Annotated in this window: 50 protein-coding genes (2 of these 50 running past the window's edge); 19 read left to right on the top strand and 31 right to left on the bottom strand. The window is 71.6% G+C overall.

From position 1 onward, the window contains the following. The 5 genes in view from MUY14_RS01770 to MUY14_RS01790 are tightly spaced (at most 4 nt apart) and all read left to right on the top strand, a layout consistent with a single transcriptional unit that may run on beyond the window. Nucleotides 1-1072 carry the 3' portion of a carotenoid oxygenase family protein gene (locus MUY14_RS01770; protein WP_247020117.1) on the top strand. It extends 404 nt beyond the left edge of the window, so 1072 of the gene's 1476 nt are visible here — the last part of the coding sequence; its start codon lies beyond the left edge, outside the window; the stop codon is at nt 1070-1072. Next, nucleotides 1069-2766, top strand: a complete 1698-nt coding sequence (locus MUY14_RS01775) for a class I adenylate-forming enzyme family protein (RefSeq protein ID WP_315863254.1) — start codon at nt 1069-1071, stop codon at nt 2764-2766. The genes MUY14_RS01770 and MUY14_RS01775 overlap by 4 nt, the downstream gene beginning before the upstream one ends. 4 nt (nt 2767-2770) lie before the next feature. Next, the gene (locus MUY14_RS01780) at nt 2771-3964 is read left to right on the top strand and encodes an acetyl-CoA acetyltransferase (protein WP_247020119.1); all 1194 of its coding nucleotides are present in this window, start codon (nt 2771-2773) and stop codon (nt 3962-3964) included. Beyond that, nucleotides 3961-4944, top strand: coding sequence for an LLM class F420-dependent oxidoreductase (locus MUY14_RS01785; protein WP_247020120.1), 984 nt, complete (start codon nt 3961-3963; stop codon nt 4942-4944). Before MUY14_RS01780 ends, MUY14_RS01785 begins: the two co-directional genes overlap by 4 nt. Before the next feature lie 2 nt (nt 4945-4946). Then, the gene (locus MUY14_RS01790; protein WP_247020121.1) at nt 4947-5465 is read left to right on the top strand and encodes a pyridoxamine 5'-phosphate oxidase family protein; all 519 of its coding nucleotides are present in this window, start codon (nt 4947-4949) and stop codon (nt 5463-5465) included. Nucleotides 5466-5550: 85 nt separating this feature from the next. Here MUY14_RS01790 and MUY14_RS01795 read toward each other — a convergent pair whose 3' ends face one another. Beyond that, nucleotides 5551-6390 carry an SGNH/GDSL hydrolase family protein gene (locus MUY14_RS01795; RefSeq protein ID WP_247025029.1) on the bottom strand — a complete coding sequence of 280 codons (840 nt, stop codon included), beginning with the start codon at nt 6388-6390 and terminating at the stop codon, nt 5551-5553. A 111-nt stretch (nt 6391-6501) separates the two neighbouring features. Here MUY14_RS01795 and MUY14_RS01800 point away from each other — a divergent pair, with 111 nt between their 5' ends. Further along, nucleotides 6502-7743 (top strand): CdaR family transcriptional regulator, encoded by a 1242-nt coding sequence (locus MUY14_RS01800; RefSeq protein WP_247020122.1) that lies wholly within the window; start codon nt 6502-6504, stop codon nt 7741-7743. A 476-nt stretch (nt 7744-8219) separates the two neighbouring features. On the opposite strand, the gene MUY14_RS01805 is transcribed toward MUY14_RS01800, so the two are convergent. Next, on the bottom strand, nt 8220-8609 hold the full coding sequence (locus MUY14_RS01805; protein ID WP_247020123.1) for a hypothetical protein: 390 nt from the start codon (nt 8607-8609) through the stop codon (nt 8220-8222). An 80-nt stretch (nt 8610-8689) separates the two neighbouring features. Beyond that, the gene (locus MUY14_RS01810) at nt 8690-9556 is read right to left on the bottom strand and encodes an alpha/beta fold hydrolase (RefSeq protein ID WP_247020124.1); all 867 of its coding nucleotides are present in this window, start codon (nt 9554-9556) and stop codon (nt 8690-8692) included. A gap of 67 nt (nt 9557-9623) precedes the next feature. On the opposite strand from MUY14_RS01810, the gene MUY14_RS01815 reads away from it, so the two are divergent. Continuing rightward, nucleotides 9624-10349: a TetR/AcrR family transcriptional regulator gene (locus MUY14_RS01815; RefSeq protein ID WP_247020125.1), complete on the top strand. Its 726-nt coding sequence runs from the start codon at nt 9624-9626 to the stop codon at nt 10347-10349. A 115-nt stretch (nt 10350-10464) separates the two neighbouring features. On the opposite strand, the gene MUY14_RS01820 is transcribed toward MUY14_RS01815, so the two are convergent. From MUY14_RS01820 to MUY14_RS01865, 10 genes are all read right to left on the bottom strand, one after another. Further along, nucleotides 10465-11112, bottom strand: a complete 648-nt coding sequence (locus tag MUY14_RS01820; protein ID WP_247020126.1) for a TetR/AcrR family transcriptional regulator — start codon at nt 11110-11112, stop codon at nt 10465-10467. A 390-nt stretch (nt 11113-11502) separates the two neighbouring features. Further along, complete coding sequence (locus tag MUY14_RS01825) at nt 11503-13194, bottom strand: NAD(P)/FAD-dependent oxidoreductase (RefSeq protein ID WP_247020127.1); 1692 nt, start codon at nt 13192-13194, stop codon at nt 11503-11505. After that, nucleotides 13191-13931 carry a carbon-nitrogen hydrolase family protein gene (locus MUY14_RS01830; protein WP_247020128.1) on the bottom strand — a complete coding sequence of 247 codons (741 nt, stop codon included), beginning with the start codon at nt 13929-13931 and terminating at the stop codon, nt 13191-13193. Before MUY14_RS01830 ends, MUY14_RS01825 begins: the two co-directional genes overlap by 4 nt. Continuing rightward, nucleotides 13928-15319: an amino acid permease gene (locus tag MUY14_RS01835; protein WP_247020129.1), complete on the bottom strand. Its 1392-nt coding sequence runs from the start codon at nt 15317-15319 to the stop codon at nt 13928-13930. Before MUY14_RS01835 ends, MUY14_RS01830 begins: the two co-directional genes overlap by 4 nt. 74 nt (nt 15320-15393) lie before the next feature. Further along, nucleotides 15394-16713: a HAMP domain-containing sensor histidine kinase gene (locus tag MUY14_RS01840; protein ID WP_247020130.1), complete on the bottom strand. Its 1320-nt coding sequence runs from the start codon at nt 16711-16713 to the stop codon at nt 15394-15396. A 2-nt stretch (nt 16714-16715) separates the two neighbouring features. Next, the gene (locus tag MUY14_RS01845; RefSeq protein WP_247020131.1) at nt 16716-17426 is read right to left on the bottom strand and encodes a response regulator transcription factor; all 711 of its coding nucleotides are present in this window, start codon (nt 17424-17426) and stop codon (nt 16716-16718) included. A gap of 47 nt (nt 17427-17473) precedes the next feature. Beyond that, complete coding sequence (locus tag MUY14_RS01850; RefSeq protein ID WP_247020133.1) at nt 17474-18148, bottom strand: IclR family transcriptional regulator; 675 nt, start codon at nt 18146-18148, stop codon at nt 17474-17476. Nucleotides 18149-18330: 182 nt separating this feature from the next. After that, entirely contained in the window at nt 18331-19143 is an 813-nt protein-coding gene (locus tag MUY14_RS01855) for a sugar phosphate isomerase/epimerase (protein WP_247020135.1), read from the bottom strand. Beyond that, nucleotides 19143-20276, bottom strand: coding sequence for a dihydrodipicolinate synthase family protein (locus tag MUY14_RS01860; protein WP_247020137.1), 1134 nt, complete (start codon nt 20274-20276; stop codon nt 19143-19145). Before MUY14_RS01860 ends, MUY14_RS01855 begins: the two co-directional genes overlap by 1 nt. An 83-nt stretch (nt 20277-20359) precedes the next feature. Continuing rightward, a complete protein-coding gene (locus MUY14_RS01865) occupies nt 20360-21400 on the bottom strand; it encodes a LacI family DNA-binding transcriptional regulator (RefSeq protein ID WP_247020140.1) in 1041 nt (346 codons plus the stop codon). 216 nt (nt 21401-21616) lie between these two features. Here MUY14_RS01865 and MUY14_RS01870 point away from each other — a divergent pair, with 216 nt between their 5' ends. The 5 genes from MUY14_RS01870 to MUY14_RS01890 all read left to right on the top strand — a co-directional run bounded on the left by MUY14_RS01870 (nt 21617) and on the right by MUY14_RS01890 (nt 26693). Continuing rightward, nucleotides 21617-22021 carry a nitroreductase family deazaflavin-dependent oxidoreductase gene (locus MUY14_RS01870; RefSeq protein WP_247020142.1) on the top strand — a complete coding sequence of 135 codons (405 nt, stop codon included), beginning with the start codon at nt 21617-21619 and terminating at the stop codon, nt 22019-22021. Between the two features lie 77 nt (nt 22022-22098). Continuing rightward, nucleotides 22099-22863 carry a 1-acyl-sn-glycerol-3-phosphate acyltransferase gene (locus MUY14_RS01875; RefSeq protein ID WP_247020144.1) on the top strand — a complete coding sequence of 255 codons (765 nt, stop codon included), beginning with the start codon at nt 22099-22101 and terminating at the stop codon, nt 22861-22863. Nucleotides 22864-22912: 49 nt separating this feature from the next. Then, the gene (lpdA, locus tag MUY14_RS01880; RefSeq protein ID WP_247020146.1) at nt 22913-24304 is read left to right on the top strand and encodes a dihydrolipoyl dehydrogenase; all 1392 of its coding nucleotides are present in this window, start codon (nt 22913-22915) and stop codon (nt 24302-24304) included. Nucleotides 24305-24377: 73 nt separating this feature from the next. Next, on the top strand, nt 24378-24737 hold the full coding sequence (locus MUY14_RS01885) for a nucleotidyltransferase family protein (protein ID WP_247020148.1): 360 nt from the start codon (nt 24378-24380) through the stop codon (nt 24735-24737). 51 nt (nt 24738-24788) lie between these two features. After that, nucleotides 24789-26693 carry a S8 family serine peptidase gene (locus tag MUY14_RS01890; RefSeq protein ID WP_247020150.1) on the top strand — a complete coding sequence of 635 codons (1905 nt, stop codon included), beginning with the start codon at nt 24789-24791 and terminating at the stop codon, nt 26691-26693. Nucleotides 26694-26737: 44 nt separating this feature from the next. Here MUY14_RS01890 and MUY14_RS01895 read toward each other — a convergent pair whose 3' ends face one another. After that, nucleotides 26738-27367 (bottom strand): class I SAM-dependent methyltransferase, encoded by a 630-nt coding sequence (locus MUY14_RS01895; protein WP_247020152.1) that lies wholly within the window; start codon nt 27365-27367, stop codon nt 26738-26740. A gap of 21 nt (nt 27368-27388) precedes the next feature. On the opposite strand from MUY14_RS01895, the gene MUY14_RS01900 reads away from it, so the two are divergent. Together MUY14_RS01900 and MUY14_RS01905 are read left to right on the top strand one after the other, a co-directional pair. Next, on the top strand, nt 27389-28123 hold the full coding sequence (locus MUY14_RS01900) for an SDR family oxidoreductase (protein WP_247020154.1): 735 nt from the start codon (nt 27389-27391) through the stop codon (nt 28121-28123). A gap of 125 nt (nt 28124-28248) precedes the next feature. Beyond that, the gene (locus MUY14_RS01905) at nt 28249-28542 is read left to right on the top strand and encodes a hypothetical protein (RefSeq protein WP_247020155.1); all 294 of its coding nucleotides are present in this window, start codon (nt 28249-28251) and stop codon (nt 28540-28542) included. Here the strand turns inward: MUY14_RS01905 and MUY14_RS01910 are convergent. Next, entirely contained in the window at nt 28497-29516 is a 1020-nt protein-coding gene (locus tag MUY14_RS01910; protein ID WP_247020157.1) for an SDR family oxidoreductase, read from the bottom strand. The genes MUY14_RS01905 and MUY14_RS01910 overlap by 46 nt on opposite strands. A 70-nt stretch (nt 29517-29586) precedes the next feature. Between MUY14_RS01910 and MUY14_RS01915 the strand changes: the two genes are divergently transcribed. Continuing rightward, complete coding sequence (locus tag MUY14_RS01915; RefSeq protein WP_247020159.1) at nt 29587-30465, top strand: LysR family transcriptional regulator; 879 nt, start codon at nt 29587-29589, stop codon at nt 30463-30465. Here MUY14_RS01915 and MUY14_RS01920 read toward each other — a convergent pair. Together MUY14_RS01920 and MUY14_RS01925 are read right to left on the bottom strand one after the other, a co-directional pair. Beyond that, entirely contained in the window at nt 30462-31034 is a 573-nt protein-coding gene (locus MUY14_RS01920) for a nucleotidyltransferase domain-containing protein (RefSeq protein WP_247020161.1), read from the bottom strand. The two genes, MUY14_RS01915 and MUY14_RS01920, sit on opposite strands and share 4 nt — an antisense overlap. Further along, nucleotides 31031-32479: an ABC transporter substrate-binding protein gene (locus tag MUY14_RS01925; RefSeq protein ID WP_247020163.1), complete on the bottom strand. Its 1449-nt coding sequence runs from the start codon at nt 32477-32479 to the stop codon at nt 31031-31033. The genes MUY14_RS01920 and MUY14_RS01925 overlap by 4 nt, the downstream gene beginning before the upstream one ends. 104 nt (nt 32480-32583) lie before the next feature. On the opposite strand from MUY14_RS01925, the gene MUY14_RS01930 reads away from it, so the two are divergent. Next, on the top strand, nt 32584-33918 hold the full coding sequence (locus MUY14_RS01930) for an LVIVD repeat-containing protein (RefSeq protein WP_247020165.1): 1335 nt from the start codon (nt 32584-32586) through the stop codon (nt 33916-33918). On the opposite strand, the gene MUY14_RS01935 is transcribed toward MUY14_RS01930, so the two are convergent. From MUY14_RS01935 to MUY14_RS01975, 9 genes are all read right to left on the bottom strand, one after another. Then, nucleotides 33915-35492, bottom strand: a complete 1578-nt coding sequence (locus MUY14_RS01935; protein ID WP_247020167.1) for a glycoside hydrolase family 13 protein — start codon at nt 35490-35492, stop codon at nt 33915-33917. The genes MUY14_RS01930 and MUY14_RS01935 overlap by 4 nt on opposite strands. A gap of 31 nt (nt 35493-35523) precedes the next feature. Next, entirely contained in the window at nt 35524-36393 is an 870-nt protein-coding gene (locus MUY14_RS01940; protein ID WP_247020169.1) for a carbohydrate ABC transporter permease, read from the bottom strand. Continuing rightward, on the bottom strand, nt 36390-37364 hold the full coding sequence (locus MUY14_RS01945; RefSeq protein ID WP_247020171.1) for a carbohydrate ABC transporter permease: 975 nt from the start codon (nt 37362-37364) through the stop codon (nt 36390-36392). The genes MUY14_RS01940 and MUY14_RS01945 overlap by 4 nt, the downstream gene beginning before the upstream one ends. Then, nucleotides 37342-38718: an ABC transporter substrate-binding protein gene (locus tag MUY14_RS01950; protein ID WP_247020173.1), complete on the bottom strand. Its 1377-nt coding sequence runs from the start codon at nt 38716-38718 to the stop codon at nt 37342-37344. Before MUY14_RS01950 ends, MUY14_RS01945 begins: the two co-directional genes overlap by 23 nt. Nucleotides 38719-38935: 217 nt before the next feature. Next, nucleotides 38936-39943 (bottom strand): LacI family DNA-binding transcriptional regulator, encoded by a 1008-nt coding sequence (locus MUY14_RS01955; RefSeq protein WP_247020175.1) that lies wholly within the window; start codon nt 39941-39943, stop codon nt 38936-38938. Nucleotides 39944-41058: 1115 nt separating this feature from the next. Further along, the gene (locus tag MUY14_RS01960) at nt 41059-42453 is read right to left on the bottom strand and encodes a cell wall metabolism sensor histidine kinase WalK (protein WP_247020177.1); all 1395 of its coding nucleotides are present in this window, start codon (nt 42451-42453) and stop codon (nt 41059-41061) included. After that, complete coding sequence (locus tag MUY14_RS01965; protein ID WP_247020179.1) at nt 42450-43124, bottom strand: response regulator transcription factor; 675 nt, start codon at nt 43122-43124, stop codon at nt 42450-42452. The genes MUY14_RS01960 and MUY14_RS01965 overlap by 4 nt, the downstream gene beginning before the upstream one ends. Nucleotides 43125-43226: 102 nt before the next feature. After that, nucleotides 43227-45401, bottom strand: coding sequence for a discoidin domain-containing protein (locus MUY14_RS01970; protein ID WP_247020181.1), 2175 nt, complete (start codon nt 45399-45401; stop codon nt 43227-43229). A gap of 12 nt (nt 45402-45413) precedes the next feature. Further along, nucleotides 45414-47696, bottom strand: a complete 2283-nt coding sequence (locus tag MUY14_RS01975) for a discoidin domain-containing protein (protein ID WP_247020183.1) — start codon at nt 47694-47696, stop codon at nt 45414-45416. Between the two features lie 198 nt (nt 47697-47894). Here MUY14_RS01975 and MUY14_RS01980 point away from each other — a divergent pair, with 198 nt between their 5' ends. Next, nucleotides 47895-48677 carry a class I SAM-dependent methyltransferase gene (locus MUY14_RS01980; RefSeq protein WP_247020185.1) on the top strand — a complete coding sequence of 261 codons (783 nt, stop codon included), beginning with the start codon at nt 47895-47897 and terminating at the stop codon, nt 48675-48677. Further along, nucleotides 48674-49597 carry an alpha/beta hydrolase gene (locus MUY14_RS01985; protein ID WP_247020187.1) on the top strand — a complete coding sequence of 308 codons (924 nt, stop codon included), beginning with the start codon at nt 48674-48676 and terminating at the stop codon, nt 49595-49597. Before MUY14_RS01980 ends, MUY14_RS01985 begins: the two co-directional genes overlap by 4 nt. Here the strand turns inward: MUY14_RS01985 and MUY14_RS01990 are convergent. The 5 genes from MUY14_RS01990 to MUY14_RS02010 form a co-directional block, all read right to left on the bottom strand. After that, entirely contained in the window at nt 49583-51346 is a 1764-nt protein-coding gene (locus tag MUY14_RS01990) for a choline/carnitine O-acyltransferase (protein ID WP_247020189.1), read from the bottom strand. The two genes, MUY14_RS01985 and MUY14_RS01990, sit on opposite strands and share 15 nt — an antisense overlap. Continuing rightward, on the bottom strand, nt 51343-52164 hold the full coding sequence (locus tag MUY14_RS01995) for a class I SAM-dependent methyltransferase (RefSeq protein WP_247020191.1): 822 nt from the start codon (nt 52162-52164) through the stop codon (nt 51343-51345). The genes MUY14_RS01990 and MUY14_RS01995 overlap by 4 nt, the downstream gene beginning before the upstream one ends. 16 nt (nt 52165-52180) lie before the next feature. Next, nucleotides 52181-53035, bottom strand: a complete 855-nt coding sequence (locus MUY14_RS02000; RefSeq protein WP_247020193.1) for an arpA protein — start codon at nt 53033-53035, stop codon at nt 52181-52183. A gap of 111 nt (nt 53036-53146) precedes the next feature. Next, nucleotides 53147-53680: a DUF4232 domain-containing protein gene (locus MUY14_RS02005; protein WP_247020195.1), complete on the bottom strand. Its 534-nt coding sequence runs from the start codon at nt 53678-53680 to the stop codon at nt 53147-53149. A gap of 97 nt (nt 53681-53777) precedes the next feature. Next, complete coding sequence (locus MUY14_RS02010; RefSeq protein WP_281506241.1) at nt 53778-56375, bottom strand: bifunctional FO biosynthesis protein CofGH; 2598 nt, start codon at nt 56373-56375, stop codon at nt 53778-53780. A gap of 153 nt (nt 56376-56528) precedes the next feature. On the opposite strand from MUY14_RS02010, the gene MUY14_RS02015 reads away from it, so the two are divergent. After that, nucleotides 56529-56817: the beginning of a transposase gene (locus MUY14_RS02015; RefSeq protein WP_247025031.1), read on the top strand. The gene runs 1247 nt beyond the window's last position; the window shows 289 of its 1536 coding nt (coding positions 1-289); the start codon lies at nt 56529-56531; its stop codon lies beyond the right edge, outside the window.

A 56817-nucleotide genomic window follows, 5' to 3' on the forward strand; every position in this document is an offset into this window, starting at 1 on the left:
CGCCAACACCGACGTCGTCTTCCACCGCGGCCGCATCCTGGCCACCTGGTACCTGTGCGGCTCGCCGTACGGCATCGACCCGCTCTCGCTGGAGACGCTGGGGGCCGAGGACTTCCTCGGCACGCTGGTCGGCGACATGATGGCCCACCCCAAGGTGGACGAGGCCACCGGCGAGCTGTTCTGGTTCGACTACGGCCCGCGCCCGCCGTACCTGCGCTACGGCGTGATCAGCGCGGACGGCAAGGTCGTGAACACCACCGAGATCGAGCTGCCCGGCCCGCGCCTGCCGCACGACATGGCCATCACCGAGCGCTACGCGGTGCTGATGGACCTGCCGCTGGTCCAGGACCAGCACGCGGCGAAGCTGGGCCGCCACAAGCTGCACTTCGACCGCTCGATGCCGAGCCGCTTCGGCGTGCTGCCACGCTACGGGAACGGTAGCCAGATCCGCTGGTTCGAAGCGAGCCCGTGCTACATCTACCACGTCGTCAACGCCTGGGAGCAGGGCGACGAGGTCATCCTCGACGTCTGCCGCGTGCGGAAGCCGGCTCCCCGGCCCGACGCGCACACGCCGCTCGCGAAGATGCTCTCCTACCTGCGGCTCGACGCCCAGCTGCACCGCTACCGCTTCGACCTGCGGACCGGCGCGTGCCGCGAAGAGGCGCTCGACGACGCCAACACCGAGTTCCCGACCGTCGACTCCCGCGGGGTCGGCAAGCGGAACCGGTACTCCTACGCGGTGCACATCTCGCCCGAGTCGACGCTGAAGTTCGACGGGCTCGTGCGCTACGACAATCTTGCCGGCGCCAAGACCGAATACCGGTTCGGTCCCGGCCGGTGGGGCAGTGAGGCTCCGTTCGCACCCCGCGAAGGAGCGGCCGCCGATTCGGCGGACGGTCATCTGGTGACGTTCGTGCAGGACGAGCGTGAGGGACGCTCCGAACTGGACATCTTCGACGCCGCCGATCTCGCTGCCGGACCCGTGGCCAGGGTCCTGTTGCCCCAGCGGGTTCCGCTCGGTTTTCACGCGACCTGGGTCCGGGCGGACCAGCTGGAAAACCTCCGTTCATGAGATGCCATCGAGAGGGTCGCGCCCGGGACTTCCGGACGCGGGGATGGTGGAGTGCGGAGACGATCGACCAGCTCGTGAAGGAGCGGGTCAGTGCCGACCCGGAGGGTCTCGCGCTGGTCGATCCACCGAACACCACCGCACTGGTCGGACGCGACCCGGTGCGGTGGACCTGGAACCGGCTCGACGAACGCGTCGACGTCCTGGCCGCGTTCCTGCTCGCCAGAGGGGTGCGAGCAGGTGACGTAGTGGCCGTGCAGCTGCCGAACTGCTCGGCCCTGGTGCAGGCGTTCCTCGCGATCGTCCGGATCGGTGCGGTGGTCACCCCGTTCCCGGTGTCCTACCGGGAGCACGAGATGGGTCCGATGTGCCGGCGCACCGGAGCTGTCGCCGTGGTGACCGCATCCAGATACGGCGAGCACGAGCTCGCCGGGGCGGCCCTTGGGCTAAAAGGCGCTTCGGCGCCGTCGGTCCGGTTCGTCGTCGCCCGGGGGGACGACGAACCGGCCGGCGCCCTGGCCTGGCCCGAAGAACCGCTGTCCGCAGTGGAGCGATCCACTTTGGACTATTATTTGTCCACACTCGACACCGAGGTCAACGAATGCGTCACGATCTGCTGGACGTCCGGCACCGAAGCCGAACCGAAAGCGGTCCCGCGCTGCCACGGCGACTGGCTCGCGACGGCGGGCGGCTGCGTCCAGGCCGCGGGGATGACCCGCGACGACGTCCTGCTCTCGCCGTTCCCCATGACGAACATGGCCGGCATCGGCGGCATGTTCCTGCCCTGGCTGCTGACCGGCGCCGTGTTCGTCCCGCACCACCCGTTCGACCTGCCGGTGTTCCTGGGGCAGCTCGCCGCCGAACGCGTGACGTACACGCTCGCGCCACCGGCGTTGCTGACCATGTTGCTGCACAACGAGAAGATCCTGTCCGGAGTGGACCTCTCGGCGCTGCGCAAGATCGGTTCGGGCTCGGCGCCGCTTTCGCCGTGGCTCGTGCGCACCTGGGCCGAGCGCTACGGCATCGACATCATCAACTTCTTCGGCTCCAACGAAGGCACCGCGCTGTTGTCCGGCCCGGTCGACATCCCCGACCCGGACCAGCGCGCGAGCTACTTCCCGAACTACGCCTCGGCCGTCACGTGGTCGACGCCCGTCGCCGGCTGGACGTCGGTGCGGCTGCACGACCCGGTCACCGGCGAGCGGGTGACCGAACCCGGGCGCCCCGGTGAACTGCACATCGCCGGGCCGACGGTGTTCGCCGGGTATCTCACGGCGGTGGGGGAGCCGCTCGACACGTCGTCCTTCGACGAGGACGGGCACTTCCGCACCGGCGACGTCTTCGAGATCGCCGGCGAGCGCGGCGAGTTCCTGCGGTACGTCGACCGGACGAAGGACCTGGTCATCCGCGGCGGCGTCAACATCTCGCCGGCCGAGGTCGAGGGCCTGCTGGCCGGGCACCCGGACGTCGCCGACGTCGGCGTGATCGGCGTGCCGGACGACGTCATGGGGGAGCGGGTGTGCGCGGTCGTCGTCCCCGGCGCGCGCAAGCCGTCGCTCGACGACCTGGTCGCGTACCTGCGCGAGCGGAAGGTGGCCGCGTTCAAGCTGCCCGAACGGCTCGAGTACGCCGATGCCTTGCCCCGCAACCCGGTGGGGAAGATCCTGAAGCGGAAGCTGCGGGAAAGTCTGGAGTGAGGCCATGACGGTGTTCGTGCTGGGCGGGGCGCAGACCGATTTCGCGCGCAACTACGCGAAGGAGGGCCGCGGGATCCTCGAGCTGTTCGCCGAGGTCGTGCCGGCCGCGCTCGCGGACGCCGGGGTTTCGGCCGGGGACGTCGGGGTCGCGCACGTCGGGAACCTCGCGGCCGAGCTGTTCACCGGCCAGGCCCAGCTCGGCGGGCTGCTGGTGGCCGCGGTGCCGGAACTGGACGGCGTGCCCTCGACGCGGCACGAAGCCGCGTGCGCGTCCGGCAGCACCGCCGTGCTCGCCGCGTGCGCGGACATCGAGGCGGGCCGCTACGACGTCGCGCTGGTCGTCGGGGTCGAGCTGATGCGCAACGTCGACGGGCAGCGCGCGGCCGAGCACCTCGGGTCCGCGGCGTGGGCCGGGCACGAGGCCGTCGGCGCGAAGTTCCCGTGGCCGGCGCTCTTCGCCGACGTCGCCTCCGCGTACGACGAGCGGTACGGGCTCGATCCCGGACACCTCGGGCAGTTCGCGTCGCACGCATTCGACCGCGCGGCGCGGAATCCGCTGGCCCAGGCGCGGGACTGGCGCTTCCCGGCCGGCGCGTTCGAGCCCGACGACGAGCTGAACCCGGTCATCGAAGGCCGGCTGCGCAAGCAGGACTGCGGCCGGATCACCGACGGCGCCGCGGCGGTCGTGCTGGCCTCGCCCGCGTTCGCCGAACGCCTGGGTGGCGGGTTCCCGCGCATCGCGGGCTTCGGGCACCGCACCTCGCACATCGGTCTCGCGGAGAAGCTTTCCGCCGACGGCGAATACCTGTTCCCGCACCTGCGCGGCGCGGTCGTCGACGCCTACGAGCGCGCGGGCGTGGCCGGGCCGGACGCGCTCGACGTCGTCGAGCTGCACGACTGCTTCACCATCACCGGCCTGGTCGCGCTGGAGCACCTGGGCGCGGCCCCACCGGGCGACGGTGGCCGGTTCATCGCCGAGGGCGGCCTCGACGCGGCCGGGATCAACCCGGGCGGCGGCCTGATCGGCCTCGGTCACCCGGTCGGCGCGACCGGGGTCCGGATGCTGCACGACGTGTCCCGGCAGGTGACCGGGAAAGCGGGCGAGACGCAGGTCGAGGGCGCGCGGACGGCGTTGACGCTCAACGTCGGCGGCTCGTTCACCACGGTCGTCACCATGATCGTGCGGGCGCCCGCATGAGGCTTTCGGTTTCGCTGGGGTTGTGGCAGGACCGCCCGCCGGAGGAGGCGCTGGAAACCGCGCGCGCCGCGGAGGCCGCCGGGTACCCGGAGCTGTGGATCGGCGAGATGGCGACGTGGGACGCCTTCGCGCTGGGGACCGCGATCGGCGCGGCGACGTCGTCGATCTCGCTGACTTTCGGGCCGCTCGCGGTGACCGTGCGGGACCCGGCGATGATCGCCATGGGCGTCGCGTCGGTGGCGGCGCTGACCGGCCGGACGACGGGGGTCGCGCTGGGCACGTCGAGCGACGTCGTGGTGCGGGGCTGGCACGGCCGGTCGCGGTCCCGGGCGGCCACCGCACTGGAGGAGTCGGCGATCGCCCTCCGGCAGCTGGTTTCCGGCGAGAAGTCCACTGTGGATGGCTCGGTGGTGGGCTCGCAGGGCTACCGGTTGCGGTTGCCCGCCCCGAAATCGCCGCTGACGATCGCGGCGTTCGGGCCGCGTGCGCTCGACGTCGCCGCGCGGCACGCGGACCGGATGGTGGTCAACCTGGTCAGCCCGGCCACGGCCGGCGCGTTGGTGAGCGGTCTCCGGGAAGCGGCTTCGCGGGCGGGTGTGACGCCGCCGCCGGTGGCCGCGTGGGTGGTCGGCGCGGTGGACCCCGGGCCGGCGCAGCTCGAGCAGCTGCGTCGGGGCGTGGTCGGCTACCTGGCCGCACCCGGCTACGGCGAGATGTTCCGCGCGGCGGGGTTCGGCGAGCTCGTCGACTTCGCGCGCACCCGGCCGCACCCGCGTGAGCTGCTGGCGGCGGTGCCCGTCGAGGCGATCGCCGTGGTCGGGTTGCTGGGGTCGCGCGCGGAGGTCGCCGCGAAGGCCGCCGAGTACGCGGCGGCGGGGATCGACGAGCTGGCGATCGTGCCCGCCACCGGCGACGACGACCCGGGCGGCGCGAAAACCCTCGCCGCGTGTCGATCCGCGGTCGGCCCGTTCGACGCGTAGGCATGAGCGAACCGACGAAGACCAAGAACCTCGACCAGAACGGCTCCCCGGAGCTGCCGTGGAGCCGGGCGCGCGACCTGCTCGCGACCCAGACCCCGAAGGAGGACCTGACGTTCTTCGTCGGGACCGTCCGCCCCGACGGCCGGCCGCATTCCGCCGGCGTGGGCGCGATCTGGGTCGACGAGACGCTGTACTTCGTGAGCGGGCCCGGTACCGTCCGCGCCCGCAACCTGGCGGCGAACCCGGCGTGCAGCGTTTCGGTGCGCCTGAAGGGCCTCGACCTGACGGTGGAGGGCGAGGCCGAGCCGGTCGCCGACCCGGCGACGCTCGAGCGGGTGGCGGCCGCCTATCGCGAGGGCGGCTGGCCGGCGCAGGTGACCGAAGGGGGGTTCGACGCACCGTTCATGGCCCCGAGCGCCGGCCCGGCCCCGTGGTTCCTGTACCGGCTGGTGCCGACCCGGGCGATCGGCGTCGCGTGCGCCGAGCCGTACGGCGCGAGCCGCTGGGATTTCACCCGCTGATCGCCGCGGCGGGTCGTGAGTGTTCAGGAGGGTCAGAACCCTCCTGAACACTCACGACCCACCCGGCCGGGCGCGGAGCAGGGCCTCAGCCGATCGCCGCGGCCACCGTCGCGCCGATGTGGCGCATGCCGGTCGCGTTCGGGTGCAGCGGAGCCGCCACCGAGGTCGGGATCACGCTCTCGAACCACTTCACGCCCGGCAGCTTGCAGACGTCGTGGCCGATCGAGGGCGTCCGGATGTCGACGTACCGCGCGTTGTGCGCCGCGGCCTGCCGGGCCAGCGCCGCGTTCGTCTTGTCGATGCTGCCCTGGATGTAGTTCGCGTCGCGCGGGGTCAGTGGCGCGATCGGCCAGCACCCGTTGTGCGGCAGGTACGTGCCGTAGCCCGCGACGAAGACGGCCGCGTCCGGGGCCTTCGCGTGGATCGCGTCCAGCAGCGCGCCCCACGTCGGCTCGAACGCCGCGATCTTCTCGGCCAGCTGGTCGTGCCCGCCCGCCGTGTACCTGTCGACGCAGTCCGGGGTGATGCCGGGCAGCAGGTTGATGCAGCTCGTCGCCGCGCCGACCAGGCCGACGTCGTTGCCGCCGATGGTCACCGTGACCGTCTTCGTGGCCGCGTTCAGCGCGTCGAGCTGCGGCGGGACCGCGCCGGTCTCCGTCGGCTGCGGGGCGTACATGTCCGCGGTCGTCGCCCCGGAGCACGTGACGTCCTTCAACGGGACGCCGAGCTGCTTCGCGGCGACGTGCGGGTAGTTCGCGAGCGACCGGAGGCAGCCCGGGGACGACAGATCCGGGGGCAGGATCAGCGGTCCGGCCGCGGCCGAGTCCCCGAGCGCCACGTACTCGCCGCCGGCGGCGGCCGCGGTGCCCGCTGTCGTGATCGCCAGCGCGGTGACCATGATCGTGATGAACGCCGTTGTCCTCACTCGCACGCCGTCCTCCTTGACGTTGTGCCGATGGCTGGTCTCCGTGACACCATCGGCACCGCGGGTGGCCGGATTGACTGGGAAGCCGGGCAGAGAACGAGGGGATCGGTTGTGACGGAGCACAAAACCGGCGCGGACCTGGCCCTCGGCGGACAGCGGGTGCACGAGCGGCTCACCCGGGACGAGCCCGAGCTGATCGCGCGGGTGCTGACGCGCATCCAGGCCGAGGTCGCGGACTACCGCCGGCTGCCGGTCGAGGAGCTGGCCGGCGACATCGCGGGCATCACCCGGCAGGCCGTGCGGGCGTTCGCGCGGAGCCTGCGCGAGGACCGCGAGCTCAACGACGCCGAGCTGCGGCAGATCGGCGCGTCCGCGGTGCGCCGCGCCGAGGAGGGCTTCCCGCTCGAAGCCGTGCTCAACGCCTACCACGTCGGCGCGCGGGAGATCTTCGCCGTCGGCTCGGCCGAAGCGGACGGCGCAGACGTCGCCGACCTGCTCGAAGTGGCCGACCGGGTGCTGGCGTGGGTCGGCGCGGTCACCGCCGCGGTCACCCGCGGCTACCTGGAGGAGCTGCGCACGAAGGTCGGGCAGGAGCACACGGCGCGGCGCACGCTGCTGTCGGTGCTGGCCGACGGCGGCCCGGTCGACGTCGTCGCCCGCAGCGCCGGGATCACGCTGCCGGCGCGGTACCTGGTGCTGAGCGTCGAGCTGGGGCCGCACGCCGACGAGGGGTCGCCGGGCGTGGACGCGGAAATCGCCGTCCGCCGCAAGCTGCGCCGGTTCCTCGCCGCGTTCGAACACGCCTGCGGCGACGGCGTGCTGGCGTCCCTGGACGGCCCGGGCGGGCTGGTCCTGCTGCCATTGGCCGGCCGGCTGACGGAGCTCGCGGGCCGGCACGCGGTCCTCGACGCGGCCGGCCGCGCGGCGGGCGTCGACGTGCTGGCGGCGGCCGAAACGGCGGCGCCGGCGGAGGTCCGGGTGGTGGCCGCGCGGACGGCGGAGGTGCTGGACGTGCTGCGCTGGTTCGGCCGCGAGCCGGGCCTGTACCGCCTCGACGACGTCCTGGTGGAGTACCAGCTGACCCGCCCGGGCGCGGCGCGCGACCGCCTGGCCGCGGTGCTCGCCCCGCTGGAGCCGCACCCGGAGCTGCTGGAGACGCTGCAGGCGTACCTCGAGCTGGACACGAACCGCCGCCGCACGGCAACCCGCCTGCACGTCCACCCCAACACGGTCGACTACCGCCTGCGGAAGGTCCGCGACCTGACGGGCATCGACCCCCTCCACCCGGCGGGCCTGCCGCGCATCATCGCGGCCCTCGCGGCTCGGCGGGCGTCGTTGCCGCGTGGGGAGTGAGCGGGTTCGGCTCGTCGGCGGTCGGGTGCGTGGCTCTCGCCGGGCACTGTTCCGGGGCATTCGGCGGGCTTGCCGCGGACCATCGCGGCTTTCGCGGTTCGGTGAGCGTCGCTGGCGCGTGCGGACTCGGGCCGCCGCCGGCGGATGGGTCCGTGGCTTCTCGGCGGGCACCGCTCCGGGTCACCTGGCGGGCTTGCCCCGGATCATCGCTGTTCGGCGAGCGTCGTTGCCGGGTGGGGACTGAGCGGGCTCGGCCCACTGCCAGGGGAAGGGTCCGCGAACTGACGGGCATCGACCCCCTCCGCCCGGCGGGCCTGCCGCGCATCATCGCGGCTCTCGCGGCTCGGCGAGCGTCGTGTCGCGCGGGTACTGAGTGGGTTCGGCCCGCTGGCAGTCGGGTGCGTGGCTCCCGGCGGGCTTGCCCCGGATCCTCGCGGCTCGGCGAGCGTCGCCACCGCGTGAGAACGGACGGGCACTCACCCCACGCCGGTCAAGTGCGGCCGATGCGCGGGGACCTCCACTGACCGACGCGGCGACGGCACCCGCACCGCCACCGGCCGCAGCCCGGCGCGGGCCAGGACGCCCGCCGCCACCGCCGCACCCAGCACCCCCGCCGCCAGCGCCGAAGCCGCGTCGAAGCGCAGCTCGCCGGTGCGGCCGAGTACGAACCCCGAGTCCAGCGCCCACGCCACCGCCGCGACCCCGATCGCGGCGGCGGCCGTGCTCCACACCGCCGTCGAGAGCACCACCGCACCCAGCGTCACCAGTGCGTACCACGGGAACCGGGTCGCGCCGGCCACGTCCGCCAGCACCACCGCGACGACCGCGGCCGCGCATCCGAACGGGAACCCGAAGCCACCTGTCATGACTCCAGTAAGACCGCCGGAACACACGACACCATGAGCCAGGACACGTTCCCTACAGCCCGGCCCCGGATCTTGACGCGCTATTGACCCGTCACGCGCCCGATCGCCCCGGCGATCTCCGGCCACACCGCGCGCGGCAGGTTGTGGCCCATGCCCGGGATGACGAGCAGCTCCGCGCCCGGGATCGCCGCCGCCGTCGCCTTGCCGCCGCTGACGTTGATCAGCGGGTCGGCGTCGCCGTGGATGACCAGTGCCGGCAGCCGGACCTCGCGCAGGCCCGCCGTGCGGTTGCCGGAGGCCACCACCGCGGCCGCGTGGCGGAGCGTGCCCACCGGGTGGCGGGCGCGGTCGTAGTGCAGCGTGGCCTTGGCCAGCAGGAACGCCTCGTCGTCCGGGTAGCCGGGGGAGCCGAGCCGCCGGTAGCCCTCGACGCTGTCGGCCAGCGCCTGCTCGCGGGTCGAAGCCGGCGGCCGCGCCAGCAGCCCGAGTGCCCACGGCTCGGCCTGGCCGACGGCGGGGTCGCCGGTGGTCGACATGATGGACGTGACGGACAGCAGCCGGTCCGGGTGGTCGATGGCCAGCTGCTGCACGACCATCCCGCCCATCGACGCGCCGACGACGTGCGCGCGCCCGATGCCGAGCGCGTCGAAGAGCCCGACGGCGTCGTCGGCCAAGTCGGACAGCAGGTACGGCGCGGTCGCCAGATCGCCGGCCGCGAGCGCGGCCAGGTCCGGCGCGGGCAGGTGGTCGAGCCAGGTGGAGAGCCCGACGTCGCGGTTGTCGTAGCGCACGACGAAGAACCCGCGACCGGCCAGCAGCTCGCAGAAGCCGTCCTCCCAGGTGATCATCTGGGCGCCGAGGCCCATCACCAGGACCAGCGGCGGGGCCGCCGGGTCGCCGAAGGTGTCGTACTCGAGCTCGAGCCCGTTGGCCTGTGCGCGTGGCATGCCCCGATCCTGCCGTACCCGTTCGAACCTGGCACCGGCACGGGCGGTGCGGTTACCGTTACGCCCCATGCCTCCCTCATCCTCGGGCACCGGCCAGCGCCCCCGGTCGCGGGCCGCGGCGGGTCTGCCCGCGCTCACCGCCGAGCGCATCATCTCCGCGGCCACGGCCCTGACCGCCGAGCGCGGCCTCGACAACTGGACGCTGCGGGAGCTCGCCCGCGCGGTCGAGGCCTACCCGGCGGTCATCTACCACCACGTCGGCGACCGCGACGCCGTGGTGAACGCCGTAGTCGACCGGGTCGTCGGCCTGCTGGAGCTGCCCGAAGAGCGGCTCCCGTGGGCGGAGTGGTTCACCGAGCTGCTGGGCAGCCTGCGCGCGCTGCTGCGGACCTACCCGGGCTGCGCGCGGCGGCTCGCCCTCTTCGGCCCGTCGGTCAAGGCGGCCACGCGCAGCATCGACGCCGGCATCGGCGTGCTGCTGCAGGCGGGGTTCGGCCGCGAGAGCGTGCTGGCCTACAACCTGCTGCTGATGACCGCGTGCCAGTTCGTCGCGATGGAGGACGACCGCGACGGCGCGCTCGCCCTGCGGATCGACAACACCGAGGCGTACGCGGCCTACCGCGAGCGGGCCGACCTGCCGGGGATGGCCGAGCTGGGGTCCGCGATGCACGACCTCATGGGCGACCCCGACCTCGCCGCGGGCTACTACGCCCAGCTGTACGACTACGCGGTCGGCCGGTGCCTCGACGGGCTCGCCCACCGCCTGGACGAACTGCGCGAAGCGGACAACTGAGGGTTGACAGCGACTTGACAGTGCCCCGGCGTACCGTGGACGTGCGTCGGTGGTTCGCCCATCGACCCGAAGCCCCTGGCGCCCTCCTCCCCCTCGTGGCGTCGGGGGCTTCGGTCTATTCGCGACCGTGGCGCGGCGACGGTGGCACGGCCCGGATCGCCGGGAAGACTTCGCCGACGAGCGTGACGAGCGACTTCGACAGCAGCAGGTGCACCTGGTCCCGGGTGAGTGATCCGCGCACGAGCCATTCCCGCCCGGCCGCCTTCACCATCCCGCCGAACGCGCGCACGAGCGCGTTCAGCTCCGGCCCGTGGTCGCTCTCGCTGGACAGCCCGACGGCTTCGAGCACGCGGTCGGCGGATTCGCGGTCGGCCTCCTCGAGGATCCGTTCCACTTCGAGGTCACGCCCGATGCCCTCGGGCGCGATCGCGGCCAGCCACATCCGCTCCTGGCTGGTGACCATGTCGAGGAACCACTCGATGGCGACGTCGGCCCGCAGTTCGAGCGGCCCGTCCGGCAGGATCTCGACGGCCAGCCGCGGCACGGTCAGCGCGCGCCGGATGATTTCCAGGTACAGCTCGCGTTTCGTGCCGAAGTAGTGGTTGATCAGCCCGCGCGCGACCCCCGCCGCCGCGGCGATGTCCGAAGTGGACACTTCGGAATACGGGCGTTCCCCGAACAGCCGCGCGGCGCAGGCGTAGATCTGTTCCTTCCGTTCGTCCGGTTCCAGTCTTCGCCATCTCGGCGCCGGCTCGGTGTTCATGGCCCCATCGTCGCACGCCCGGTTGCGCCGGGCAGCCCAGTCCGCACGTTCCCGGACACGGTGCCACGATCGGGGCACGGCCGGTTCGGCAGCGTGATCGGGAGGGGGTCGTTCGGCTCGCGGCACCACTCGGAACCGGAGCCGGAAGCCGGGGCGTGCTCACCGGCCCCTGGCTTCGCCGAGATCCGGCGGGAGGGAACGACTCGTTCCTGTCTGCCCCATCGGGGCACGGCCGGTTCGGCAGCGTGATCGGGAGGGCGCTGTTCGCCCGCGGGGGTGCCGCGAATGGCTCATTGGGGCGGTGGAGGTCGCGAATGAGTCATTCGCGACCTCCGCCCGGCCCCGGAGCCGGCGACGGCAGCCGGGACCAGTGCCGGAAAAGGGGCACGCTCAGTCCGGCAGCGTGATCGGCGCGAGGTCCTCGAAGAGGTCCCCCGGCCCCGGGTTCGCCGGATCGGTCGCCCCGCCGAAGTGGTGCAGGACGCCCCACACCGCGTTCAGCGCCGTCTGCACCGCGCCCTCCGCCCAGCCCGCCGTCCACGAGACGTCGTCGCCCGCCAGGAACAGGCCGCGGTGGCGGGGCGCCAGCGGCTCCTGCACGAAGTGCGTGAACAGCCGGTGCTGGTAGCGGTAGTGGCCGGGCAGGTTGGCCTTGAACGCGCCCATGAAGTGCGGTTCCGCCTCCCACGACACGGTCACCGGGTCGCCGATGATGTGGCGGCGGACGTCGACGCCCGGGTAGATCTCGCGCAGGGACTGCAGCATCACCTCGACGCGCTCGGACACCGAAAGCGGCAGCCACTTCAGCGAGTCGTCGGCCCACGTGTACGACAGGCAGATGACCGCCGGCGAGTCCGGGTCGTCGCCGAGCAGGTACGTACCGCGGGGCATCCGGTCGGTGAGCGTCATGCTCATCGCGTCGCGGCCGGTCGCCGGGTCGGTGTCGAGCCAGAACGGGCGGTCGACCGGGACGAACACCTTCGACGACGCCATGTAGTGCGTGCGCTCGATCGCCGTCCAGTGGTCGATCGGGAACAGCTCCGCGTCGCATTCGATCTTGGACAGCAGCATCCAGCTCTGCGCGGTGAACACCGCCGCGGGGAACGTCCGGATGTGGCCTTCGGTGTCGGTCACCGTGATGTTGTCCGGCGCGGTGCGGTGCAGCCGCGCGACGCCGGGCTGCGGGCGTCCGCCGTGGAGGGAGCCGAGGCTCGTGCCCGCCGGCCAGAAAGCGATCTTCTCGGGCGCGTGTTCCCACAGCCGCAAGGGGAGCTGCCTGCTGCCGCCGACGATGCTGCGGTGCTCGTCGTCGGCTCCCGTGTAGACGACGCGCAGGATTTCCAGGATGGAGTTGGGGAAGTCGGTGTCCCAGCCGCCGGTGCCGAAGCCGACCTGGCCGAAGATCTCGCGGTGGCGGAAGGAAGCGAACGCGGGCGAGTCGCACAGGAAGCCGTAGAACGTCTGGTTGTCCAGCCGCGGCACGAGTTCGTTCCACAGCCGCTTGATCGTCTTCGCGTCCCGGTCGCGGATCGCCGTCTGCATCTCGGCGAACGACGCGTGGTCGGCGAGCGTGCGGTCCCAGGCCGCGGCGACTTCGCCGTACACGGCGGGCAGGTCCGCGGGCGTCCGCGCGTAGTGGCTCTGTCCTTTCAGGTCCACGACCGTGCTCGGCGTCCCGGGCGCCAGCGGGTTCGGGAACGGGACCGTTTCGAGCCCGGCCTTGTCGATGTAGTGGTACAGCGCGGTCGACGCCGGCGGGAAGCGCATCGCGCCCATCTCCGCGACGACGTCGTCCGGGCAGCCGGGGAACCGGACCGTGCGCAGCCGCCCGCCGAGCTCGTCGATTTCGTAGACCACCGGCCGCAGGCCCAGCTTCATCAGCTCGTACGCGGTGACGATGCCGGACAGGCCGCCGCCGATCACCGCGACCTCGGTGCCGTGCCGCTCCGCGGGCACCGAGCCCAGCCCGGCCGGGTGGGCGAGGTAGTCGTCGTAGGCGAACGGGAAGTCGGGGCCGAACATCGTGATCGGGCGGCCCGGCGGTTCTTCGTGGTGGATCGCGGTCGGGACGGCGGAGGTCATGCGGTGGTTCCCCGGTACAGTTCGGGCCGTCGGTCGGCCAGGTGGGTGTTCTCCAGGCGGGACGCGGCGAGCGCCTCCCGCGTGACGTCGGCGTGGACCAGCTCCGGTCCGGACCCGGCGCGCGCCAGGACTTCCCCGGTCGGGGCGGCCACGCAGGAGCGGCCGCAGTAGGTCAGCTCCCGCTCGGTGTCGCAGCGGTTCGCGTAGGCGACGAACAGCTGGCTTTCGTAGGCCCGCGCGGGTACGAGCGTGTCGGCGACCAGCTCGTAAGGGCTCATCAAAGCCGTGGGGACGATCAGCAGTTCGGTGCCCGCCAGCGCGTGCGCGCGCACCAGCTCGGGGAACTCGACGTCGTAACAGATCAGCAGTCCGATCCGGACGCCCGCGACGTCGGCCTGCACGACCGGCTCGTCGCCCGGGGTGAACCACGCCTTGTCGAGGTCGCCGAACAGGTGCGTCTTGCGGTAGTTGGTCCGTCGCCCGGCCGGATCGATGAGCTGGACGCTGTTGTAGACGTGCTTGCCGTCGGTTTCCGGGTAGCCGTACGCGAGCGCGGTCCCGGTTTCCGCGGCCAGCGCGGCCATCCGGGCCGCGGTGGGTCCGTCGGCGGGTTCGGCGAGTTCGTGCGTGCGCGCGCCGATGTGGTAGCCCGTCGTGCTCATCTCCGCGGTGACGAGGAGGTCGGCGTCGACGCGGGGCAGGGCGTCGAACGGGCCCTGGTGGATCGCGACCCTCATGCCAGCCTCGACTTCCGGATGCCGTAACCGAAGTAGAGGACCAGGCCGAGCGCCATCCAGCCGCCGAAGACCACCCAGGTGGCGCCGTCGAGGCTGAGCATCATGTACGCGCAGCACAGCACGCCGAGGATCGGTGTCACCGGCGAGAACGGCACGCGGAACGAGCGCGGCCGGTCCGGCTGGCGGCGGCGCAGCAGCAGGACCGCGACGTTCACCAGTCCGAACGCGAACAGCGTGCCGATGCTGGTCGCGTCGGCCAGCTTGCCCAGTGGGATGAACGCGGCCAGCACGGCGACGAAACCCGAAACCACCAGGGTGTTGACCCGCGGCGAGCCGCTCTTGGCGTCTACTTTGGACAATACGCCCGGCACCAGGCCGTCGCGGGACATCGCGAACAGGATGCGCGTCTGTCCGTAGAGGACGGTCAGCACGACGCTGGAGATGGCCACGATCGCGCCGACGGCGAGCAGCGCGGCCCAGAGCGGGTTGTCCGACACGACGCCGAGGACGTGCGAGAGCGCGGCTTCCTGGCCGTCGAACTCCTGCCACGGCAGTGCGCCGACCGCGGCCACGGCGACCAGGCAGTACAGCACGGTGACGATGCCGAGCGAGAGCAGGATCGCCCGCGGCAGGTCGCGCTGCGGGTTCTTCGCCTCCTCGCCGGCGGTCGAGGCGGCGTCGAACCCGATGTAGGAGAAGAAGAGCTTGGCCCCGCCGGCGCTCATGCCGGCCAGCCCGAGCGGCAGGAACGGCGTGAAGTTCTTCGCCCGCACCGCGGTGAACGCGATCGCGCAGAACAGCACCAGCGTGCCGATCTTGACCACGACCATGATCGTGTTGGCCCGCGCGCTTTCCTTCGCGCCCGACAGCAGCAGGACCATCGCGAGGAGCACGACGACGATGGCGGGCACGTTGACGATCCCGCCCGAACCCGGCGGCTGGCTCAGCGCGTCCGGGATGGTGAAGCCGAACGCCAGCCGCAGCAGCTCGTTGACGTACTGACCCCAGCCGACGGCCACCGACGCCACCGAGACGCCGTACTCGAGGATCAGGCACCAGCCGCAGACCCACGCGACGAGCTCGCCGAGGGTGGCATAGGCGTAGGAGTACGACGAACCCGACAGCGGGATCATGCCGGCGAGCTCCGCGTAGGAGAGCGCCGAGAACAGCGCGGTGATCCCCGCGAGCACGAACGACAGCACCACGGCCGGCCCGGCCACCGGGACCGCTTCGCCGAGCACGACGAAGATCCCGCTGCCCAGCGTCGCCCCGATGCTGAGCGTGGTGAGCTGCCCGAGGCCGAGCGACCGCTTCAACGTGCCATGATCACCTTCGGCGACGAGGTCGGCGACCGGTTTCCGCCGCACCGTCGCGGCTCGCAGAGTCATGCCGACGACCGTATCTGCCGTTTCCGGCGGGCAAAACAGGACAACATTGCGCGTACAGATGAATCACAGGTGATTCATTGCACAGGATGCGCGGATCGTGGCGATTCGTTCTGCTCGGCGGCGGGCAGGAGCAGGGTGAACGTGGGCGGGGCGGGACGGCTCAGCCGGAGCCGGCCGCCTTCGGCCTCGGCGAGGCTGCGGGCCAGCCGCAGGCCGATGCCGTGGTAGCTCGGCGCGGTCGCGAACGGGTCGGTTTCGCCCAGGTCAGGGCCTTCGTCGGCGACGTCGATGGCCAGCGCGTCACCGGCGTCGCGGGCCACGACGGAGACCGTGCCGCGCCCGTGCGTCGCCGCGTTGTCGAGCAGGACGCCGAGCACCTGGCGGACCGCCGCGGCCGCCACCCGGGCCGGCGGCGGGTCCTGGCGGGTGATCCGCAGCGTGCGTCCGTGCGGCGCGAGCAGGGCCTCGCCGGCCTCGCGGACTTCGGCGAGGAGCGCGTCGAGGTCGAGCTCCGCGCGCGGGGCCCGGCGTTCGCGGCCCAGCGCCAGGAGGTCCTCGATGGTGCGTTCCAGCCGGTCGGTCGACGCGATTCCGGCGCGGATCGCCGCGTACGGGTCCGCCGAGGGGGTCTCCAGCGCCGCTTCGAGCTGCAGGCGCAGGCCGGTCAGGGGGTTGCGCAGCTGGTGCGACGCCTCCGCGGAGAACGCGCGCTCGCGCTCCAGCGTCTCGCCGATGCGCGACGCCGTGGCGTCGAGTGCCTCGCCGACCTGGTCGATCTCGGCGATGCCCGCACGGGGGGAGCGGGCGGTGAAGTCGCCGTCGCCGAGCCGCCCGGCGGCCGCGGCCAGCTCCTCGAGGGGTCGCACCAGCCGGGTCGTCGCCCGCCGGGCCAGCAGCCAGCTCACGCCGACCGCCGCGATCGCGAGCACGGCCATGCCGAGCCAGGTCAGCACCACCCGCAGCCGCAGCTCCGACATCGGCAGCGCGGCGCGGACCACCCCGGTCACCCGGGCGCCGCTGAGGACCGGGATCGCCAGCGCCACTTCGTCGCCTTCGCGGTCGATCACGACGTCGACGGTGGCACTCGCCGCGTGCCGCTCGACCGGGCCGCCGACCGCGGGGCCGTGCCCGGCGAGCAGCCGCCCGTCCGGGCTGTAGACCCCGACGGCGCCGCCGACCTCGTCGTCGTCTTCGACGAGGGGCGGGATGACCGGCGTCCGGCCGGCGCTCAGGTCCACGGAGACGGCGAGCGCGGCGGCGTCCGCGGCCCTCTCCAGGTCGGCCTTGGTGTCGTCGCGGTAGTACTGCATCACCGCGATGCCGAGCGGCAGGGCGAACAGCACGGTCGCGACCAGCGCGGCGAGCACGGTCAGCGAGATGATCCGGCGGCGCACGGCTAGCCTTCGGCCGCGGACCGGGCCGGGTCCTCCAGGCGGTAGCCGTGGCCGCGGAGGGTGGCGATCCGCGGCACCTCGGCGTCGGGCCCGGCGACCGAGGCGAGCTTGCGGCGCACCGCCGCGATGTGCACGTCGAGGGTCTTCGTCGAGCCGTACCAGTGCGCGTCCCAGACCTCGGCCATCAGCGTCTCGCGGCTGACCGCGACGCCAGGCTGCTCGGCCAGCCGCGCCAGCAGGTCGAACTCCTTCGTGCGCAGCACGACCTCGCGGCCGTGCAGGGTGGCGTGGCGGCCGGCGATGTCGACGGTCAGCCCGCCGATGGTCACCGGCGGCCGGGCGCCGGCGGGCGCGCCGCGGCGCAGGTGCGCGCGCACCCTGGCCAGCAGCTCGCCCAGCCGGATCGGCTTGGTGAGGTAGTCGTCGGCACCGGCGTCGAGGCCGACGACGACGTCCATTTCCTCCTGCCGGGCGGTGAGGATGACCAGCACGGCGGCGGGCAGTGCGCTCCGCAGCCGGCGGCAGACCTCGACGCCGTCCAGGTCGGGCAGGCCGAGGTCGAGCAGCACGAGGTCGAACTCGCCGGCGTCGGCGGCCTGCAGCGCGGTCCGCCCGTCACGGCGCCAGCACACCTGGTAACCGTGCAGCCGAAGGGTCGATTCGAGCACGCTGCCGATCGCCGCGTCGTCTTCCACCACCAGCAGGTTCGGCATGTCGGGCAGCGTAACCAACGGCCCGCCGGAATCCGGACGACTGTGGCCTATTCCGTCCGTGTCCCGAGGCCGATCTGCGATATCCGCAGCGAAGCCCCCGCGACGGCTTCGGTAAACGCAGCGACTTCGGCCGCGTCGAACCTGCTGGTGGGGCCGGTCACCGCGAGCGCCGCGAGCACCCGCCCGTCCCCGTCGCGCACCGGCGCGGCGACGCTGGACGCACCCGTCTCGGGTTCCCCGTGGCTGACGGCGGCCCCCTCGGCCCCGTCGAGCACCCGCCCGGCGGCCCCGGACCCGAGCGGCAGCTCGTCCCCGACCCGCCCGACGTGCCGGATGGCCAGCGGCCCCTCCTGCTGGGCCACGCAGACCAGCACCGACGTGCTGCGGACGTAGAGGTTGACGGTTTCGCGGCACTCCAGCGCGAGGTCGCGCAGCACCTGGCGGACCGGTTCGGGCAGCTGCCACGCGGTGTTCGCCAGCTGCGCCCACCGCAGCATCCCGGGCCCGACGGTGACCCGTCCGTCGGGCCGTGTCCAGAGCAGGCCGCGCTGTTCACAGGTGGCGACGAGCCGCAGCACGGTCGTCTTCGCCAGGCCGCTGGCCGCGGTGAGATCCTTGACCGCCCACGTCCGGCGGCGTTCGGTGAAGAGAGCGAGCAGATCGAAGGCGCGCAGCACGCTCCGGACGGCGCCCTCGTCGCCGGTCTGGTGTTCCGTCGTCATCGCGCGACCTCCCCAGCCCGCTGGACGGACCAAGCGTACCGCGCCGTGGACACCTCAGGCCACGTGTCGCTCGAAGGCCGCGGTGCTCGAGCCGGTCCGGGATGTGATGAAAGGGTCGTTCATGTCGCTGCATGCCGTGAAAGGGTCGTTCATGATGTTCGGAGTGTCGCCGGCTGCCGGGATCAGGCCACGTGTCGCTCGAAGGCCGCGATCGTCTCGGCCAGTACCTCCGCCCCCGGGCGGGCCCACAGCCGCGCGTTGAACACTTCGACCTCGATCGGCCCCTCGTACCCCGCCGCCTCGACGCAGGTGCGCAGGTGGCGGTGGTCGATCGGGCCGTTCCCCGGCAGCGCTCGGCCCAGCAGCGGGTCGGGGAGCGGCACCAGGACGTCACACACGTGGAATCCGGCGATCCGGCCCGCCGCCGCGGCGATCGACTCCTCGATGCGCGGGTCCCACCAGACATGGAACTCGTCCACGATCACGCCCACCTGCTCGGCCGGGTGCTCGGCCGCGATCGCCAGTGCCTGGTCCACAGTGGACAGCACCGACCGGTCCGCGCACTGCATCGGGTGCAGCGGCTCCAAGCCGAGCCGCACGCCGCGCTCGCCCGCGTACGGGGCGAGCTCGCCCACGGCGTCCGCGACGCGCCGGCGGGACGCGGCCAGGTCGTTGCCCGCGATGCCGCCGACCACCAGCACGAGCACGCCGGCGCCGAGCGCCGCGGCTTCGTCGATCGCCTCGCGGGTCTGGGCCACACCGTCCACAGGGGACCCTTCCGGGGTCACGCCGGTGAAGAACCCGCCGCGGCACAGCGAAGAAACCCGGACGCCGTACTCCTTGAGCAGCCGCGCGGTTTCGTCGACGCCGGTTTCCGCGACCTTGTCCCGCCACAGCCCGATCCAGCCGACGCCCGCCGCCGCGCAGCCCGCCACCGCTTCGGGCAGCGTCCAGGACTTGGTGGTGATCTGGTTGAGGCTGAGCCGCTCGTCCATCACGCCACCCCGGCGGCCAGCAGCAGCGGCCGCATCCGGGCGACGGCCAGGTCGGGGTCGGCCAGCGCGCCCGCCTCGTCGGCCAGGCGCAGCAACGTCGCCAGGTGCGTGATCGTGCGCGCGGATTCCTGGCCGGCGATCATCCGGAAGTGCTCTTGGTGCCCGTTCAGGTACGCCAGGAAGACGACGCCGGTCTTGTAGTGCCGGGTCGGCGCGCGGAAGATTTCGCGCGACAGCGGCACGGTCGGGTCGAGCGCGGCGCGGAAGCCGGCCGGGTCGCCGTCGTCCAGCCGGCGCAGCCCCGCCGCGGCCACCGGGGCGATCGCGTCGAAGATGCCGAGCAGGGCTTCGCTGTGGCCGGCCTCGTCGCCCGCGATGAGTTCGGGGTAGTTGAAGTCGTCGCCGGTGTAGCAGGCGACGCCCGCGGGCAGGGCACGTCGGAATTCGGTCTCCACCTCGGCGTCCAGCACCGAGACCTTGACCCCGGCGATCGTGCCGGCGTGCTCGGTGCACAGCGCCGCCAGCTCGCGGGCGGCCGCGCGGACGTCGTCGTGGCCCCAGTAGCCGGCCAGCGCCGGGTCGAACTGCTCGCCCAGCCAGTGCAGCAGCACCGGGCCGCCCGCCTCGGACAGCAGTTTCCCGTACGCGGCGTGGTAGTCGTCCGGCCCGGTGGCCGCGGCGGCGAGCGCCCGGCTGGCCATCACGACCGGGAGCGCGCCCGCGCCGCCGACCAGGTCCAGCTGCTCGCGCCAGGCGTCCACAATGGACGCGACGGTCGCCGGCCCCGGTGGCAGCTGGTCGGTGCCGACGCCGGCGCACCACCGCCGTCCGGCCGCGGCCGCGCCGGTGCGCGTCACGAGCTCTCGGGTGGCCGGCCAATCCAGGCCCATCCCGCGCTGCGCGGTGTCCATCGCCTCCGCGACGCCGAGGCCGCACGACCAGAGGTGCTCGCGGAAGGCGAGTGTCGTGTCCCAGTCGACGGTGTCCGGCTCGGCGGCGAGCGCGTCCGCCACGACGTGCGCGGCGGCGTAGGCGATCCTCGACGACAGCGGCGTTCCCGCCGGCCCGGGACACGGCGGCCCGGACGGCGTCCAGTCCAGCAGCCCGCCGCCGGGCACCGGGAGCACGAGCATCGGGGGACCTCCCAGTGACTCAGAAAGCGCTTTCCCGAATCCACGGTAGGGCCTGCGCCGGAGCACGACAAGGCCCGACCGGGTCAGCGCTTGGGGCGTCCGGTGCTTTCGCGCAGGACGACTTCGCCGGAGAGCCGGACCGTCCGCGGCCGGGTGCCGGCGGAGCCCTTGATCGCCAGGTCCATCGCCCGCTCGCCGAGCTCTTCCAGCGGCAGCCGCACGGTGGTCAGCGCCGGGGCGAGGTCGCGGACGACCGGGATGTCGTCGAAGCCGGCCACCGAGATGTCGCCCGGCACGGAGAGGCCCTCCTCGCGCAACGCCGTCAGCGCGCCGATCGCCATCACGTCGGTGACGGCGAAGACGCAGGTCGGCAGCTTGCGCTTGCGGCCGGCGAGCAGCTTCTTGGTCGCCTCGTAGCCGCCGTCGCGGGTGAAGGCGGCCTCGACGACGTCGTCCTCGCGCAACGTGATGCCGTGCGCGGCGAGCCCGTCGCTGAACCCGGCCAGCCGGTCGATGACCGTGCTCAGCTGCCGCGGACCCGCGAGCACCGCGAACCGCTTGTGGCCGAGGCCGACGAGCGCGTCGGCCAGCGCCGCCGCGCCGCCCTTGTTGTCCGGCTGCACGGTGTCGATCTTGAGCCCGCGGTGGCGGCTGACCGCCGCGACCTGCCCGCCGCCGCGGCGGTAGGGCTCGAGCTCGGCGGCCATCGCGCGTTCCCACGTCCGGTCCTCGAACGCCGAGCCGATCAGCAGGATCGCCGCGGCCCGCTGCGCGCGCAGCGTCGAGACGTAGGCGACCTCGCGATCGGGGTCGCGGAACGTGCCGGCCAGCATCACGAGCAGCCCGTTGTCGGTCGCCACCCGCATCACGCCGCCGGCGATCGCGGCGAAGTAGGGGTCGCTGACGTCGTGGCAGATCACGCCGACCGTGCGGTGCGTGCCGCCGGCGAGGGCCTGCGCGTGCGCGTTCGGGGCGTAGGCCAGCTCGGCCGCGGCGGCGGACACCCGCTCCCGCAGGTCGGCGCGGACGGACGCGGTGCCGTTGAGCACCCGCGACGCCGTCGCGAGCGAGACGTTCGCGCTGCGTGCCACGTCTTCCAGTGTCACGTGCGGCCGGGCCTTCATGGCTGGCTCCTCCAAGATCGGTTTCGGGTGTCTCCGCGTGCTCGGTCGGTGCAATCTACTGGGAGGAGGGTGTCTCCGGAGAAGCCGCTGCTCGGGGGACCTGACCCATTCGAGTGAAACCGGCGGGGAAGATCCGCCGCGTCACGTGTGTTGCAAACAAGGAGAACCTTCAAGTGGTGAGCCCGCCACTGCCGATGATCGCGAAAGGAACCACGCATGCTGTTCGGTGACGAGCACGTCCGCCGCTACGAGGAGACCGACGGGGAGGTCGGGCACGAGTGGAAGGAAGGCGTCCCGACGCTCGTGCTGACCACGAAGGGCCGCAAGACCGGCCAGGAGCGCAAGTTCGCCCTGATCTACCAGGAAGTCGACGGAAACCCGGTGATCGTGGCCTCCAAGGGCGGCGCGCCGAACCACCCCGGCTGGTACTTCAACCTCGTCGAGACCCCCGAGGTCGGCGTCCAGGTCAAGGCGGACAAGTTCACCGCGACCGCCCGCACGGCCGAGGGCGAGGAGCGCGCGAAGCTGTGGGAGAAGCTGGCCGCCGTCTGGCCGGACTACAACGAGTACGCGAAGAAGACCGACCGTGAGATCCCGGTGGTCGTGCTCGAACGCCGGTGAAATCGTTGCTGTGATCTGCGCCGCGTTCGGCGCGCGCCGGGGCCGAACCGGGCGGTCGTGGGCTACGAATGACACTCATGAACGACCGCTGGACCGCCCTGGACCTCGAGGGTGAGCTGCTCACCCGACGCCAGATGATCGCCTACGGCCGGCGCTTCGCCCGCGCCGGCCGTGGCGCCTGGTACAGCTTCGCGATCGAGGTGGTCTGGCAGTTCCTCGCCCAGACCACCCGCTTCCGCGTGCGAGGCTCCCGCCACATCCCGAAGACCGGCGGCGTGCTGGTGGCGTCGAACCACCTGTCCTTCGCCGACCCGACGACGCTCACCGCGTTCTGCCTCGCCGCCGGCCGCGTGCCGCGCTACCTGGCGAAGGCGTCGCTGTGGAACCTGCCGGTGGTCGGCCGCGTGATGCGCTCGGGCCGCCACATCCCGGTCTACCGCGGCGCGGCGACGGCCGCGGAGGCCTACCGCGACCTGGTGGCGTCCGTGCGGGCGGGCGAGTGCGTGGCGGTCTTTCCGGAGGGCACGTTCTCGAAGGACCCGGACGGCTGGCCGATGCGCGGCAAGACCGGCCTAGTCCGGGCCGCGCTGGAGACCGGCGCGCCGGTGATCCCGGTGGCCAACTGGGGCACCCACCACCTGCTGCCGTCGACCGCGTGGTTCCCCCGCGGGCTGCCGCGCAAGACCGTCGAGCTGGTCGCCGGGCCGCCGGTCGACCTGTCCGACCTGCGCGACCGGCCGCTCACCCGCGAGGTGCTGGAGGAGGCGACGGCTCGCATCATGGGCGAGGTGACGACCCTGCTGGAGTCCATCCGCGGTGAGCGGCGGCCGCTCGCGGCCTGAGGTCCGCGTCACCCCGCCCGGTCCTGCCCGTAGGGGTAGTTTCTGGTGTATGAGTGCACAACACTTTGATGTCGTCGTGCTGGGGGCCGGGGTCGGCGGTTACGTCGCGGGGATCCGCGCGACGCAGCTGGGGCTCAGCGTCGCGGTGGTCGAGGAGAAGTACTGGGGCGGGGTCTGCCTGAACGTCGGGTGCATCCCGTCGAAGGCTCTCCTGCGCAACGCCGAACTGGCGCACGTGGTGACGCAGGAGGCCGCGGCGTTCGGGATTTCGTCCGACAGCCCGATCCGGGTCGACTACACGGCTGCTTACGAGCGGAGCCGGAAGGTCGCCGACGGGCGCGTCAAGGGCGTGCACTTCTTGATGAAGAAGAACAAGATTACCGAGTTCGACGGGCACGGGACGTTCCTCGACGATCACACGCTCGAGGTGAACGGCTCGCAGATCACCTTCGAGCACTGCATCATCGCCACTGGGGCGACCACCCGATTGCTGCCGGGGACTTCGCGTAGCTCGCGGGTCGTGACGTACGAAGAGCAGATCCTGTCCAGTGAGCTGCCTTCGAGCATCATCATCGCCGGGGCTGGCGCGATCGGCGTCGAGTTCGCCTACGTGCTGCACAACTACGGCGTCGACGTCACGATCGTCGAGTTCCTCGATCGGATGGTGCCGTTGGAGGACGCCGACGTGTCGGCTGAGCTCCTCCGGCGGTATCGCAAGCTCGGGATCAAGGTGCTGACGTCGACCCGGGTGGAGTCGATCGACGATTCGGGTTCTTCGGTCGAGGTGACTGTTTCGTCCGAGAAGGACGGGCGGCGGGTCCTCACCGCGGACAAGGTGCTGCAGGCGATCGGGTTCCAGCCCCGGGTCGAGGGGTACGGGCTGGACAAGACGGGTGTCGCGCTGACCGAGCGCGGGGCCATCGCCATCGATGGGCGTGGGCGGACGAACGTGCCGCACATCTTCGCCATCGGTGATGTGACGGCGAAGTTGATGCTGGCGCACGCGTCGGAGTCGATGGGGGTGGTGGCCGCGGAGACCATCGCCGGTGCGGAGACGATGGAGCTCGACTTCCCGATGATCCCGCGGGCGACCTACTGCCAGCCGCAGATCGCCAGTTTCGGGTGGACCGAGGCGCAGGCCCGGGAGAAAGGGTTTGACGTCCGGGTGGCCAAGTTCCCCTTCACGGCCAACGGGAAGGCTCAGGGGCTGGGCGATGCCGGTGGGTTCGTGAAGCTGATCAGTGATGGTGAGCACGGGGAGCTGATCGGCGGGCATCTCATCGGGCCGGATGTCACCGAGTTGCTGCCGGAGCTCACTTTGGCTCAGCAGTGGGATTTGACTGTTCATGAGGTGGCTCGGAATGTGCACGCGCACCCGACGCTGGGGGAAGCGGTGAAGGAAGCTGTTCATGGGCTTGCTGGGCACATGATCAATATGTGATTTCTTTCGCCCCGGTTTTTCATTGTCACTACGGCCGGCGGCTTCGGATCGGGGCCGCGGGGTCCGGGCGGGGGTGTGGTGGCGTCGGAGCGGCTGCGGGAGTTCCTGGGGCGGAACGAAATCCTCGTCGAGGTGCTGGGGCTCCGATCTGAGCTGGGAGGGTGAGGACCGGGTCATCCGGGCCGCCGCCGAGGTCCGGCTCGAACCCGACGGCAGCTGGCACTTCTACGCTCCCCACGGGCTCGATGACCTCTTCGCGATGGTCGTGCGGCCGAATCCCGTGCTTGCCCCCTGCGAGGCTTTCGAACGGAAGGCTGCTCGGTGGCGGAGCCGGTGGCCCGAAATCGTTCTCATGTTTTCTGGTCGTTCCAGGATGTGGACGTCCTTGCGATCCAGACTTTGGTCGGTGGTTCCTCGCTCGGTCACTCCTTAGATTCTCCCCATTACACCCGGTCGAGTGACCGAGGATCACAGGGAGACATCGATGGTGAGATTCAGCCGGGTTGCCGCGCACGCGGCTCCGCTGACGGTCGGCGCGTTGCTGCTGACGACGGGCGTCTCGGCAGCGCAGCCGTCCACGGTGGACGCGGCTGCCGCGCGCACCGAGGCCGGGATCAGTGCCCTGCAGAGCATCAAGAAGAGCCTGAGCCCCGCGGAGCGCAAGCAATCGAGCCAGCTGGTCGTCGAGAAGCGGTTGCGGGCTGACCGATCGCTCGCCGCGAAGCTGCCCGACTACCGCTCCGGCGTCGGGGTCAGTGGGGCCGGCACCGTCGCGATCGACATCGCTGCCCACGGCAACGGCGTCGCCGACGCCGTGCGGGCGGCCGGTGGCACCGTGCGTTACACCGCACCGGACGGGGCGGTCCGGGCCGATTTGCCGCTGTCCGCTGTGGACACCATCGCCGGGCGTGGCGACGTCGCCGAGGTGAAGCCCGCCGCGCAGGCCACCACCTGGAGCGAGCCCGGCAACCGCGATCTGCGGCAGGCTGTCGCCGCGCAGGCTGCCGCCGCGACCCAGGTGTCCGAAGGGGACAAAGCGCACGGTGCCGACGCCGCCCGTACGACCTACGGGGTGAGCGGGTCCGGCACCAAGGTGTGCGTGCTCTCCGACGGCGTCGACTCGCTCGCGAAGTCGCAGAGCGCCGGTGAACTGCCCGCCGTGGACGTGCTGTCCGGGCAGAAGGGCAGCGGCGACGAGGGCACCGCGATGCTCGAGATCATCCACGACCTCGCGCCGAACGCGACCCTCGGCTTCGCCACCGCGTTCACCAGCGAAGCCAGCTTCGCCGCGAACATCCGCGCGCTGCGCACCACCGGCAAGTGCCAGATCATCGTCGACGACGTCTCTTACTTCGACGAGTCGCCGTTCCAGGACACGCAGGTCGCGCAGGCGGTCAACGACGTGACCGCGGCCGGCGTCCTGTACTTCTCCTCGGCCGGCAACTCCGGCAACGCGACCGACGGCACCAGCGGGTACTACGAAGGCGACTTCCGCGCGTCCCCGACGAAGATCAGCGGCGTCACCGGGACCCCGCACGACTTCGACCCGAGCAGCACCACGCAGAACTTCGACGCGCTTTCGGCCGGCTCGCTCGGCAAGCCGGTGACGCTGTTCTGGTCCGACCCGTGGGGCAAGTCCGCCAACGACTACGACCTGTTCATCCTGAACTCGGCGGGCAGCGTCGTGGCCTCCAGCGAGAACGGCCAGTCCGGCTCGCAGAACCCGTACGAGATCGCGAACGTGCCGGCCACCGGCTCGGGCTACAAGGTCGCGGTCGTCAAGTACAGCGGCGCCGACCGGTTCATCGCGCTGAACGTCATCCGCGGCCGCTTCGTGGCCTCGGGCTCGCTGAAAGCGTTCAGCACCAACGGTGTCACGAATGGCCACTCGGCGGCGGCGAACGCCTTCAGCGTCGCGGCGGCCCCGGCCGGACCGGCGTTCGGCCGTCCGCTGGAGACCGGTGACCCGGCCAACCCGGCCGGCCCGTACCCGGGCCTGTTCAGCGCGTCGAGCAAGTGGGAGCGCTTCTCCTCCGACGGCAAGCGCAAGCTCTTCTACAACGCCGACGGCACGGCGATCACCCCGGGCAACGTCTCCTCGACCGGCGGCACGACCCGGAACAAGCCGGACATCACGGCGGCGGACGGCGTGGCGACCTCGGTGACCGGCTTCCAGCCGTTCTTCGGGACGTCGGCGGCGGCCCCGCACGCGGCGGCGATCGCGGCCCTGCTGCTCTCGGGCAAGCCGACGGCGACCCCGGCGCAGATCCGCTCGGCGCTGGTGTCCTCGGCGATCGACCTGGGCGCGCCCGGCTTCGACACGGTGACCGGCACCGGCGTGATCATGGCCGGCCCGGCCCTGGCCGCGCTGGGTGTCCAGCCCAAGTAAGCACCGAACTCAGCGGGGCCCGGCGCGCGCCGGGCCCCGCTGAGTCATTTTCCGGTGACCAGCAGGTGGAAGCGGAACGGGCCGCGCTCGATCCGTTCGTGCCGGAGCAGGCCCAGTCCCGCCGCGGCCAACGCCGCTTCGAGTTCGGCCACCGGGCGGAGCCGGAAGCCGTTGTCCGTCAGCATCCGGGCCCGCCCCATCAGATCCGGGTCGCCGACGCCCAGCACGAACCGGCCACCGGGCGCGAGGACGCGCGCGACTTCCGCGAAGGCCCGCTCGAGGTCGTCCACGAAGTAGACCGTGTTGGTCGTGACGATCGCGTCGACCGTGCCGTCCGCCAGGGGCAGGGCGGTCATCGGACCCTCGGACAGCACCAGCCGCCCCGCCGCGATCTCCCGCCGGAAGGTCGTGCCCGCCCGGGCGAGCATGGTCTTCGAAATCTCGACGCCCTGCACCGTGGCGGTTTTCCGCAGCAGCAGGCCGAGGCCCAGCCCGCCGCCGAACCCGATGTCGAGCGCGGATTCGTCGCCGGACAGCTCCAGCGCGTCGACCGCCTTCACCACCGCCTCGCGGTTCCGGCGGTTCAGCATCGCGCCGACGACCCGGCCCCGCAGGCCGCTAGGGTGGCCGAGTTGCCGGGCCAGCCCGGCTTGGAAACCCTCGCGAAGTCCCATGCGCGCAGTCTAGGAGCAGTGATGGCGAAGACGGCAGTGGTCACCGGCGCCGGATCGGGGATCGGCCGGGCGGTGGCGCGGGCGCTGCTCGAAGACGGTTACCGGGTCGCGCTGGCCGGACGCCGGTCCGCCGCGCTCGAGGAGACCGCCGCGGGTTTCGAAGGTGCCCTCGTCGTGCCCACCGACGTCGCCGACGAGGCTTCCGCCGCCGCGCTCTTCGACGCCGTCCGCGACGAGTGGGGGCGGCTCGACCTGCTCGTCAACAACGCCGGCATCGGCGCGGCCGGGACGATCGCCGACCTGTCCGTCGAGGACTGGAAGCGGACCGTCGACGTCAACCTGACCGGGATGTTCCTGTGCGCCCGGCAGGCGGTGCGCCTCATGCGCGACCAGGACCCGCGCGGCGGCCGGATCGTCAACAACGGCTCCATCTCCGCGCACGTGCCGCGCCCGGCGAGCGTCGCCTACACCGCGACCAAGCACGCCGTCACCGGCCTGACCCGGTCGATCTCGCTGGACGGCCGCGCCTGGAACGTCGCCTGCGGACAGATCGACATCGGCAACGCGGCCACCGAGATGACCGAACGCATGGCGGCGGGCATTCCCCAGGCCGACGGCCGGGTCGTCGCGGAGCCGACGTTCGACGTCCGGCACGTGGCCGACGCGGTGCGGTACATGGCGGGCCTGCCGCTGGACGCGAACGTCCAGTTCCTCACCGTCACGGCGACGACGATGCCGTTCATCGGCCGCGGGTGATGCCGACATTCAGGTGAAGCGGCGGCCCCGCGGGTCGACGGCGGCGAAGCCCGGTTGGTAAACCGGAGGGCCGATACCGATCACGAGGGGCCGAAGTGCCTGCTCAGCTGACTTACGCCGTAGTCATGGCGCTCGTTTTCGCCTTCGCCGGTTTTCTGGCGAAGCAATTCGTCGGTGAAGGGGTCAAACACCTCGGGCAGCGTTTCTGGCCCGCCGTGTTCCGCAGCCGGCGCCGGACGCTGACCAGGCGCGAACTGCGGCGGTACGCCAGTGGCGTCAAAGCGACGTTCGACAGCCACGCGCTCGGTTTCCTGGCCACCACCAAGGTGACGGTCAGCGAGGTCTACGTCCCGCTCCAGAGCGAGGAAGCGGGTCAGGGGATCACGCGCGCCTTCCGGAACTCGTCGAACAGCCGGTAGAACATCTGCTCCGTCTCGACGTACTCTCCGAAGCCCGCCCGCCGGGACTTGGACGTGTCCGCGAACACGTCGTAGTCCCAGCCGAACACGAAGTCGGCGAACGCCCAGGACGAGGAAACGTCGGCGTAGGACGACGAAAGGCCGTGGCGAGTGGCCATGGACGTCCACAGTGGAGCTTTGTCGGCCATGACGTCCACCAGGGCCATCCGCAGCGGCGGGGCGACCTCCAGACCGAAGTACGCCGCCAGTTTCGGCCACAGTTCGCGCCAGCGGAACAGGTCGCCGTTCGCGATGTTGAAGGCGCCCTGGTGGTTCGTCGCCCAGGTCGTCGCCGAGGCCAGGAGGCCCGCGTCCGTCATCTCCAGGAGGCTGTCGTACGCGCCCGGCTTGCCCGGGAACCGCAGCGGCACGCCCAGTTCCTTCGAAATCGACGCGTACACCGCGATCACCAGCGCCAGGTTCATCGGGTTGCCCAGCGCCGTGCCGCCGACCACCGAGGGGCGGATCGCCGACCACGTCCACGAGCCCGCGCGGCGTTCGAGGAACTGCTGCTGGTCGACGTTGAACTCCGGGGGCAGGTGGCCCGCGTCGGTCTCGCGCGCCGGGGTCTTGAACGGGCCGAGGTGCGCGCCGTAGACCTTGTAGCCCTGCATCAGGCTGACGTGCTCGAGGCCGGGCGCCGCCGCTTCCGCCGCGTCGACGAGGTTGGTCAGCATCGCCAGGTTCGGCGGGACCAGCTCGGCCCAGGTCGGTTTGTCCTGGTAGGCGGCGTAGAAGAGGTGGGTCGTGGCGTCGAGCCCGCTGAGTTTCGCCCGGGTCTCGGCCGCGTCCAGCAGGTCGACGGCGATCGTGCCCGGCCCGCCGCGGCGGGCGAGGCCGGTGACGTCCCAGCCGCCGTCCGCCCGCAGGTGCTCGACGAGGGTGCGGCCGATGATCCCGTTGGCCCCGGCGACCAGGGCTGTCTTGCGCTTCATGATTCCAGGCTGTCCTCGCGCCGGAGATAAGTCCAAGGCATCCTTGTCACCATGTCGATAAGCTGAGTTCATGACAAGCCTGCGGCAGCTGGAGTACCTGGTCACGGTGGTCGACACCGGCTCGTTCACCCGCGCCGCCGAGCAGCTGCACGTGACGCAGCCGGCGTTGTCGCACCAGATGCGGGCGCTCGAACGCGGTCTCGGCGGGCCGTTGCTCGAACGGCTGCCGCGCGCGGTGCGGCTCACGCCGATGGGGCGGGCGATGCTCCCGCACGCGCGGGCGGCGCTGGCCGACGCCGAACGCGCGCGCTGCGCCGCCCGCCTCGCCTCCGGGACGACGGCGGGCGAACTGCAGGTCGCGACGGTGTACTCGGTCAGCCTCGGCGTGCTGCCGCCCGCGTTGCGCGTGTGGCGGCGCGACCGGCCCGAGGTCGACGTGCGGCTGATCGAGTTCCGGCACGCCGACGAGCTGCGCGAAGCGATGGCCGCGGGCGAGGCCGACATCGCGCTCGGCCCGCGGCCGGCCGGCTGGACCGGGCCGGTGCGGGAGCTGGGCGTGGAGGAGTTCGTCGTCGTGCTGCCCGCGGACGGCGCTTCGGAGGACGACGAGACCGGTGTGGTCGACCTGGCGACGCTCGCGGACTGCGCGTGGGTGCACTACGCCCCGGGCAACGGCCTCGCGGAACTGGTGGACGCGACCTGCGCGGCGGCGGGCTTCCGCCCCCGCGCGGCGGTCCGCACCGAGCAGACGGCAGCGGCCCCGATCCTGGCGGCGGCGGGCTTGGGTCCGGCGCTGGTCCCGGCGAACGTGCTGCCGCCGCGCTTCGACGGCCGGGTGCTGCGGCCGAGCGTGCCGGTGCGGAGGACGCTGGTGGCGTACACGCGTGGGGTGCCGGACCCGCTGACCAGCGCGTTCATCGAGACCCTCGCCGAGCACGCGACGGTCTAGAGGCGGTCCTGCCAGGGGTGGTCCGGCGCCAGGGCGGCCGCGAGCCAGCGCCGTTGAGCCGTGTCGAGCACCGGCAGGGCCGCCGTGAAGTCCTGCTCGTCCTTGGGCCGGGTGCCGCGTGCCTTGGCGAACAACTGCACTTCCGGGGCCAGGTAGGGAATTCCGCCCGCCGAGACCGCGCCCAGCCCGGACACCGGCCGCCGCACGGCCGGGTTCCGGCGGGAGACCCACTCGTCGCCCTCGGTCTCGTCGAGCATGATCTGGATCCGCCACGGTGCCGACGGTCCCGGGCGGCACCAGACGTCGTCGACGCCCGGCGGCAGGACTTCGCCGGGCAGCCACGGCCGGAGCGTGCCCGGCGGGTCGGCCGCCCAGCACTCCCACGACGGCAGCGCCGCCTGCACCGCCGCCTGGTCGCGGCGGAGGAACAGGACGTCGACGTCGGCGTGCTCGCGGAACGCGTGTCCCACCGCCAGCTCGATCGCTTGTCCGCCGGCGATCCACCACGGGACGCCGGCGGAGGCGAACAGCACCGCCACCTCGGCCGGGGTGGCCGGGTCCCAGGTCATGAGACCGCGATCCCCGTCAGCACCGGATCGGTGAACGGCGTCGTCGTCACGTCGTGGACGCGCGAGGACCAGACCGCGTGGCCGTGGCCCGACCACAGCGGGGCCACCGGCAGGTCGCGCAGCAGCTGGTTCTCCGCCAGCCGGTACAGCTCGCCCGCCTCCCCCGGGGTCGCCGCGGCGTCGGCCAGTGCCAGGTTCTGCGTGAAGACCTCGTCGGTGTACCCCGATTCCGAAGCCAGCCGGGACAGCAGCTCGTACGGGCTCGGCGTCGCCAGCTTGACGTCCACAGTGGACGGACCGTCGAGCGGTCCGGTGTTCGGGGCCGCCTGTGCTGTCACGGAAACGTCCAGCGCTTTGTGGAGTCCGACGACCAGGGTCCGGGTCCACGCCTCCGCGCCCGGTCCGAAGTAGACGGTCGCGCCGCCCGGGAAGGCCGCCTGCTTCAACAGGGCCTTGCCGGCCGCCGCGTCATAGCTGCAGGGGCGGCAGGTGCCCGACCGGTCGCCCGGGGCGTCCGCCGGGGGCAGCAGGGCCTTCGCCGGGTCGACCTGGTGCGCCAGTGGGCCCGCCTCCAGCGCCGCGCGGTCCACGCCCAAAGCGAAGCCGTGGCGGACCGTCGCGTCGGAAAACCGCGGGTTCGCCACCGGGAACGCCAGGTAGCCCGCCTGCGGGAGGGCCCAGGTCGCGTGGTGGTCGTCGCCGAAGTCGGTGTGCATGGCTTCGTGCTTCTCGCCGGGGACCTCGGTCGCGAGGTCGAGCGTGCCCGCCTTGACCGCGTCGTACTGGGCGCCCGGTTCGCCGACCCGCAGCTCGATCTCCTCGGCCTTCCCGGGCCCGACGCGCTTGAGCGTGCCGCCCGAACCCGGGTGCCAGCCGCCGTCCAGGCGGTACGGGCCGTTGCCGACCGGGGCCTTGGCGAAGCCGTTCCAGTCGCGGGAAGCGAGGACCGACGCCGGCAGCGGCACCAGGCCCGGCGCCGAAAGCAGGGCCGGGACCTGGCCGGACGGGCGGTCGAGCGTCAGCGTGATCGTGTCCGGCGCGGGCGCGGTGATTTCGCGGGCGCGCAACAGCTTCGTGAACACCGGCGTGGACACCCAGTGCGCCGCGGCGACCGTCCGCCAGGTGTCCACATAGGACTGCGCGGTCACCGGCGTGCCGTCGTGGAAGGTCGCGGGCCGCAGCTTGACCGTCCAGTGCACGCGGTCGGTGCTCTCGATCGACTCGGCCGCGCGCGGGGTGAGCTTGCCCGACGCCGCGTCGTAGTCGGCCAGCGGGGTCCACAGCGCCCCGGTCACCAGCCGGCCCGCCTGGTCGGCGAGGTCCGCGGGCAGCAGCGTCGCCGGCTCCCGGATGCCGACGGACAGCACGCCGGGGCGCGCGGGGTCGGTGCCGGAGCAGCCCGTGACGGCGAGGGCGAGGACGGCGAACAGGACGAGCAAGCGCATGCGCCAGTCCTACCAGTCAAGAGCCAACAAAAGACGGTTGTGTCCGGTTGATCTCCGTCGTACCGTTCCCGTGGTCACGCTCCGAGCGTTCTGGGAGGTTTCGCGTGCGCACCTGGTTGCGGTCGTGCTTCGCCGCCGTCACCGTCAGCGCCACGCTGGTCGCGACCGGGCTCCCGGCCGCCGCCTGCGGCGAGGACGACAAACCGGCCACCCCCGCGGCCCGCACGCTGGGCGATCCCGGGGCGATCAAGAACGTCAAGTCCGTCGGCAACGTCCCCGACGCCGCCGGCGCCATCTCGATCAACTTCCTCGACTACGGCCGCCGCGACGTCATGGTCGTGTCCGGCGAGTTCGGGCTGAAGGTCTACGACCTGACGAAGAACCCGGCCGCGCCGAAGCTGGTCGGCCAGGTCAGCCTGCCGGGGCTGTGGGAGACCGAGGACACCGAGGTCGACCAGAACCGCAAGCTGGTCTTCCTCTCCCGCGACCCGCGCGCGTACGGCGGCACCACGCACACCGGCGAGTCCGGCATCTACGTCGTCGACGTCTCGAAGCCCGAGGCCCCGGCGATCCTCAGCTACGTCAAGGTGCCCGCCGGTCACACCACCAGCTGCGTCGACGGCTGCCGCTACCTCTGGACCGGCGGCCCGGCGAAGGCCGACGACCAGCCCGCGGACTGGGGCGGCCGCCCGATCTGGGTCACCGACATCCGCGACCCGCGGCACCCGAAGGTGAACCCGCAGCCCATCGAGCTGGCCCGCAACGACGGCAAGACCGACTACGTGCACGACGTCCAGGTGGACGACAACGGCGTGGCCTGGGTGTCCGGCCGCGGCGGCGTGCGCGGGTACTGGACCGACGGCGTGCACCGCGACCCGCTGACGAACAAGGTCCACCGCGCGACCGCGCACGAGCCGATCCCGTACGCCGGCGGCGGCATCGCCGAGACGGCGGCGCCGTCCCGGTTCATGCACAACAGCTTCCACCCGGCCGGCCACCGCGTCGGTGACGGCGCCTGGCGCGGCCAGGACCTGATCTACGCGACGGAGGAGAACTTCGTCGACGGCTGCGCGGGCGACGGCGTCCTGACGATCTCGTCGCTGAAGGGCTCCTACCACGGCGAAGGCTGGCGCTCGACGCCGGAGAAGCCGTTCCGCCTGGAGAGCGTCGGCACCTGGGGCGTCAACGGCCAGGAGGGCAGCGACCCGGCGTCCGACGACTGTTCCGCGCACTACTTCGACGTCCGCGGCAAGATCCTGGTGCAGTCGTTCTACGCGCAGGGCACCCGGTTCCTCGATGTCAGCGACCCGACGAACCCGCGGCAGATCGCGTACTACCGGCCGGGCGACGCGAGCGCGTGGGCCCCGTACTGGCACGGCAAGTACGTCTACGTCGCGGACAACGCCCGCGGCGTAGACGTCCTGCAGCTCACCCGTTAGGACTTCAGCCAGACAGCGGTGTCGGTCGGCAGTTCGCCGCCGGCCGGCCCGCTGGCCAGCAGGATCTCCCCGGCGGGGAGCGGGATCGGCGTGTCCGAGAAGTTCAGCGCGAACGTGAACCCTGTCCCGAGCCGGAACGCCAGCACCCCTTCGCCGAGGTCGAGCCACTCCGGCGAGCCGGTGGGGAGATCCCGCCGGAGCCGCAGCCCGTCGCGGTACAGCGCCAGCATCGACGCCGGGTCCGCCGCCTCCGCTTCCGCCGTGTAGTCCCGCCACTCGGCGGGCTGGGGGAGCCACGCGCCCCCGGCGCCGAAGCCGAACGGCGCTTCGGAGCCCGACCACGGGATCGGGACGCGGCAGCCGTCGCGACCGGGGTCGGTGCCGTTCGTGCGGGCCCACACCGGGTCCTGGCGCAGCTCGTCGGGGATGTCCAGGACCTCCCAGAGCCCCAGCTCCTCGCCCTGGTAGACGTACAGCCCGCCGGGCAGGGCCAGTGTCAGCAGCGCCGCCGCCCGGGCCCGCCGGGTGCCCAGCTCGCGGTCCACCGGCAGCTCGTGCAGGCGGTTCGCGAAGCTGAACCCGGTGTCGCCTTCCCGGCCGTAGCGCGTGACGTGCCGCGTGACGTCGTGGTTCGACAGCACCCACGCGGCCGGCGCGCCGACCTCCTCGTGCGCCTTCAGCGTCCGGTCGATGACGTCGCGGAAGCGCTTGCTGTCCCACGGGCAGACCAGGAAGTCGAAGTTGAACGCCGAGTGCAGCTCGTCGCGGCGCAGGTAGCGCGCCGCTCGGGACATGTCCTCCAGCCACATCTCGCCGACCAGCACCCGCTCGCCCGGGTAGCTGTCGACGATCTTGCGCCACGAGCGGTAGATCTCGTGCAGGCCCTCCTGGTCGGAGAACGGCGTCTCGTCGCCTTCCTCCACGTCGGGCAGGTGCGGGTCCTTGACCAGCCCGTCGGCGACGTCGATGCGGAAGCCGTCGACCCCGCGGTCGAACCAGAACCGCAGCACGTCCTCGAACTCCGTACGGATTTCCGGGTTGTCCCAGTTGAAGTCGGGCTGGCGCGAGCTGTAGAGGTGCAGGTACCACTCGCCGTCCGGCACGCGCGTCCACGCGGAGCCGCCGAAGCGCGACTTCCAGTTGTTCGGCGGCTCGCTGCCGTCCGGGCCGCGGCCCGGACGGAACCAGAACCGTTGCCGCTCTGGCGATCCCGGGCCCGCGGCCAGCGCGGCCTGGAACCAGCGGTGCTCGTCGGAGCAGTGGTTGGGCACGATGTCGATGATCACCCGGATGTCCCGCGCGTGCGCTTCGGCGATGAGCTCCTCGGCCTCGGCGAGCGTGCCGAAGAGCGGCTCGATGTCGCGGAAGTCGGCGACGTCGTAGCCGCCGTCGTCCATCGGGGACGGGTACCACGGGGTGAACCAGATCGCGTCGATCCCCAGGTCGGCCAGGTGGTCCAGCCGGGCGCGGACACCGGCGAGGTCGCCGACGCCGTCGCCGTTGCCGTCCGCGAAGCTGCGGATGTACACCTGGTAGATGGCCGCGCTCCGCCACCAGCCGGTCTTGTCGGTCACGTAAGTGCCCCTCCTTGTTGTTGGGAAGGCCTCAGCCCTTGATGCTGCCGGCGGTCAGCCCGGCGAGGATCTGCCGCTGGAACGCCAGGAACAGCGCCACCATCGGCAGACTGGCCAGCACCATCCCGGCGACGAGCACGTTGAGCGGCATGTCGATCGCCACCCGTTGCAGCATCACCGAGAGCGTCTGCTTTTCGGTGTCCGGGAACACCAGCAGCGGCCAGATGAAGTCCTTCCACGCGGTGACGACCGCGAGGATCGAAACCACGGCCAGGATCGGCCGCGAGATCGGCAGGATGATCCGCCAGAGCGTGCGCACCGGCCCGGCGCCGTCGATGCGCGCCGCTTCGATGAGCTCGTCGGGGATCTGGTCGAAGAACCGCTTCAGCAGGTAGATGTTGAACGCGTTCGCCGCCGCGGGCAGCCAGACCGCGGTCGGCGAGTTGATCAGGTTGAGGTGCAGCAGCGGCAGGTCCGTCACCGTCACGTACGTCGGGACGAGCAGCGCCGTCGCGGGGAGCATCAGCGTGGCCAGCATCAGCCCGAGCACGACGTTGCCGAACTTGGGCCGCAGCTTCGACAGCGCGAACGCGGCCGGGACGTCGATGGCCAGCTGCGCCAGCCACGCGCCGCCGGCGACGACGAGCGTGTTGAGGAAGTACTTGCCCAGGCTCAGCTGGCTCCACGCGTCGGCGAAGGTTTCCGGGTGCCACTCGTGCGGGACGAGCGTCGCCGGCGTCGCGGCCAGTTCCTGCGGTGACTTCAGCGCGCCCGTGATCGCCCAGTAGAGCGGGAACATGAAGGCCAGGATGAAGATCGCGAGCGTGCAAGCGAAAACGACGCCGTAGACGACCTTGCCGCGCGGGCTGCGCAGCGCGGACGGGGAGACGAGGGTCCTCATGACTGGTCCGCCTTCCGCGTCAGCCGGACGTACCACGCCGAGAACACGCCCAGCGCCACGAACAGCAGCAGGCTCATCGCGCTCGCCGCGCCGAAGTCGTTGTAGACGAAGGCGTAGCGGTAGAGCAGCAGGAGCACGGTGACCGTCGAGTCGTCCGGCCCGCCGCCGGTCATCACGTACGGCTCGGTGAACACCTGCATGGTCGCGACGATCTGCAGCAGCAGGAGCACCAGCAGGACGAACCGCGTCTGCGGGAAAGTCACGTGCCGCAGGCGTTTCCACAGCCCGGCGCCGTCCAGTTCGGCGGCTTCGTAGAGCTCGCCGGGGATCGTGCCGAGCGCGGCGAGGTAGATCAGCGTGGTGCTGCCCATGTTGGCCCACGTCGAGACGAAGACCAGGGACAGCATCGCCGTGCCGGACGAGTCGAGCCACTGGCCGCCGGGCAGGCCGACCGCGCCGAGTGCGGAGTTGAACAGGCCGGGACCCGGGTCGTAGAACCACTTCCACATCAGCGCCGTGACGACCGGCGGCAGCATCACCGGGAGGTAGACGGCGAGCCGGAAGAACGCCTTCGCGTGCCGGATTTCGTTGAGCAGCACGGCCGTGAGGAACGGGACGGCGAACCCGAAGACCAGCGCGAGCCCGGTGAACAGCAGCGTGTTGCGCCAGGCGACGCCGAACAGCGGGTCTTCGAACAGCTTCGCGAAGTTGTCGAACCCGACCCACGTCGGCGCGTTGACGAAGTCGACCTGCTGGAAGCTCAGCAGCACGCCGCGCACGATGGGGTACCAGGAGAACAGCGCGAACACCACGAGCGCGGCGCACAGCAGGCCGTACGCGGTGAGGTTTTCCTTGATCTTGCGCTTGAGCCTGGTGCGGCGGCGGTCTTCCTGCGAGACGGCCGGGCGCCCGGCCCGCGACGAGGACGTCGCGGGCCAGGCGAGGAGGCTACTTGACCTGGGCGAGGACACTGTTGACCTTCGACGCGGCGGACGAGAGCTGCTGGTCGATGTTGGCGTTCTGGTCGGTCAGCACCGCCTGCATCACGCTGTCGAGGGCGGCGTAGATCTGCTGCGCGTTCGGCGGCTCGATGCTGCCCTTGATCTTGCTCGTGGTGTCCACGTAGGACTGGAAGTTCTGCGCGGGAACGTTGGCGTACTTGGCTTTCAGCGCCAGCTGCTGCTCGCGGACCGCGCCGGTCCAGACGTCGGGGGTCGGCTCGGCGGGCAGGCCGACCGGCTGCTTGCCGTCGACGTACTGCTGGATGTGCTTCTCGAAGCGGTCCGGGTTGAGGTACTTCCACTGGATCCACTCGAGGCCGGCCTTGATCTTCTCCGGCGAGGCCTTCGGGTTGACCATGTAGCCCTCGCCGCCGAGGAGGGTGCCCTCGCCGCCGGGCATGCCCGCGATGCCGTAGTCCTCGTACTTGCCGTTGAACTGCTTGACCAGCACCGGCACGTTGTCCGGGGCGGCCATGTACATGCCGAGCTGGCCGGAGCCCATCATCCGCTGCACGTCGGTGGCTTCGAGGAGCTGCTTGGCGCCCATGGAGTTGTCGGTCCAGCGCATGTCGTGCAGGTACTGGAGGGCCTTCTTGCCCTTGTCGTTGTCGAAGTCGGCGACCCACTTGTCGCCGTCCTTGCGGGCGATGTCGCCGCCCATCGAGTACAGCCAGCCGGTCAGGTGCCAGCCGCCCTGGTTGTTCTTGCTGTAGTCGGCGTACCCGACGACCCCGTTGCCCAGCGCGGAGATCTTCTTCGCGGCGTCACGGACCTCGTCCCAGGTCTGCGGCGGCTTGTTCGGGTCGAGCCCGGCCTTCTGGAACAGCGGCTTGCTGTAGAGCAGGCCCATCGTGTAGTTCATCGTCGGCAGGCCGTAGAGCTTGCCGCTCGCGTCCCGGAAGTTGTCGAGCAGTTCCGGCTTGATGTCGTTGATGTGCGGGACGCTCTTCGCGGCTTCGGTGATGTCGGCTGCTTGGTGGCGCGCGATGATCTGCGCGGGGTCGGTGAAGTAGACGTAGTAGACGTCTTCCAGCTGGCCGCCGGCGAGCTTCGCCGAGAAGGTCTTCGGGTCCATGAAGCCTTCGTGCGGATCGATGTCGATGTTCGGGTGGGAAGCCTCGAACTCCTTGACGTCCGCGTCGAAGACGCCGCGCTCGAACGGCTGGCTGGTCGGCGGCTGCCCGGTGACCGTGATCTTCACCTTGCCGCCGGTCTGCGCGGCGTTGTCGCCGTCACCGCAGGCGGCCAGGGTCAGCGCCAGGCCGCCCGCGGTGAGCAGGCACAACATCCGGCGGGAGACGGTTCGGGACCAGGGACTGCTCATCTCAAGCCTCTTCTCGGGGTCGCGACGGCTGTCACGTGATTGCGGTCACCATAAAGGGATGGACCAGATCGACGCAATAAGACGACGAGAAGTTGCAAGTTACGAACAGGCTGCGGATGGCTGGTGCCCGACAGGGCGCCGGGCCGTGCCGCGGGCACGAAAAAGTGAGCGACGGGTGCGAAACCCGCCGCTCGGCCGAGTGAGGCTTCGGGTGGGGTCAGGTGGTGCGGCGGGCTGTCGACCCGCGGACCACCAGTTCCGGCGCGAACAGCAGTTCCTCCGCCGCCACCTCGCCGCCGTTGATGCGCTTGACCAGCAGCTCCACCACCGCGCGGCCCATCGCCTCGATCGGCTGGCGGGTGGTCGTCAGTGGCGGGTCGGTGCAGTTCATCAACGCCGAGTCGTCGTAGCCCACCACCGAAATGTCGTCCGGCACCGACAGTCCCTGCCGTCGGGCCGCGCGGACCGCGCCCAGTGCGAGCAGGTCGCTCGCGCACAGCACCGCCGTGGCGCCGCGCGGGTACAGGCGGGCCGCCGCCGCGTGTCCGCCCTCGATGGAAAACATCCCGTGCTCGACCAGCTCGTCCAGCACCGGCAAGCCCAGCTTCGCCGCGTACGACTGGAACGCCGCGAGCTTGCGCTGCGACGGCACGTGGTCCGACGGGCCCAAGACCAGGCCGATCTTCTCGTGTCCCAGCGAACTCAGGTGCCCGACGACCTGCTCCACGGCCACGGCGTCGTCGCACGAAACCTGCGGCAGGCCGAGGTGCTCGACCGCCGCGTTGATCAGGACCGTCGGGAGGCGGCGCTCGACCAGGTGGTGGTAGTGCGAGTGGACCGCGTCCGCCTGCGCGTACAGGCCGCCGGCGAACACCACGCCCGACACCTGCTGCTGCAGGAGCAGCTCGACGTACTCCGCCTCGGACACCCCGCCGGCGGTGCGCGTGCAGAGGACCGGCGTGAAGCCCTGCTGGGCGAGGGCGTTGCCCATGATCTCGGCCAGCGCCGGGAAGATCGGGTTCTGCAGCTCCGGCAACACCAGCCCGACCAGCCGGGCGCGCTCGCCGCGCAGCTGGGTGGGCCGTTCGTACCCCATCACGTCCAGCGCGGTGAGCACGGCGGCGCGGGTGCTGGCGGACACCCCGGAGCGGCCGTTGAGCACCCGGCTGACCGTGGCTTCGCTGACCCCGACCTGGCGGGCGACTTCGGCAAGACGACGCGTCATGGGTGAAACTTTACAGCAACCGAGTGCAAAAGTACGACGTGCGGAACCGTGCCGAGCCGGTGATCGACAGTGGCGAAGCGCGCACATCCCGTTCCTAGCTTGGCGATCGTGACCAGCACCCTCGACCGCGGCACCACGACAAGCGGGCTCACCGCCCTCTTCGCGCTCGCCCTGGCCCTGGCGGCTTACCGCGGCTTCCGGCTGCCGGGCGACTGGGCCGTGACGCTCGAAGCCGTCTCCCTGACCGACGGCTTCCACCGCCGGTTCCTCGTCGGCACCCTGCTCCACCCGCTCGCCCTCGCGACCGGGTATGCGTACTGGGTCTTCGCGGCCGCGGCGTTCGCCGTTCTCGCCGCGGTGCTCGGAGTCCTCACCGTCGCGTTCGCCCGCGCCCGGCAGCCCGGCCACCGGCTCCTCGTGATCGGCTGGCTGCTCCTGCCGTCCGGCGGCTTCCTCTTCCACGAGGCCGGCTACTTCGACCAGGCCCTCTACCTGCTGCTCTTCGCCGCGCTGGGGCAGCTGCCGCGCCGGCCCGCGGTGGCGTCCGGGCTGCTCACGGCCGCGGTGTTCACCCACGAGATCGCGGCGCTCACCGTGCTCCCCGTGTTCGCGCTCGTCCTGCTGCGGCAGTCCTCGGTGCGGATCACGGCGAAGCTGCTCGCGACGCCGGTGGCGGCCGAACTCGCCGTGCTCCTGCTCCCCGCGTCGAGCCCCGGCGCCGTCGGCCGGCTCGAAACGGCGCTCGCCGCCGCGGACTTCACCCCGAGAGCCGACGCGCTCGCCCTGTTCGAACGCACCCAGAGCCAGAGCTGGCAGCTGTATTCGGTCACCGAGGTCCTGCTGCACCTGGCCCCGATCCTCGCCGTCGTCGTGGCCGGCGCCCTGCTGCAACGCCTCGACGCGCTCGCCGTCGCGGCCGTGGCGGCACCGGCGTTGCTGGCCTTCGCCGGCTGGGACTGGGCGCGCTGGGGGTTCCTGCTGGTCACCAACCTCGCCGTGGTGCTGTGGCTGAGCCCGGCCCTCCGCCCGCTGCCGTTGCTCGTGACCGCGGTGCTGCTCGCACACCTGCCGCTGCCGTACTTCGACGCCCGGCACCCGCGCGAGCTGACCGTGAGTCAGCTGCCCCTGGGCAGCCGCACGGTGAACACGGCGCCGCCGTCGTTGTGCGCCGTGAGCGAGCCGCCGTGCGCCAGCACGTTCTCCCGCGCGATCGCCAGCCCGAGCCCACTGCCGTCGCTCGCCTGACGCGCGTGGTCGCCGCGGGTGAACCGGTCGAACAACACCGGCAGCAGGTCCGCCGGCACCCCCGGGCCGGCGTCGGCGACGCGCACGCCGACGTCGTCGCCGGTGCCGTCGAGGGTGACCGTGACCGGCGCGGTCCCGTGCCGGAGGGCGTTGCTCAGCAGGTTCGCCACCACGGTGTGCACCCGCCGCGGATCGGCGACGACGGTGACGTCACCGGCGGCCGTCACGGCGGCTTCGACCCCGGTGACCCCGGCGGCGTCGGCGACCAGATCGGCCAGGTCGACCGGCGCGACCCGCAGGTCGGCCTTCCCGGCGTCGAAACGCGCGATCTCGAGGAGGTCTTCGACGAGCTTCGCGAGCCGCCGGGCCTGCGTGCCGAGGATTTCGGCGGCGCGGGTGCGGGTGGCAGGCTCGGCGTGGTCGAGGGTGTCCACCGTGGCGATCATCGAAGCGAGCGGCGTGCGCAGGTCGTGGGCGACGTCGGCGACGAACCGCCGCTGCTGGCGGTCCTTCGCGTGCAGCTCGTCGATCGACGCGCCGAGCCGCGCGGCCATCGCGTTGAAAGACTCGGCGAGCGCGGCGACTTCGTCCCGGCCCGCGACCGGCACCCGCGTCCCCAGCGCGCCCGCGCCGAGCTCGTCGGCCGCCGCGGACAACGCCTTGATCGGACGCCGGATGCGCCGCCCGATCAGCAACGCGGCACCGGCCCCGAGCACGCTCACGACGAGCGCGGTGCGGACGAGCTGCCAGCGCAGCTCGGTCAGGTCGTCGTCGAACCGGCTGAAGTCGAAGAACTGGACGAGGTGGTAGCCGGGGATCGGCAGGTTCGCGTTGACCACGAACACCTTCCGGCCGGTGCCCGGCACCCGCGCGTAGGCGCTGCCGAACTGCTCGGGCCGCCGCTGTTCGAACAGGCCCGCCCGCACGCTCCCCAGCATCGCGAGCTTGTCCGGCACCGGGATGGGCCCGTTCGCGGTCCGCACGACTTCGAGCGGGCCGCCGGGCCGCTCGGTCACCACCGCCCAGTCCGGGTCGACGCCGATCCGGATGCGGTCGAGCCACCCCTCGGTGCCGACCTTCGAGAACTCCTGGAGGAGCTGCCGGTCGGCGCCCGAACTGGCCACGGCCGAGACGGCGAACCGGCCCAGTGCCTCGTCCGCCTGCACCTGGTACGCCGAGTACGCCATGACCGCCGTCGCCGTGGTGGTCACCCCGACGATCGCGGCGACGATCCGGGTCCGGAGGCTGACGGCCGGGAGCTTCACTTGGTCACCAGCCGGTAGCCGAGGCCGCGGACCGTGCGCAGCAGCACCGGGTTCGCGGGGTCGTCCTCGACCTTGGCCCGCAGCCGCGCGACGGCCGCGTCGACGATCCGCGAGTCGCCGACGTAGCCGTAGTCCCAGACGCGCTTGAGCAGCACCTGCCGGCTCAGGACCTGGTCGGGGTGCTCGCCGAACTCGACGAGCAGCCGGATTTCGGTGGCGGTGAGCGCCAGTTCCTCGCCGTCGCGGCTGACGCTCATCGCGGCGGGGTCGATCTCCAGCCCGCCGACGCGCAGCACGCCGTTCCCCGGGGCGGTGGCGCGCGCCCGGCGGCCGATCGCCTTGATCCGCGCGTCCAGCACGCGGGGTTCCGCCGGTTTCACCACGTAGTCGTCGGCGCCGCATTCGAGCCCGGCGACGACGTCGATCGGGTCGCCGCGCGCGGTCAGCAGCACGATCGGCAGCCGGCTGCGGGCCCGGATCCGGCGGCAGACCTCGAACCCGTCCATGCCCGGCAGCATGACGTCGAGGAGGACGAACTCGGCGTCGGCCAGCGCGGTGAGCGCGTGTTCGCCGGTGGGGGCGTGGACGACGTCGTGGCCCAGCGCGCGCAAGGCCAGCGAAAGCGCTTCGGCCAGGGCTCGGTCGTCTTCGACGAGCAGCAAACGCGGCACCGGTCCTCCCCTGGACGATCTCCCGGGCGAGGTTAATGCAGACCGGCCGGCGGCCCGGCGGTTCCGTGCGGAACCGTCGAGCCGCCGTGCCGTTTCGTCACACTAGGCGGCGGCCACCTCGAATTCGGCCACCTGACCCGCGGGCCAGCCGGTGTTGCCGGTGAACGTCAGCCGCACGAACCGCTGCGACGTCGCCGTGAAGGAGGCCGACGCCGTGTTGCCGGAAGCCGGGTCGAACGCGTAGCCGCGCGAACCCACCAGCGTTGTGTACGAGCCGCCGTCGGTGCTGCCGGAGATCGTCACCGTCTCCGTCCGCGCGCCCCACGCCGACGACGGCGGCAGGCGAAGCGTCACTTTGTCGATCGACGCCGCGGCGCCCAGGTCCACCGTCAGCGTCTGCGGGAACGCGTTGTTCGCGCTCTCCCAGTAGCTGCCGGTGATGCCGTCGTTGGCGTTCGACGGCGGGAACCCGCCCTGCGACGCCGACGCGCTGATCGCCTTGCCCTTCGCGATGTTCGTACCGGACTGCGGCGGCTGCGGCGGGCCCGAGTTCGGCGCGGGCCAGGTCGAGCAGTCGCTCCAGGTGCCGGTCCAGCCGCTGTTGCCGGACCCGCCGAAGGTCATCTTCGGGATCGACGCCGGGTAGGGGCAGTTGTACGTCCCGGTCACGCCGACGCCGGACGCGCTGAGGTTGCTGATCGACACCGACCCCTGCGTCTGCGACTGCGCCACGAACGTGCCGGCGCCCTGCACCGAGACGCCGTCGATCGTGATGCCCTGGATCTGCTTGCCCTGCCCGTTGCCGTCGATGAACTGGATCGCCTCGTACGGGCTCTGGATCGCGGTGAACCCGGTGACCCGGATCGTCACGCCGGTGATCGCCTGGTCCCGCGCGTCGAACCACAGCGCGCCGACGCCGAACTGCCAGTTCGGGTCGAGCGCCCCGGCCCGCAGCGCGGTGTTTGCCGACAGCGTCACCGTGCCGCCGAGCGGCACCGAGTTGAACCGGTTCGCGACCAGGTAGCCGCCGCCGAGCGCGTTGGTGTCCTGGACGAGGTTGCCGCTCACCGTGTTGTTCGAGCCGCCGTACAACGCGATGCCGTTGGCCAGGTTCGGCTGCACGACGGTGTTGTTCAGCAGCGAGTTGCCCGAGTCGGCCTGGCCGTTGGACCACAGCGCGAGGCCGTCGTCACCGTTGTTGCGCAGGTAGTTGTTGCGCAACGTCGAGTTCGTGACGGCGCCGTCGAAGTTCACGCCGTCGGCCTGGGTGTCGAGGATGCGGTTGTTCTCGATGGTGAGGTTCGAGGACGCGCCGTTCATCAGCCACAGCCCGCACTTGGTGTCCTGGATCCACAGCCCGCTGACGACCGAGCCGTTCCCGAGGACGCCGTGGAACGCGTTGTCCGGGCTGCCGTCGTTGCGCTCGGTCACGTCACCGAAGACCGCGAAGTCGTACAGCTTGATGTTGCCGGACGCGCTGCCGTTGTTGAAGATGTTGTTGCCGTGCAACACCGTGTACCACGGGCCCGCGCCGCGGACGGTGGTCTGGTCGATCTGCAGCGCCGAGCCGATCTCGAACCGGCCCTGCGGAATCCACAGCTCCTTACTCTGCGAGCGCGCCGCGGCCAAACCGTTGCGGAACGCCTGTGAGTCGTCCGACGAGTCGTTCGCCGTGGCGCCGTAGTCGATCACCGACAGCGCGGCGGACGGCTTCGTGCCCGCGCCGCCGACCTGCTCGAAGTCGGCGAGGTCGATGGTGGCCTGCCCGACGTCACCGGAGTCGGCCTGCACCCGGACCTTCGCGCCCGCCGCCAGGTTCTGCCCGAGCAGCACGCGGGCGTCGTCGAAGAAGTGGTGCGTCTTCGAGCCCGTGATGAAGCCGGTGTCCACATAGGTGTAGCGCGAAGTCACCGGCAGCGCGAGCTTGGACCCGTTGACCGACACGGAAAGCCGGCCGGACGAACCGTCGGGCAGGTTGTAGTGGACGTTGATCGCGTTGGCCGCCGCGGGCAGCGTGAATTCGACGTACTGGCCGGTCGTGATGCGCACGGCCTGCCGCCCGGAGGCTTCCGAGGCGATGCTGCCTTGGGTGTAGTCGGGGCCGACCGCCGAGCCGTTCGTCGCCGAACACTCGGCTTCGACGGTCCGGAACGGCACGCTCGCGCCGCCGGAAGCGGTCGTCGGGCAGGTGGCCGCGGCGGCGGGGGTGGCGCCGGAAAGCACGGTCAGGCCGGACGCGGCGAGCGCCACGGCGAGGAGAGCCGGAATGCGGGACATCGTCAGCACCTCTCAGGACGAATAGGCTTCGAGTTCGGACAGCTGCCCGGCGGGCCAGCCGGTGTTGCCGGTGAAGGTCAGGCGCAGGGTGCGCGCCGACGTCGCCGGGAAGGTGATGGTCGCGGTGTTGCCCGAGGCGGGGTTGAACGTGTAGCCCGCGGCGGCCTTGACGCCGTCGACCGAGATCGTCTGCGTGCGCGTGCCCCACGCCGAGGACGGCGGCAGCTTCAGCACCAGCCGCGAAACGCCGACGGTGGCACCGAAGTCGACGGTCAGCGTCTGCGGGAACGCGTTGTTCGCGCTCTCCCAGTAGGAGTTCGCGTCGCCGTCGACGGCGTTGGCCGGCGGGAAGCCGCCCTGCGAGCCGGAAGCGGTGACGCTCTTGTGCAGTGCCAGGTTCCCGCCCGGCTGGGTCGGCGTCGTGGTGGTGGTCGGCGGGGTCGTGGTCGGCGGCGGGGTGGTCGTCGTGCCGCCGTTGTCCGAGCCGTACACCGGCGTCGGCCACGAGCCGCAGAACGTCGTCGCCCAGCCGGAGTTCCCGCCCTGGTCGGCCAGGCCCGCCATCGCGTCCGGGCCCATGCAGTTGTAGACGCCGGCCCGGCCGACCCCGGTCGCGACGACGTTCTTCACCGACCCGGCCGGCTTGGCCTGGATCTGCCAGGCGAACGTGCCGGCCCCGGTGATCCGGACGTTCGTGAAGTGCACGTCGGTGGTGGCGCTGTCGATGAACTGGATGGCCTCGTAGTTGTTGTCCTGCAGGTCGAGGTCGGTGACGTCGACGCGGCCGGTGATGGCCGAGTCGCGGCCGTCGAACCACAGCGCGCCCACGCCGAACTGCCAGTTCGAGTCGAGCACGCCGGTGCGGATCGCGGTGTTGCGCGCGACCGTCGTCGTCCCCGAGAGCGGCATCGCGCTGAACCGGTTGGCGATGTGGAGGCCGCCGCCCTGGTCCTGGTTGTCCGCCACCACGTTGTCGGACACGGTGTTGTCGTGCCCGCCGTAGATCGCGATGTTGTTGGCGAGGATCGGCAGCAGCACGGTGTTGAAGGAGAACGTGTTGTGGTGGTCGGCGTCGTGCTCGGACCACATCGCGAGGCCGTCGTCGCCGGTGTTGCGCAGGAAGTTGTTCGTCACGGTCACGTTGCTGATGCCCTGGTGCAGGTTCAGCCCGTCGGCGGTCTGGTCGAGGATCCGGTTGCCGGACACGGTGAGCCCGTCGAACGGGCCGTCCAGCCACAGCCCGACCTTCGTGTGCTGCAGCCACAGGTTCTGCACGACCGAGCCGCCGCCCAGCGCGCCGCCGACGGCGTTGGACTGGTCGCAGTCGACGCGGGCGTCGACCTGGCCGATGATCGCGAAGTCGGACAGCTTCACGGCGCTGCTCGTACCGGGCACGGCCGCGTTGCCGGGGTAGGTCGACGTCCCGCAGCTCGCCGGTTCGCCCTTGCCGAAGATGCCGGCGCGCGGGCCGGTGAGCACCGAGTACCACGGCCCGGCGCCGCGGATCGTCACCTGGTCGACGGTGATGTGGTGGCCGAGGGTGAAGGTGCCGGCCGGGATCCAGACCTCCTTGCCCTGGCCCTTCGCCGCGGCCACGGCGGAGTCGAACGCGCCGGCGTCGTCGCTCGTGTCGCCCGCGGTGGCGCCGTAATCGGTGACGGACACCGAGTTCGCCGGCCGCGCCGCCGCGGCGCCGACTTGTTCGAAGTCCGCGAGGTCGATCGTCGCCGGGGTGACGTCGCCCGCGTCGACCTGCAGCTTGATCTTGGTGCCGGCCGGGTACGACGTGCCGAGCAGCGCGCGGGTTTCGTCGTAGAAGTGGTGCGCGTGCCCGTCACCCGGGTTGTTGGTGAACGGGTAGGAGCCGTAGTACCAGGCCCACTTCGACGTCAGCGCGATGTCCCGGTTGTGGGTGCCGCCGACGTAGAGCGAGATCGTCCCGTTCGCGGCATCCGGGATGCTGTAGCGGAAATCGATCGAATTGGCCGGCGCGGTGAGCGTGAACTCGACGTACTGGCCCTGGCCGGAGAGCGTGACCGCCTTCCGGCCGGACGCTTCGCCGGCGAGCGTGCCGGCGGCGCGGCTCGGGCCGATGACCGACCCGTTCGTCGCGGCGGTTTCGGCTTCCTGTTCGAGGAAGGGAACGGTGGCACCGCGGCCGGCGGCGAGCGCCGTGCTTTCCGCGGGTGCGGCGGCGATGGTAAGCCCGGCGGCGGCGATCACGGCGGCGGCTAGCGCGCCGTACCGCGCTGTGAAAGCACTTTTGGGCGCGCTGAAGACAGAGCTGAGGGACATGGGCGGCACTGGCCTTTCCGCAGCAGGTGGGGACCCCTGTGACCGGGATCATACGAATCCTGGACAAGAAATCGCAATAGTTGAACGAACTTACGCAAGTTTGCGACAGGAACTGACGACTGCGCCGGATGCCCGACGTTCGGTTGCACCCCGCGGAGCAACGCCCCCGACGTCGGGCCGCGCTGATAGTTTCTGGGCATGAGCCAGCGACGTGCCGACGGCAGCGCAGGGGACGCGGATTACGGCGCGATCGGTGGCGTGTACACCGATTACCGCAAGCCGGACCCCCGGATCGGCCAGTACCTCCTCGACGCGCTGGGCGACGCGCGGACCGTGCTCAACGTCGGTGCGGGCGCCGGGGCGTACGAGCCGGAAGACCGGGAAGTGACCGCGGTCGAGCCGTCGGCGTCGATGCGCGCGCAGCGGCCGCCGGGCCTGCCGCCCGCGGTGGACGCCGTCGCCGAAAAGCTGCCGTTCCCGGACCGCGCGTTCGAAGGCGCGATGAGCACGTTCAGCGTGCACCAGTGGAACGACCTCTGGGCCGGGCTGAAGGAGGTGCGCCGCGTGACCCGCGGCCCGGTCGCCGTCCTGACGTGCGACCCGGCCCTGCTGCGGCGGTTCTGGCTGCTCGACTACGCGCCCGAGGTGATCGAAACCGAGGCCCGGCGCTACCCGTCGGTCGACGACATCGCCGACGGGCTGGGCGGGCACACGTCGATCATCGGCGTGCCCATCCCGGGCGACTGCACCGACGGCTTCAACGAGGCCTACTACGCGCGGCCCGAACGGCTGCTGGACCCGGGCGCGCGGCTGTCGTGCTCGGCGTGGAGCTTCGTCGACGACCGCGTGCACCACCGCTTCGCCGCGGAACTGCAGCACGACCTCGACGACGGCACCTGGGACCGCCGCTACGGCAAGCTTCGCGAACAGCCGACGTTCGACGGTTCGCTGGTGCTCGTCGTCTCGGACCCGACGGCATGACGCCGCCGCCGTTCGACCCGGAGCTCGCGCCGATCGTCGAAGCGCTCCGGGCCCTGCGCCCGCCGCCGGCTTCGCCGGCCGACATCCCGGGCCGCCGCGAGCTGAACGCCGTGGAGCACAAGACCGTGGCGGAGCTGGCGGCCGCGTACCCGGCATGCCGGGTCTCGGAGGAGCACGCGGGCGACGTCCCGCTGCTGGTGCTGGCGCCGGCTGCGAGCGTGGGAGTCCTGTACTACGTCCACGGCGGCGGCACGATCGTGGGCAGCCACCTCGGCTCGGACGTGCCGAACCTGCTGGACTGGGCGGGCGAAGCGAACCTGACCGTCGTGTCGCCGGGGTACCGGCTGGCGCCGGAGCACCCGTACCCGGCGCCGGTCGAGGACTGCTACGCCGGACTCCGCTGGACCGCCGAGAACGTCCCGGGCCGGTTGGTCGTCGGCGGCATCAGCGCGGGCGGCGGCCTCGCGGCGGCGACGGCGCTGCTGGCCCGCGACCGCGGCGGCCCGCCGCTGGCCGGCCAGCTGCTGCTCTGCCCGATGCTGGACGACCGCAACGACACGCCGTCGGCGATCGACCTCGACGGCCGCGGTCTGTGGGACCGCACGGCGAACAACGTCGGCTGGACGGCCTACCTCGGCGACCGCCGCGGCACCGCCGACGTCCCGCCGTACGCGGCCGCGGCCCGCGCCGAGGACCTGTCCGGCCTGCCCCCGGCGTTCCTGGACGTCGGCACGGCGGAGACGTTCCGCGACGAGGTGGTGGCGTACGCGTCCCGCCTCTGGCAGGCGGGCGGCGAGGCCGAGCTCCACGTGTCGCCGGGCGGCTTCCACGGCTTCGACTCGTTGGCCCCGAAGGCGGCGATCAGCCGGGCGGCCCGAGCCGCCCGGCTGACCTGGCTGCACCGCCTACTCGGCCAGTAGCTCCTGCAGCTCCCGGACCGCGACCGCCAGTTCGTCGGCGAAGCGGTGCATCTCCGCCGACACGTGCTTCGGCGTGCTCAGGTAGATGTTCCAGCGGTCGGGCAGCAGCACGTACGCGATGCCGATGCACTGCGGGCTCGTCGAGCCGAACCCGAAGTACTGGATGTTGACCGACGGCGCCGAGCTCGTGCTCAGGTAGTCGTCGCGGGTCTTCAGCCAGCCCGGTGAGGAGTACAGCGCCGGCTCCGAGGTGTCCCCGCGCCGTTTCCCGATCAGCTGCAGCTCCCACAGGTGCTGCTCGGGCGCGTCCCCGGCCTGGCACTCCTTCGCACGCGCGACGTGCTTGGCCGCCGCCGCGCGGAACGCCGCACGCTTCTCCTCGGCGGACGCGGCCGGGTCGGTCAAAACGTCGGCGAAGCGCACCACCTCCGGCGTGACGACCCGCATCGCCTCGGTGCGGCCGTTGCGGAACTGCCGGGTGGCGATCGACTCGTACGTCGCCCCCGTCAGGCCCTTCGCGCGGCGGTGCGCCAGCTGGTACGCCATCTGCGCGAACGCGTCCGGCGACATCCCGAGCTCCTTGGCCCGGTTGGCCCCGAAGCCGAACGACACCGTCTGCGTCGCCGTGGCGTCCGCGTAGGCGCGGAAGGCGATTCCGGCCGCCAGCGCGTCTTCGCGGAGGGAGTCGGTCAGCGTGAAGTCGACCGGCTCGTAACCGGGGACGCCCGAAGCCGGCTCCCGCTCCGCCCGCGAACCGCTCAGCAGCGCGTCGGTGAAGCCGAGGATCGTGGTGCCGTCGAGTTCGCAGTGCTCGACGTTGATCCCCGCGGTGCCGTCCTCGAAGACGATCAGCGACACGGCCTTGTCGTACCAGCGGTTGTCGCCGTACAGCAGCCGGTCACTCGCCTCCAGTGTGTCCGACGGCGCGAAATCGTCCAGGCACAGGCAGAACAACGCGGTCTCGATCGTCTCCAGCGCGGCCGCGTTGCCCGCGTCGAGCAACGCGGTCCGCGAATCCGCCCAGTCCGCACGCGCTTTCGTCGTGAAGTGCCCGGGAGGAACTTCGGCCACGTGGTCGTCCTTGAGGATCGCCCGCAGCGTTTCCGCCAGCTGCGCCGGCGAGTACGGACGGCCGTCCCCGCCGATGACCTCCATCCGGAACGGCGTGTCGTGGTGGAACACGACGATGTGCCGCTCCCGCGAAGGCCCTTCCCAGCCTTCGCGGTACGGCGTGCGCGCGGTGTCCAGCACCTGGCCCGGGATGCGCGTCGCCGAGAACAGGTACTTGTGCTGCACCATCGACTGCGGTGTGTCGCGCAGCAGCACCGGCGGCACCTGCTCCTCGTCGAGCTTCAGCTTGTAGTCCACGGCGGACGCGGTCAGCTCGGCCGCGCGCTCCACCTGGCCCAGCGGGGAGTCCTGGAACAGGAAGAAGAAGTTGGCGTTGAGCGCGATCCGGTCGCGACGGCCGAGGTAGCGGTACGGCCAGAACGTGTCGAGCCAGCTGTGCACGCCGGGGGACCGGTCGTACTCCTCGAGCGCGGCCTGCAGCTCGTGCGCCGGGCTGCCCGGCGCCAGGAACTCCGCGACGGCCGCTTCGGTCTCCGCGAGTTCGTCCGGGGTCAGCAGCGGGGCGCACCACTCGAGGAAGCGGCGGCCGCTGTCCTCCAGCGTGGGCACGGGGACGCGGGGGAGCCGCTCCTCGTTGCCGAAGGTGCGGGTGGACCAGTCCGGACTGCTCACGATCATCCTTCTTCGCGGGGTTCGAGCGCGGCGGCCAGTGCGGCCGCGCCTTCGGGACGGGAAACGAACAACCGGGCGTAGAGCCACCCTTCGGACTCGAGCCCGGCGGGGTCGACGCCGGCGGCGTCGAGGGTGTCGAGGATCTGCGTCTGTTCCTCGGCGGAGGCGAACCGCCGCTGCCGGAACACCCCGCCGACCTCGGCGGTCTCGTAGCCCAGCTCGGCCAGGCTCTCGGCGACCGGGTCGTAGGAGAACATCCGCAGCACGAAGTGCGCCATCCACGGCCGCGCGCCGTGCGCGATCCGCGAGATCGTCTTCTCGGTGACGTAGCCGACGCAGCCGGTCGAGATCACGAGGTCGACGTCGTCGAGGAGCTTCCGCTGCGTGCTGTCCGGGTCTTCGCGCTCGAGGTCGGCGTGGATCGCCTCGTCGAGGAACCCGGTGGAAAGCGCGTACTCGAGCGCGGGCGCCGACGCGTCGAGACCGTAGAACCGCGCGCCGCCGTCGCCGGCGATCCGGGCCCGGTCCGCCTCGATCAGCGACGCGTGGTCCAGCGCGGTCACGGCCGGGTCGGTGTAGTGGGCGAAGAGGTCGTCCATCGTGGCGTCACACCGCCGGAGCGCCGCGCTGACGCCGTAGGAGCAGCCGACGTCGAGCACGGTCGGGCGCTCCGCGGGGTGTTCGGCGATCAGCTTCGCGAAGTACGGCTTCGCGAGCTGGGGGATGCGGTAATCGACGCGCCGCAGCGTACCGAAGAACGGGCGCGGGTCGGGCGCGGTGTAGATGTGGTCGAACGAGATCTTGCCGGTCGAGTCGAAAGGCACGGGCCAGGCTCCTGATCTAGTCGAGCAGTTCGTCGCCGCGAACGGTGCTCCCGGTGACGTGCGCGGGCAGGATCCGGCCGAACAGCTGCCTGGTCCGCTCCGCGCTGCCGATCACCCCCGGTCGCTCGCTGTAGGCGAAGATCGCGGAATGCCGCGCGATCGCGCCCTCCACCGTACTGACCCGGTGCAAGGCGAAGCGCCCTTTGAACAATTGGAGGTCGCCCGGGCGGAGCTCCAGCCGCCGCACCAGGCGGGTGTCACCGGCCAGGACCGCCCGCACCGCGGGGAAGTTTTCGTCGACGGTGGACCGGATGTCCGGGCAGAACTCGAAGGTGCCGCCCGCGTCCGGAACCTGCGTCAGCATGCTGACGGTGTAGGCGTTCGTGTCGAAGTGCCACGGGTGCGCGCGGCCGGGCGCGATCACGTTGAGCGTCAGCCCGGCCAGCGGGTCGGCCAGCTCGTGCAGTTCCGGCAGGCCGAAGCAGTCGGCGACGAACCGCTGGAACAGCGGGCTGGTGTAGAGCCGGTCGATGATCGACGACGCGGGGATCCGGTCACGGGCGACGAAGGCGTTGCCGCGTTCCATGATCGTCCGGCCGGGGTGGTCCGCCGGCAGCGGTTCGCCGATCGCGGTGTTGTAGGCGTTGACCTTTTCGATCTTCGTGTACGCGTGCGGTTCGAGTTCGGCGCACTCGGTGCGCAGGACTTCCCGCAGTTCCGGCCGGACGAAGTCGGCCAGCACGCTGCAGCCGGCCTCGGCCAGGTCCGCGCGCGTGCGCTCGACGATTTCCCGCCAGGCGGCGCTTCCCGGCTCGGTGAGGGGGTAGCGCTCGGTGTCGACCATGCCCAGTGTGTCCACGGAGGTGCTCATCGAAGTCCTTCCGGCAGGTGAAGCTTCGGTGCTTGCCCTGGTCGTGAAGGAAAGAGTTAGCACAGATCCCAGGCGGTCACCCGGGGGTTTGTGAGCGGTGACACAAGGTCATCAGCCGCCGATTTCGGTGGCCCACGAACTGAGCGTGACGGTGTCCGTGGTGCCCAGATCGGTGTCGAGGGGCTGCTTTTGCTCAGGTTCGCCAGGGACCGGGACCACCGAGATCGCCGCGCCCGTGCGCGTGTCGCCGGAAGTGACGGTGGCCGACCAGGCGAGCACGGCCACCACCTTCGCGCCCGGTTGGACGGTCAGGTCCTGCGGCCCGAGGTCGCGCGCGAAGTACGAAGTGCCGTGCTCGACCTTGACGTCCAGGGCCGTTCCGTCACCCGCCAGCACCTGCAGGTCCGGGTAGCCGGTGACCTTCCGCGGCGCGGTGTCCCGGTTGGTCAGCGTCAGCACGCTCGCGCGGTGCCCCAGCCCGGCTTCGACCGGTCCGACCGAAAGGGACAGCCCGCTCGACGGCGGCGGCGCGTACGTCGGGCTCGGGCTCGGCGTCACTGTGGGCACCGGAGCGGGCGGCGGCGGACTGGCGCAGCCGGCCAGGAGCGCGAGGACGAAAAGCGGCACGATGCGAGAAACCCCCATGCGCCGAAAGACTAGCGGGTGGCGCGGGACGTCATGAACGACCCTTTCACCGCGTCCGGCGACGTGAAAGGGTCGTTCATGACGTCCGGGGGCTACCTCACGGGGTCAGCAGCGGCAGCAGCGGCTTGCGCACCGCCGTCGCCACCCCGTCCGAAGCCTCCGCCGCGGCGAGCCGCTCGGCCGAGGGGCGGCCGTAGCCCGTGGTGCGCTGCACCAGCGGGCGGCCCAGTGGTTCGACCAGCTCGCGCATGTCGCTGATCGTCTTGTACGAACCGTTCGACGCGCCGGCCATCCGGCTGATCGTCTCCTCCATCAGCGTGCCGCCGATGTCGTTGACGCCGCCCTGCAGCACCGCGCGGCTGCCCTCGGTGCCGAGCTTCACCCAGGAGCTCTGGATGTTGTCGATCATGCCGTGCAGCAGCAGCCGGGACAGTGCGTGCACCGCCCGGTTCTCGTTCTGCGTCGCGCCCGGGCGGGCCAGCCCGGCGAGGTAGATCGGCGAGCTCTGGTGGATGAACGGCAGCAGCACGAACTCGCTGAACCCGCGCTTGCCGTGCTTCTCCAGGCCTTCGCGCTGCAGCCGCGCGAGGAGCTTGAGGTGCGCGACCCAGTGCGCCGGCGTGTCGACGTGGCCGTACATCATCGTCGACGTCGTCGGCAGCCCGACTTCGTGCGCGGTCGTGACGACCTTGATCCACTCCGACGTCGGCAGCTTGCCCTTGGTGAGCACCCAGCGGACGTCGTCGTCGAGGATCTCCGCCGCCGTGCCCGGCAGCGAGTCCACGCCGGACTCCTTCGCCGCGATCAGCCAGTCGCGAAGGGACAGGTTGGTCCGCGAAGCGCCGTTCACGACCTCCATCGGGCTGTAGGAGTGCAGGTGGATGTCCGGCTGACGGCGCTTGACCTCGGCCGCGAGGTCGAAGTACGCGGTGCCGGGCAGGTCCGGGTGGATGCCGCCCTGCATGCAGATCTCGGTCGCGCCCGCGGCCCACGCCTCGTCGACGCGGTCGCCGACCTGCTCCAGCGAGAGCGTGTACGCGTCGGCGTCGGTGCGACGCTGGGCGAAGGCGCAGAAGCGGCAGCCCGTGTAGCAGACGTTCGTGAAGTTGATGTTCCGCGTGACGACGAAGGTGACGTCGTCACCGACCGTCTCCCGCCGCAGGTCGTCGGCGAGCTTCGTGAACGCGTCCAGTTCCTTGCCTTCGGCCGACAGCAGCGCGAGCGCGGCGTCGTCGGAGAGCCCGGCCGGGTCCTTTTCCGCGCTGCGCAAGGCTTCCAGGACGGTGGAGTCGAACTTCTGCGGCCCGGTCTTGATCCGGTCGCCGATCTCCTTCCAGTCCCCGTAGACGGAGTCGAAGTCGCTGCGGCGGTCTTCGGTGCGGCCGGTGGTGTCGATCTCGGTGTGCAGGTCGGTGCGCCCGGACTCCTGCCAGCCGCCGTCCGGCTCCTGCCACGGGATGCCGACCGGCATGGCGCCTTCGCGGGCCATCCCGGTCTCGTAGTCGACGAGCGCGGCGACGTGCCGCGTGATCCGCGGGTCCAGCCACGGCTCGCCGGCCTTGACGTACTCCGGGTAGATGGTGAGCCGTTCCTTGAGCTCGAAGCCGGCCTTCTCGGTGCGCCGGGCGAGCTCGTCGATCTGCGGCCACGCGCGTTCCGGGTTGACGTGGTCCGGGGTCAGCGGCGAGACGCCGCCCCAGTCGTCGATGCCGGCGCGGATCATCAGGTCGTACTGGCTGCCGATCAGGTTCGGCGGCGCCTGGATGCGCATCTTCGGGCCGAGCACCAGCCGCGCGACCGCGATGTTCGCGGCCAGCTCTTCGAGGTCGGCGTCCGGGGTCGCACGCATCTTCGTGTCCGGTTTGGCCCGGAAGTTCTGCACGATGACTTCCTGGATGCCGCCGTAGGTCTTGGCGACCTTGCGGATCTCGAACAGCGCGTCCGCGCGCTCCTCGAACGTCTCTCCGATGCCGATGAGGACACCGGTGGTGAACGGGACGCTGCTGCGCCCGGCGTCTTCGAGCACCCGCAGCCGGACGGCCGGATCCTTGTCCGGGGAGCCGTAGTGCGGGCCGCCCTTCTCGCTCCACAGCCGGGTCGCGGTCGTCTCGAGCATCATGCCCATCGACGGCGCGACCGGCTTGAGCCGCTGGAAGTCCTGCCAGGTCAGCACACCCGGGTTGAGGTGCGGCAGCAGGCCGGTCTCTTCGAGGACGCGGATGGCCATCGCGCGGACGTAGCTGAGCGTGTCGTCGTAGCCGTGCGCGTCCAGCCAGTCGCGGGCGGCCTTCCAGCGGTCCTCGGGGCGGTCGCCGAGGGTGAAGAGGGCCTCCTTGCAGCCCATCTCCGCGCCCTTGCGGGCGATGTCGAGAACCTCGTCGGGCGAGAGGAACGGCGATTCGAGCCGGCCCGGCACCGTGACGAACGTGCAGTAGCCGCAGCGGTCGCGGCACAGCCGGGTCAGCGGGATGAACACCTTGCGGCTGTAGGTGATGATGCCGGCGCGCCCGGCTTCGGCCAGGCCGGCGTCACGGATGCGCGACGCGTACTCGGAAAGCTTCCCCAGGTCTTCGCCGCGGGCGTGCAGCAGGACGGCCGCCTCGGCTACGTCGAGTGTCTTCCCGTCACGCGCCCGGGCGAGCGCGCGGCGCATCGCGGAGGCGGTCGGGGTGGTGGCGTCGGGTTCGGGTCCCATTCCACTTACGCTAGGACCGTCCTCGCGCGACCAGCCAGTGTGCGTTCCGCACCTGGCTGGGGTGGGAGACGGACGTGATCGTCGTCGCAGGTCAGCGCGCCGGGCGGGTTGTCGATCACCGGCCGGAGGTGTATTACCTAAAGGGTGGCATCTGTGGTCGGCAAGAAGATCGGCGGCCGGACGTACTACTACCTGGCGGAGTCCGCCCGCGTCGACGGCAAGCCCCGGGTGGTCACCCAGCGCTACCTCGGCACGGCCGACGAGATCGCCCGGGCCGTCCCGGGCGGTGAACCGGCCGCGGCTTCCCACCGGACGTACGGCGACGTCGCGGCGGTGTGGGCGACGCTGTCCCGGCTGGACTTCGTCCGCCGCGTCGACGACGTCGTGCGGTCGAAACCCTCGCTGGGGCTGAGCCTCGCGGTCGCGGTGCTGCACCGCGCGA

This window comes from Amycolatopsis sp. FBCC-B4732 (genome assembly GCF_023008405.1).
In the GTDB taxonomy this organism is placed as follows: domain Bacteria; phylum Actinomycetota; class Actinomycetes; order Mycobacteriales; family Pseudonocardiaceae; genus Amycolatopsis; species Amycolatopsis pretoriensis_A.

Coding starts and splice junctions, on each gene's coding strand:
- MUY14_RS02000 (WP_247020193.1), bottom strand. CDS start 53,035: ATGAGCACCTCCGTGGACACACTGGGCATGGTCGACACCGAGCGCTAC.
- MUY14_RS01900 (WP_247020154.1), top strand. CDS start 27,389: ATGGCGAAGACGGCAGTGGTCACCGGCGCCGGATCGGGGATCGGCCGG.
- MUY14_RS01990 (WP_247020189.1), bottom strand. CDS start 51,346: ATGATCGTGAGCAGTCCGGACTGGTCCACCCGCACCTTCGGCAACGAG.
- MUY14_RS01980 (WP_247020185.1), top strand. CDS start 47,895: ATGAGCCAGCGACGTGCCGACGGCAGCGCAGGGGACGCGGATTACGGC.
- MUY14_RS01820 (WP_247020126.1), bottom strand. CDS start 11,112: ATGAACACCGAGCCGGCGCCGAGATGGCGAAGACTGGAACCGGACGAA.
- MUY14_RS01950 (WP_247020173.1), bottom strand. CDS start 38,718: ATGAGCAGTCCCTGGTCCCGAACCGTCTCCCGCCGGATGTTGTGCCTG.
- MUY14_RS01905 (WP_247020155.1), top strand. CDS start 28,249: ATGGCGCTCGTTTTCGCCTTCGCCGGTTTTCTGGCGAAGCAATTCGTC.
- MUY14_RS01910 (WP_247020157.1), bottom strand. CDS start 29,516: ATGAAGCGCAAGACAGCCCTGGTCGCCGGGGCCAACGGGATCATCGGC.
- lpdA (WP_247020146.1), top strand. CDS start 22,913: ATGAGTGCACAACACTTTGATGTCGTCGTGCTGGGGGCCGGGGTCGGC.
- MUY14_RS01775 (WP_315863254.1), top strand. CDS start 1,069: ATGAGATGCCATCGAGAGGGTCGCGCCCGGGACTTCCGGACGCGGGGA.
- MUY14_RS01805 (WP_247020123.1), bottom strand. CDS start 8,609: ATGACAGGTGGCTTCGGGTTCCCGTTCGGATGCGCGGCCGCGGTCGTC.
- MUY14_RS01855 (WP_247020135.1), bottom strand. CDS start 19,143: ATGGACGAGCGGCTCAGCCTCAACCAGATCACCACCAAGTCCTGGACG.
- MUY14_RS01780 (WP_247020119.1), top strand. CDS start 2,771: ATGACGGTGTTCGTGCTGGGCGGGGCGCAGACCGATTTCGCGCGCAAC.
- MUY14_RS01970 (WP_247020181.1), bottom strand. CDS start 45,401: ATGTCCCGCATTCCGGCTCTCCTCGCCGTGGCGCTCGCCGCGTCCGGC.
- MUY14_RS01895 (WP_247020152.1), bottom strand. CDS start 27,367: ATGGGACTTCGCGAGGGTTTCCAAGCCGGGCTGGCCCGGCAACTCGGC.
- MUY14_RS01975 (WP_247020183.1), bottom strand. CDS start 47,696: ATGTCCCTCAGCTCTGTCTTCAGCGCGCCCAAAAGTGCTTTCACAGCG.
- MUY14_RS01825 (WP_247020127.1), bottom strand. CDS start 13,194: ATGACCTCCGCCGTCCCGACCGCGATCCACCACGAAGAACCGCCGGGC.
- MUY14_RS01830 (WP_247020128.1), bottom strand. CDS start 13,931: ATGAGGGTCGCGATCCACCAGGGCCCGTTCGACGCCCTGCCCCGCGTC.
- MUY14_RS01985 (WP_247020187.1), top strand. CDS start 48,674: ATGACGCCGCCGCCGTTCGACCCGGAGCTCGCGCCGATCGTCGAAGCG.
- MUY14_RS01785 (WP_247020120.1), top strand. CDS start 3,961: ATGAGGCTTTCGGTTTCGCTGGGGTTGTGGCAGGACCGCCCGCCGGAG.
- MUY14_RS02010 (WP_281506241.1), bottom strand. CDS start 56,375: ATGGGACCCGAACCCGACGCCACCACCCCGACCGCCTCCGCGATGCGC.
- MUY14_RS01875 (WP_247020144.1), top strand. CDS start 22,099: ATGAACGACCGCTGGACCGCCCTGGACCTCGAGGGTGAGCTGCTCACC.
- MUY14_RS01870 (WP_247020142.1), top strand. CDS start 21,617: ATGCTGTTCGGTGACGAGCACGTCCGCCGCTACGAGGAGACCGACGGG.
- MUY14_RS01850 (WP_247020133.1), bottom strand. CDS start 18,148: ATGACGACGGAACACCAGACCGGCGACGAGGGCGCCGTCCGGAGCGTG.
- MUY14_RS01860 (WP_247020137.1), bottom strand. CDS start 20,276: ATGCTCGTGCTCCCGGTGCCCGGCGGCGGGCTGCTGGACTGGACGCCG.
- MUY14_RS01920 (WP_247020161.1), bottom strand. CDS start 31,034: ATGACCTGGGACCCGGCCACCCCGGCCGAGGTGGCGGTGCTGTTCGCC.
- MUY14_RS01915 (WP_247020159.1), top strand. CDS start 29,587: ATGACAAGCCTGCGGCAGCTGGAGTACCTGGTCACGGTGGTCGACACC.
- MUY14_RS01890 (WP_247020150.1), top strand. CDS start 24,789: ATGGTGAGATTCAGCCGGGTTGCCGCGCACGCGGCTCCGCTGACGGTC.
- MUY14_RS01845 (WP_247020131.1), bottom strand. CDS start 17,426: ATGCCGAACCTGCTGGTGGTGGAAGACGACGCGGCGATCGGCAGCGTG.
- MUY14_RS01790 (WP_247020121.1), top strand. CDS start 4,947: ATGAGCGAACCGACGAAGACCAAGAACCTCGACCAGAACGGCTCCCCG.
- MUY14_RS01815 (WP_247020125.1), top strand. CDS start 9,624: ATGCCTCCCTCATCCTCGGGCACCGGCCAGCGCCCCCGGTCGCGGGCC.
- MUY14_RS01835 (WP_247020129.1), bottom strand. CDS start 15,319: ATGACTCTGCGAGCCGCGACGGTGCGGCGGAAACCGGTCGCCGACCTC.
- MUY14_RS01925 (WP_247020163.1), bottom strand. CDS start 32,479: ATGCGCTTGCTCGTCCTGTTCGCCGTCCTCGCCCTCGCCGTCACGGGC.
- MUY14_RS02005 (WP_247020195.1), bottom strand. CDS start 53,680: ATGGGGGTTTCTCGCATCGTGCCGCTTTTCGTCCTCGCGCTCCTGGCC.
- MUY14_RS01810 (WP_247020124.1), bottom strand. CDS start 9,556: ATGCCACGCGCACAGGCCAACGGGCTCGAGCTCGAGTACGACACCTTC.
- MUY14_RS01955 (WP_247020175.1), bottom strand. CDS start 39,943: ATGACGCGTCGTCTTGCCGAAGTCGCCCGCCAGGTCGGGGTCAGCGAA.
- MUY14_RS01865 (WP_247020140.1), bottom strand. CDS start 21,400: ATGAAGGCCCGGCCGCACGTGACACTGGAAGACGTGGCACGCAGCGCG.
- MUY14_RS01940 (WP_247020169.1), bottom strand. CDS start 36,393: ATGAGGACCCTCGTCTCCCCGTCCGCGCTGCGCAGCCCGCGCGGCAAG.